The sequence below is a fragment of the Stenotrophomonas sp. C9D9 genome, from assembly GCF_056491205.1.
The window spans coordinates 281,747-334,165 of the sequence record NZ_JBSZIF010000002.1 but is presented as its reverse complement, the minus strand read 5'-3'; the positions used below and the strand labels follow the sequence as shown (position 1 = coordinate 334,165).

Below are 52,419 nucleotides of genomic sequence, written 5' to 3'. Positions count from 1 at the left end.
CTGTACTTGCCCACCAACCACGGCCAGTACGGAGACTTCTCGCCCTTGCGGGCCATCTCCACGGCCACCGGCTTGTCCTCGGCCAGGACGAACGCCTGCGAGGTCTCCGGGTTGATCAGTAGGAAGCTGGCTACCGTGCATCCGCGCTGGTTCTCTGCGATTCGTGGAAGGATGGCGTTGAGGGCATCTGCCGGGTTGGTCGGGTCGACCACGCAGACCACGCGCGGCTTCCAGACCTGCCGGAACGGAACACCCTCAGTTGTACCGGTGCGGCGCGGAGCTTCAACGGATGCGGCCATGTTTCGACCTCCGGTGCGGGGTTGGGATACCTGGCTCATGGGCGTGCGTTCCTGCGGTTGATCTCGCGGCGCATCAACTGCGCTTCGGTCTTGAACGCGCGGGCCTCGTGCAGCACCTCGCGCACGTCGTAGCCCTGCCGGTGGAGGCTGAAGATTTCGTCGGCCAGGGCATGGTCCAGCCGGGCGACGATCTCCAGTTCCGGCGTCGTGTATTGGCTGAAGGTGGGGATGCTCAAAACTCCTCCCTGAGCCAGCCACCGCCGCGGTTCTTCGCTACGGCCTTGAATGCGATGAATCGGAACGGGTACTGGCCTGCGGCCACCTTGATCTTCACGCGAGCGTCGTCGGTCCAGAACCCTTTGACCTCGTGCATCTCCATGACACCGTCACCGCTCATGACGGCGAAGTCCGGGGTGTAGAACGTGTTGTCGGCCAGGCGCAGCTTCACGCCCTCAAACCGGTACCACTCCACGTCGCCGGTTGTCCGCAGGCGCTCCAGGTGCTGGGCGTAGGCCTGCTCGGTCTTGTTCATCTGGCCGGCCGGCATGCGACCACGGGCGAAGCGGGTCATGCGCGCACCCGCAGGTAGCCCTGCTGCCACAACTGCAACATGGTCAGGTCGTGGGCCCGCTGCCAGATCTCGGCCTTCTCCTCGCGGGTGAAGCGCTTGCCCTGGTCGAGCTCGCGGTGGCAGCTCCGGCAGCCGCTGGCAAAGAAGCAGTCGTGCGCCTTGATGCTCCCGCCCTTCCCGTGGCGGGACTGGTTGCTGTGGCATGGCTCGCCCGGGCCGCCCTCGCACACCCCGTCGATCTGCAGGGTGCAGTTGAGCTGGTAGGCGAGGTCCAGGAGGGCGCGATCGCGGTAGTTACCGTGCATCAGGCCAGCCCTCCGCATACAATCTCGCGACAATTCACAGGGGATGTGACGTGGCCGATCCGATTAACTACTGCAGCTGGTTTGCGCGTTCCTTCTGCATCACGCAGAGCGAATGGGCAACCTGGACTCAGGCGTGGCTGACAGTGGCAACTTTTGCGTTCGCCATGTGGCGCCAAAAGGTCACAAGCAGACGAGCCGAGAAGAAGGTTGCGCAGGCTGAGCAGCTGCTGCAAGCAGAACGCCTTCAGAACTCCAAAACTAGGGCGTTGGCGACCGCCATTGCTATCCGTGTGGAAGTCACTAGCTTCAACTCGCTCCTGATCGCGTTTCCTGAACACGGCTTCGACATGAGCCCAGCTGCGGCGTTTGCCGAAGCCGAGCCGAGCCTTGATCTCAGACTTCGCGCAAGGGACGCGCTGGATCTCTTGGATGCCACGCAAAAGGTCCTCGCCGCCATCGACGGTGCTCACTCGATTCACAACTACCTTCACGCTTGCCGCAATGACGAGAATTTTGGGGAGCGAGAGCGCGCGTACTTGACAGACGCCTGCGCTAAATATCTCGTTATCGGAGAAGCCGCCTATCAGGCGATCGTTAAAGTCGTAGCGGACGGTCTGAGGCAACCCGAAGTTCATTGATCTCATGCAACGCTCCTCTCGTAGGCATCCCACCGCACGCCGTGCTCGGAGCCCCAGGCATAGATGAATTCGATGAGGTCAGCGCAGGCGCGCTTTCCCAGCTTGCTGGTGCGGACCGGGATCAGCTCCACGCCGTTGCCGTCGAGTGCAGGTAGGATCTCCACCGGCTTGCCCTCGGCGCGCATCCATGCAGCGACCAGCAGACGCTTCCAGGTCTCCACGTCGCGTTTCTTTCCGGCCCATTCCAGCTTTCCGGCCAGCTCGCTGATCAGCACGTGCAACAGCGCGTTCTCGGCCAGCGTCCGCTTCGGCTCATCCAGGGTGATCTGCACCGGGCCGCCCTTGATCCAGTCGTTGATGCCGCCCACAACGTTGGACAGCACTTGCGGCCAGTTCCGGTTGCCCTGCGGGTCGATGAGGAAGGTGCGCTTCATGCCGCCACCTCAGGTCCAGCGGGAAGCGGCTGCCAGTGCGTGATCGTCTCGTGGTCATCGGCGCTGCCGGCCACCCACGCGCCGGTCACGGCATACCCACCTGCTCGCGAGTCCCACAGCATCAACCTCGTTCCGTCCTTAGGCGCTGACTCAATCGGCTGCCATTGCGGGGCGCGGGTGTTCCAGGCGGTCCGCAGCCGGCGCTTCGCTGCGGCGACTGTCTCGGTCGGCAAGCCGCCGCTATTCTTCGTTTCAGTGTCGATGGATACGCCGCACCTGCACTCAACCGTGAGGCTGGTGTTGTACCCATTCCGCTCATCACCGCTGCGCTCGCGCATCACCGGCTTTGCGCCACAGAACGGGCACGCCTTCAATTCGATCTCGCTCATCCCCGCTTCCTCCTGATCTGCTCGTCTCGGTCGTCGTAGCCGGCCAGCCAAGCCCGACGCAGCGCCAGCCCGTCCTCGCCCATGGCGTAGAGCGGGACCGAATTCCGGTCCTTGTGTGCGTCGCGCATCCACCGGCCGGTCTGGCGGGCGCGTTCAAGTTCGTATGCCGGGACCATCAGAACTCCCTCCCTAGGTCGGCGAAGCGCATGGTTTCGCTAAGGAAGGCGACCTTCTTGAAGCCGGTCGGCCCGTGGCGGTTCTTCTCGATCAGGATCTCGGCGATGCCCCGGTCCTGCGTTTCGCGGTTGTAGACCTCGTCCCGGTACAGCATCAGGATCTGGTCGGCCTCGCGGGTCAGTTCGTCGCTGTTGGCCAGGTCGCCGGCCGTGGGCCGCTTGTCGCCCACCCGCTGGTCGACGCCCTTCACCACCTGGGCCAGTGAGATGACCGGGATCTGCAGATCTCGGGCGAGGTTCTTCATTCCGCGCGCCACCTGCGACACTTCGGTGATGCGGTCGGCACGCGGCACAGTGATGCGCTGCGCATAGTCGATGAACAGGCAGCCGATGCCGTGGGTGTGCTTCCACTTCCGGGCGATGCCTACGAGCTCGTCCAGCGTGACGGCCGAGCGGTCGTAGATCCACATGTCGCGTGCGATGGCCCGTCCCATGCTCGACTGCAGCCGGCCCCAATCCTCGTCCTCCAGCTGCCCACTGCGCAGGCGAGAGGCAGCAACGGACGACACCAGCGACAGGCGGCGCAGGGCCAGCTGCACGGCCGGCTGCTCGGCGCTGATGACGCCAGGGCGCTTGCCGGCATCCGCCGCAGCCTCGATCAGGCCGCCCAGGAACGCCGTCTTGCCCATGGCCGGCCTGCCGCCGATGATCGTCAGGTCGCTGTCGTGCCAGCCGCCAAGAATGTCATCCAGCGCGCTCAGACCAGTGGGGATGCCCGGCAGCGCACCACCCGATGCATGGTTGCGCTCGACCTCGCGCCACGCCTGCTGCAGCGCCTGCTTGCCGGTGTACTCGCAGGCGGTCACAACCGCGTTTAGCGCCAGCAGCCGGCCAGCGGCCACGTCGACCGCGTCCTCCTCGCCGGCACGCGCCGCCGATACGAGCTGCAGGCCAACAGCCACGGCCTCACGGCGCCGCCAGTTCTCGCGCACCAGGTCGGCGTAGGCGACCACCGCAGACGAGCCAGGAACGTTCGCGGCCAGTTGGACCACGTAGTCGAAATCGTCCGGCGATGCCTCGCCGACGGTAACGGCATCGGCGGGTTCGCCGGCCAGCACGCGGTCGCGGATCAGGCCGAACACCCGAGCGCGCTGCGGGCTGGTGAAGTGGTCCGCGCCGATCAGCGGTGCCACGTCGTGGAAGCGCTGGTTGTCCTGCAGCAGGCCGCCGATCACGGCCTCCTCGGCGAAGGATGGGGTCACGTTGCTCACAGCGGCGTCCTCCCGCCGCCAGCAGCGACCTGCAGCGGGATCTGCACGACCTGCGCCGGCGCTCGCTCAGTAGCGCGGCCCAGCCAGCCGTTGATGAACTTCGGGGTCCCCCGTCGCGTCTTGCGGTTCTGCGGGTTGGCCATCGCCCACGCCCTGGCCTTGCGGATCTCGCCCACCACGTCGATCCGGGGATAGGCGGCGCGGAACTCGGCCAGCTCGGCATCGGTCACGGCGTACTCGGAACCGTCGGCCAGCGGGATCGCCAGAACCTCCCCTTGCATCCCCTCCGGAGTAGAAACAGGAACAGGAGCAGGAACAGGAGAGTTTCCTAACGGTTTGGAAACCGTTTCGGAAACTCCGATCGATGCGAGGATTTCATCCTTGAAAGCGAGCGAGTCAGGCAGCGCCTGGGCAAGCTTGGCGATCGACTTCTGCTGGTTCGGGTTGTCCGGGCGGTTCCACTTCACGAACTTGACGATCCAGACGACCTTGGTCGCGCGGTCGTACTTCACAAACCCAGCGTCAGAAAGGGTTTCCAAACCGTTCTGGAACCGTTCCGAATCCCAGCCGAGATCCTCACAGGCGTAGGCATCGGGCAGCCGGAATGCACCCAGCATTGTCGTGTGCTGGCTCGTCATCAGGTAGATCGCCAGTAGGCGAGCATCGGACTCCAGCCCCAGCATCGTCTCGCTGGCCCAGAACCCGGTGTGGATCTTTCCGTAGTCGCGCATTACGCCGCTCCCAACAAGTCAGGCTGCGGCGTAGCCGTGCGCCGGGCTTCCGCCCTGGCCTGCTCGGCCGCGCATCGGGACAGGTGCGCGACGATCTCCTCGCGCGTCATAGGCGGGCTGGACTCGATGACCCGGATGCACTCGTCCAGATGCTGCAGCAGCTCGCGGTTCTTCATTGGCGGACCTCATCAGGTCGGCCAGGCGCTCGACCTCGCAGACGCCGTCCAGAGCGGCCTGCAGGTTGAGGAACTGGCGAAGGAGATCGGAGCCGGTTGCGGCGCACAGCGGGCCGACCAGCTTCTCGGGGATCGGGCGGACGCCGTTCTGCATCCGCGACACGTAGGATTTCGACTTGCCGATGCAGGCCGCCACGTATTCGAGCTTGTGGTGGCCAGCGCGGATCATCACGGCCAGCGCGTGCGCCGCCGATTCGATCTGCCGGACGATCTGGGAGGGCGCATCCTTCGGGGCGTGGTGTACGCCGAATGCGAGGGGTAGAGCCTTTTGGTTGCCAGGGGTTGCCATGCGTTGCCTATCGTTGCCAAGCCCTCTCGGCGGAATAAAGGCCCAACCCACAACGGATTGAGCCAAGTGAATTCAGAGGTGACGCGGTCGAGCGGTGTCGTTGAACTGGTGCCGGTTGCCGGCCGGCTGTTCGTGCTGAGGCGCTACGGGGATTGGGTGCGAATCACCCAGGTGGAGCGGGAGAACCCGCCCGCTCCCGGCAGCGGCACCGTGGTGCCCTTCCCTGCCCGGGGTCGGTGAGGTGGTCATGTCAGGCGGCTGCGCGCCGGCGGCGCCCAACCTTCGGAGCGGTTTCCCCGAAGACGTCAGGACGAAGCTCGTGGCGGGTTACCCCGGTGTCGGCCTCAATCACGAGAGCCAAGCGAGGGGGAACTGGGCGAACGCCCTTAACCCACTGGTGGACTGCCTGAGGGGTAACCTGCAGGTGGCGCGCTACGGCGGCCTGAGGCATCGCGTATCGGTCGATGGCTGTCTGGATTGCGCTCATGCGTAAACTAAAGCACCGCTTTAGTACTAAGTCAAGCGCTGCCTTATTACGGCCGCCCGTAGCCCGCCGCTACCATCAACCCATGCTTGATAACGATGAAATGGCGCGGCGCGTGCGCTACGCGTTCGACAACGCCGGCCGAGGCACACAGGCCGCCGTTGCGCGCGAACTTGGAATTAGCGCGCAGGCGGTTACTGGCTGGGTCAAGACGGGGAAGATCGAGAAGTCGAACCTACCGGCCCTGGCCCGTCTCACCGGCCGCCGCGTGGACTACTTCCTGGACTCGTCTGTGACAGATGAAGAATCGGGGGCCGACGTCGCACAGGCTGCGAATGACGACGACACGGTAGACATCCTCGGCTACAGCCAGGCTGCCGGCCTTGGCGATGGCATGGAGGCGATCGAGTACGCCGAGACCCATCGCCTGAAGTTTCGCGCGTCGTCCTTGGCTCGCAAGCGCCTAATCCCCACGCGGCTTGCCGTCTTCTACGGCAAGGGCGACTCAATGCTCCCCCGCATCCAGTCAGGGGACGCGATCCTTTTCGATACCAGCGACACGCGCCCAGCCGACGACAAGCTGTTCGTCATCATGGCTGCGGGTATCGCAGGCAGCGAGTACAGCGTGAAGCGCTGCCGGACATTTGGCGATGACATCTATTTCGATGCCCTGAACGAAAAGGGCGATCACAACTGGCGCAAGCCGCGGAAGATGGAAGACCCGCGCCACCCCATAACCATCATAGGAAGAGTGCGATGGATCGGAAGCTGGGAGGACTGATCCTGCTGGCGTTGGCTGCGCCGTCAGTAGCCTGGGCGCAGGATGGGTATAGACGGGCTGGCGCCGCTATTGGGCAGGCAATCTTCGGGAGCAGCCAAGAGGCCTACGACCGCAAATACGAGCGACGCATCCTCCTGGAGGGTGCGCGCCAGGACGCAATACGCGCTCGGCAACAGGCCGATGCTGCAGAGCTGCAGGTCGAAGGCAGTCCAGCGACTGCAATCAATCTGGATGCAGTTGGGGCTGCCCGATGAAGAGGCCCGCTCTGTCGCCTCCGCCTTCACCTGGGATGCCCAGATGGAGGCGATTCGCCAGCGCGCAGGCCGCGACGGGTACAAGGCGACGATGGACGCTGGATCTAAGGCCTACAGGGACTATCAGTACCCGCTGGCCAACCAGCTTGTCCTCGCCGCCTATCTCCTACCAGTCGAACCCACGCCCCTAGGGCCTCCGCCGCACCGACAAGAGCCCGCCCTGAGCGGGCTTTTTTTGCGCCCGGCCAAAGGCGGCAAAAAAAACTCAACTTTTTCTAAAGCGACGCTTGACTTTGAACTAAAGCGACGCTTTACTTACTCCAACGCCGCGACACACCCACTCCCGGGAGCGGCTTGGAGACGAAAGATGGCCGCCATCGCATTTGGACTGCCCCGCTCGACCACCCGGACCGGCTATGCGTCGGTGCGCGACCACAAGCGTTCCAGCGAGCTGACCCGGGAAGAGCGCGGCCTGCCGCTGCACCCGGCCAATGGCTTCATCGCCTGCCCGGCCTGCGATGGAACTGGCGAGCTCTACCGCAACGACAGCGCCATCGGCGATCCGCAGTGCGAGTACGGCTTGGCCTGCGGCCGCTGCGGCGGCGAAGGCGAAATCGCCGATGGCCTGATCGACCCGCTGCTGCTGGTGGCGAAGTACCGCAAGGGCCGCTTCAGCTGGGCCATGAGCGAGCGCCGGGCGGCTGACCGCCTCCACGCATACCGCCTGTACCGCATGCGCGCCATGCGCCCCTGCAGCGGTCTGGCTGCGGTCGACATGCTGGCCCGGGCGCAGATGTGCGCCAACGACACGGCCCGCGCACTGCAGCAGGTGGCCGCATGACCGCCGCCGACCGAGCCCTGCACTTCCAGGCGCTGAAGCTGGCTGCGGGCTACCTGCTGGCCTTCTGCATGGGCGTCGCGTTCGCCGTCATGGTGCAGGCGGTGCTGTCGTGAGCCGGGCCGTCGATGTTCTGGCGGTTCTGGCCGAGCAGATCGCCAGCAGCCGAAACGCGCTCCCGATCCTTCCTGAGCACCTGCGATCCAAGGCGGAGGAAGCGATCAAAGAGGTGGAGCAGGTGCACGTTCGCGTTTCGGCCGTCTTCGCCGCCGCCCACGCCTCCCTGACTGCCCGCGACCTTTCCGACCAGCTGGCCGCCGACGACCGCCTGCGCGCCGCTCTGGCCGCCTGCGAACCCACCGACACCAACCAGCCGGAAGCAACCGGCAGCCACCGAGGAAATGCCGTGGGCAAGTTCCGCAAGAAGCCTGTAGTGATCGATGCAACACAGTTCACGAAAGCGATGGCTGAGGGCCACTCGCCGCTTCCCGAAGGCGTGCACATGGCACGCCGAAGCTTGGCAGCTGGCGGGCACTTCCCCGAGTACGCGAACGAGTTTCCGCTTTCCAACTATTCAAGCTGCCATTGCCACTTCATCCAGACGTTGGAAGGCCGGATGGATGTGCAGATCGGAGATTGGGTCATCACTGGCGTGAAGGGTGAGCACTACCCCTGCAAGCCGGACATTTTCGCCGCGACCTACGAGGCGGCCGACACCGATCACAACCGCGAGGCCGTGGACGGCCTGTGCGTGGAGGAAAACGACGATGAGTAACCGCTACCGCATCGCCTGGACCGCCGTCGCGCTGTTCGCCGCCGTCGTCGTGCCGCTGCGCATCGCCGAGATCCACCAGGCCCACACCGACCGTGACGCTGCGAAAGCCCGCTGGGCTGCAACCAGCAGCGTGCGCGGCTGAATTCCCCCGCCCTCACGGGCCCCGCGCCGGCCGGGATTCCACGACGCCGGCATCCATTCCTGAGGAGATGACATGTTCTTCCGCAACCTGACGTTCTTCCGCTTCCCGACCACCACCGACTTTTCCGAAGTCGACACCTTGCTGCCGCACGCACTGCTGAAGCCGGTCGGCGCACTGGAAATGAACTCGCGCGGCTTCATCTCGCCATTCGGCCGCGAGGAGAAGGAACTGCTCTCCCACCGTTGCGGCGACTTCCTGTGGCTGACCGTGGGCGGCGAGGACAAGATCCTGCCGGCGGCGGTGGTGAACGGTGAACTCGAAAAGAAGCTGGCGCACATCGAGGAAACCGAGGGCCGCAGGCCAGGCGGCCGCGAGCGCAAGCGCATGAAGGACGACCTGCTGCATGAGCTGCTGCCGCGCGCCTTCGTGAAGTCCTCGCGCAACGATGCCTTCATCGATTTGCAGCACGGCTACGTCGCGGTCGATACCTCCAGCCGCAAGACCGGAGAGTACTTCATGTCCGACATCCGCGGGCTGCTCGGTAGCTTCCCGGCGATACCGCTGAACGCCGAAGTCGCTCCGCGCTCAGTCCTGACCGGCTGGATCGCTGGAGAGCCAATGCCAGTCGGCCTGTCGCTGGGCGAGGAAGCGGAATTGCGCGACCCGGTGCAGGGCGGAGCTGTCGTGAAGTGCAGCTATCAGGAGCTGAAAAGCGATGAGATCGACAAGCACCTGGACGCGGGCAAGCAGGTGACCAAGCTGGCGCTGGTGTTCGAGGACAGCCTGTCCTTCGTACTTGGCGAAGACCTGATCGTCCGAAAGCTCCGCTTCCTCGACGGCGCACTGGACAAGCTGGAACACGCTGACGAGGACGGCCGCCGCGCCGAGTTCGATGCCCGCTTCGCGCTGCAGAGCGCCGAGACCCGTCGCCTGTTCCTGGTGCTGGAAGAAGCCTTCCGCATCTCCAGCGCCAACTGACCCCGCAAGGACGCACCCGCCCGCCCGGCGGCGGCTCCGAGAGCCGGGCACCTATTCCACCTACCAGCAGAGCAGCCATGAACCAGATCGTCACCATCGAGGATTCGGTCTACGGCACCAAGGATTCCTTTGCCTCGGTGCTGTCTGATCGGTCCATCAATTTCGACCGCGAGGCCGAGTTCGCCCTGCAGACGCTGTACGGCAACGACTACGCGATGAAGATCGCGATGCAGAACCGATCGTCGGTCATCGCTGCCGTGGTCAACATCGCGGCCATCGGCATCAGCCTAAACCCGGCGAAGAAGCAGGCATACCTGGTCCCGCGCGACGGAAAAATCTGTCTCGACATCAGCTACATGGGCCTGATGGATCTGGCGATCGACTCCGGGTCGATCCGCTGGGGCCAGGCCGAACTGGTCTACGAGAAAGACACCTTCGGCCTCAACGGCATTGATCAGCAGCCGACCCACATCCGCAACCCGTTTGCGAAGGACCGTGGCGAGGTCGTTGGCGTCTACGTGGTGGTGAAGACCGCCGACGGCGACTACCTGACCGACGCAATGTCGGTGGAGGAGATCAACGCCATACGTGACCGCTCGTCGGCATGGAAGGCGTGGATTTCGAAGCAGAAGTCCTGCCCGTGGCTGACCGATTGGGGCGAGATGGCGAAAAAGACGGTCGTGAAGCGCGCCTACAAGTACTGGCCGAAGACCGAGCGCCTGGACACCGCGATCCACCATCTGAATACCGATGGCGGCGAAGGGCTTGCGGCAATCGAGCAGCAGGCGCAGAGCCGCGGCGCTATGCCGCCCCCGGAGGACACCGAGGAACGCATCGAGCTGTACGCCAGCCTGCAGGACATTGCGACTGCCGGCGTTGATGCTCTCGGCGAGGCGTGGCGCAAGCTGACCAAGGAGCAGCGCACCATGATTGGCCAGACCGGGCTGGCTGCATTGAAAGCAGAGGCCGAGAAGGCCGACGCGGAGCTAGTGGAGCCTGAAGGCGCCCCCAGCATCATCGACCGTATCGACAGCGATATCGAACGCAGGGAGGCTGCAGGATGCGCCTGATTCACTGCGACCAGGGAAGCGACGCCTGGCACAACGCCAGGGCCGGGGTCATCACCGCCAGCATGTTCGCCACTGCACGCTCGCGCGTGGGCGAGCTGACCGACCAGCAGCAGCTGTATGTGGACTCGGTGCTGGCGGGTGTGGCGTCGAAGGCAGCAGCGGAGCATGCCGGATACAAGGCCGTGCCGCGCTCGGCCATCATCGAGAAGGCTATCGCCGGCGAGCCCATCGGCGACTTCAGCGAGGCGTCGAAGAACTACGCCTTCCGGCTGGCGATCGAGCGCATCAGTGGCGAGCCGCTGGACGAAGGCTTCGAGACCTACGCCATGCGCCGTGGCCACGAAATGGAGCCGTTCGCGCGCGCCGAGCATGAGGTGCTGTCCGGCCTGCTGGTGCGCCGGGCCGGGTTCGTGCTGAGCGATTGCGGGAACTATGGCTGCTCGGCGGATGGCTTCATTGGCGATGCCGGCGGCAGTGAGTACAAGTGCTTCCTCGACCCGCAGAAGCTGCGTGCCTTCCACATCGACGACGACGCCAGCGAGGTGTTCGAGCAGGCCCAGGGCTGCATGTGGCTCACCGGCCGGCAGTGGTGGCACATCGGCCTGTACTGCCCGGCGCTGGCCGCCGTGGGCAAGCAGCTGTGGTGGCGCCGCTTCGACCGCGACGAGGCGTTCATCGACAAGCTGCGGGCCGACCTGGAACCGTTCCGGCAGATGGTGGTCGGGTTTGAGCAGAGCCTGCGCGCGGGCGATCAACACCAGGAGGCCGCCTGATGGACGTGACGATCTACCCCAGCCACGCCAAATGCCTGCGCCGTGCCGGCCTCGCCCGCGCCCAGCTGTTCGCGCAGGTGATCGAGGGTAAGCGCTACACCACCAGGCAGGTGGCCGAGATTCTGGACGTTTCGCGCAGCACGGCCTACGACCGGATCAAGCGCGGTCCCTATCCGCTCACCTGGGCCAATCTGATGAAGGCTCGCCTGCCATGAAGACCTGCACGAAGTGCGCGGCCCGGCTGCCGCTGCGGTTCTACCCCCTGATCAACGGCAAGGCCACCGCCGCGTGCGCGCCCTGCCGGAACACCGAGCGCCGGCTGCACGACCCGCTGCGCCCCCTGCGCCGCGACCCGCTGCAGGTGCGCCTGAACAACCTCACCAACCTGTGGCACGGGCCAGTGCGCCGCGTGCCGCTTCGGAGCCACGCATGACGAGTCGAAACAAGCCGGCCTATCCGTCCGAAGGTCGGATGAATGCACCGAGTGGACTGACCAAGCGCGAGCTGTTCGCCGCGATGGCGATGCAGGGGCTTCTCGCAAGCGGCAAGGCATGGAATGGACCGATGGGTTGGATCGGTGAGGAGTCTGTCCGCGTCGCGGACTCGCTACTAGAAACCTTGGAGAAGACCGCATGACCAGCATCCACGTACAGCCGACCTTCGACCTGGCCACACAGGCCGAGAAGGACCGCCAGCGGGCCGAGATCGCCGACGACGTGGCGCAGTTCCTGCGCTCTGGCGGCAAGGTCCAGATCCTCGGCAACAGCCCCATCGACCGATCCACCATCAGCCGCCGCCAGGTGGTCGAGGGTGGCCACGCAGGACGCACGAAGCAGAAGGAGAAGCGGGTATGAGCGTGATCAAGCGTTGGGATTACGACTATCTGGCGGGTGGCCCCACCGAGGATGCAGAAGGCAGCTACGTCCTCCACTCCGACCACGAGGCAGAGGTAGTCCGCCTGCGTGCTGAGGTGGAGGAGTATCGGAAGGATGCCGAGCGTTATCGGTGGCTAACCGATCCAAATTTCGGCCAACTGTCTATTTCTGATCTATTCAATGCGTGGTGGCGATCCGAAAACGGCCATCCCGAAACGATCAACGACGCCATTGACCTTGCTATGAAACAAGATGACGCCGCAATGGGAGCATCCGCATGACCACCGACAACAAGACCCTGGCGGACGTGCAGCCCGGTGGGAGGGTGAGGCTGGGGGATGGGCTGCGGCCGTGCCCCTTCTGCGGGCATTCCGACTTGGACCAGTGGCCGTGCGAGTACATCGATGCAAGCTGGGCCAATGTGGTGCGATGCGCGCATTGCCATGCCGCAGCACCGATGAAGGTGTGGCACGCCCTCTCCGCCCAGCCCTCCCCGGGTGGTCAGGGGGAAGCCGTTCACTGCGGCAAATGCAAGGGCCGAGGCTATGTCGACGTTGACGTGGATATTGACGAAAGCGGCAGCAGTATCGGGAACATCGAAGCCTGCCCGCAATGCGCACTCGCCGCCCGCCAGCCGGTGGCAGATCAGCATCCCGACGACCTGGCCGTAGATGCCTTCGCCACCGCCATGAAGGCCAAGATGGCCGACGCGCGCGCCAAGGGCCGTGGCGGCTGGGAAGACCCCGCGCAGTGCACCGCCGATGACCTGAGCCGCATGCTCCGCGACCACGTGGACAAGGGCGACCCGCGCGACGTGGCCAACTTCTGCATGATGCTGCACCAGCGCGGTGAGGCTATCGCCGCCCGCCAGCCGGTGGGGGAGCCGGTGGGGGAGCCGGTAGCAGCTATTGGCACGATTGAGGAAGACGAGGGCGGATTCGTTGTTCATCTGTATCCCAGCGAATCGTTGCCAGTCGGGGCAAAGGTCTACGCCGCACCGCCAGGAGGTACGGAATGAACAAGGTTCCGATGGCGCGACTGCGGGAGCTCCTGAGGCTGGATGCAGATACTGGACTGCTGCACTGGTTGGTTGGAAGGCCAAATGGAGCTAAGGCTGGCGATGTGGCTGGAGGACAGGACCGCAACCGGTACGTACGCCTGGAGGTAGACCAAGTGAAGCTGGCCGCCCATCGGGTGGCGTGGGCACTGCACACAGGCTACTGGCCGCCAGATGGAATGCAGATCGACCACATCAACGGGATCAAGACTGACAACCGGCCGGTGAACCTAAGACTGGCGAACAACAGCGAGAACCAGTGCAGTGCCAAGTCTCGCCCGGGCCGCTCCGGTCTGCGAGGTGTTGATTGGTCGATCCAGATGGGCCGTTGGAGGGCAAAGATCATGAAGGGCAAACGCACCATCCACCTAGGCTACTTCCACGACAAGAACGAAGCCCACGCTGCGTACTGCCAAGCAGCAACAGAGATCCATGGTCCGTTCCATAACACCGAGTCACGGAAGGCAGATAGCCAGGCGGTGGGCAAATGAGCGCCGACAGCGAGCAGGATCCACCCCGATACGTGGTGCTGAAGGCATCCGGCAGTCGGTACGCCTACGTCAACGACACCCACGAACGCCGCACGGTGACCCGCTGGGACATTCTGAAGGCGAACGGCTGGGACAAGGCTGAGCTGCAGTGCAAGCGGCTCAACGAAGAGTATGAGCGAGGGCAGACCAATGGCTGATCCAATGATCCTTGTAGCCCACTGCGCAAAGGCCAAGCAGAACTTCGACGCCGAGCCTCCGCGCTGCATGACCTGTGTCTACTTCCGCCGCGAGCCGCACACCCTCCACGAACTTCGGCAGGTCAAGACTCATCGAGGGAAGATCAGGACGATCAGGGTTCCCAAGCGGAAGGACGCCATCCTCAACCCGATCGTAGACCGCTGCAGCTTCGGAAATTTCCTGGTTAAGCCTCACGCGATATGCGACGAGTGGCGGAGCCGCGCTGGCGAGGTAATTGACCATGGCTGACCAGCTGCTCACCGCTGCAATGGAGGACTACGTATGAGAGTTCTGATCGCCTGTGAGTACAGCGGCGCAGTCCGGGATCAGTTCCTTGGGGGAGGGCATGAAGCGATGAGCTGCGACCTCCTCCCAACCGATGTTCCTGGACCGCACTACCAAGGCGATGTGCGCGACGTGCTGGACTATCCGTGGGATCTGATGATCGCCCATCCGCCATGCACCCACCTATCGGTCAGCGGCGCGCGGCACTTCGAGGCCAAGCGCATGGACGGCAGGCAGCAGTCGGCGGTTTCATTCTTCATGATGCTGGCGAAAGCAGATATCCCGATGATTGCCATCGAGAACCCGGTTTGCATCATGTCCTCGATGTGGCGCCAGCCTGACCAGGTTATCCAGCCTTGGCAGTTTGGCCACGGGGAGACCAAGGCGACCGCGCTGTGGCTGAAAGGCCTTCCCCGCCTAACGCCTACCAACATCGTGGAAGGCCGTGAGGATCGAATTCACCGTATGGCACCCGGCCCCGATCGCTGGAAGGAACGCAGCAAGACCTATCCGGGGATTGCCGCAGCGATGGCCGACCAGTGGGGATCAATTCTGCACCTGCGGAGGATGTCCGCATGAACACCGCCACCGAGCAGCTGCGCGCTGCGCTGGCCACGAACTGAAGGAGGACACCATGGCTACCGAGCCGCTCGTTTTCATCAAAATGCCCGAGGTCAAGCGCCGCACGGGCCTGGGCAAGACCACGATCTATGACCGGATCAGCGCCGGCACCTTCCCGGCGCCTGTGCCGCTGGGCGGCAACGCGGTAGGCTGGATCGAGGCTGAGGTGGACGCCTGGCAGGCCGCCCGGGTTGCCGAGCGGGATGGAATTGAACCCGCCAAGGCTGCATAGAGTGGGGGTATTGCTGGGGGTATCGGATTCGAACGCCAGAAGAAACTACCTGCACCATCAACAAGTTACGTTCACATTGCGGTAGGGCCCACCTCCACCAATACCGGGTCCGCAAGGGTCCACGAAAAGCCGGAATCCCTCGTCAAATAAGGGGTTCCGGCTTTTTCGTTTTCCACCCTTGTCCACCGGTACCGACTAGGCCCCGTATCCGTCGCTTAGTCTCACTGACGAGGCAATCGTTGACGGCGGGGGCCATTTGATTCAGCGCCTGGAACGCGTCGCCTGGAAGCACTTCAAACCTTGGATGAGCGGCAACCTACTGCCGCTCCATCGTTGGCCGTCCACCGGCAGGCCATGAGATGCGATAGGCCAGGACATCGCTAGCAGCGACCGTCACATTCTGGAATGTTGAGACGTTCTGGCAAAGACCGCCACCGGCCTCAAGCTTCAGGAAGTAGGTTCCAGGCACCACGTGCATGCTGACCGATTCGCCTGGCTTCAACGCAACGACCTTCTGGTTGTCTATCAGGATGTCGAACGAGCAGCCACCGCCCGCAAACCCTTTATCGCGAGTCACGTTGATGGTGGCCGAGCGATCGGGACTGCTTTCAAGGTAACTGGCGTCGTACATTCGACCGGCTGACACAGCCTTCGCTGTCCCCGGGTTGACTGCCGTTGAGGAGCATCCGGCGGCAAGCAGGACCAAGAACCCCAGAGCCGAAATCTTCTTCATACGTCCTCCCTGTAGGCAGGCGAGTCTACCCGGCCGACAAGTTCAAGGAAAACCTGCCCGTCCGGGGCAAGAAGCCGGATCCCGTTACGACCGGGGTTCCGGCTACGTTTATGCCTGCACGTCTGGAAGGCTGTAACTCCAGGCCCTTTTCATTGCATCATTCCGTCCATCGAGACCCCGATCTCCGCCAAGGAAGAACTGTGATGAAGAAGCTGCTCGTCCCTGCTCTGCTGATTACCGCACTGTCCGGCTGCATGCCTACCAAGCAGGCATCCCCCGAGCAGATCAAGGACGCTCCGGCCGCACGCATTTTCCCGATCGACGCCCAGGGAGAACCCACGGGCACCATCACGGTCACCCGCGACGTTGGATTCGTGGGCAGCGGCTGCTACATGGGCGTCATGGTCGACGGGAAGATGGCCGCACATCTCGACCCCGCCGAGCGCCTGTCCCTTGTCCTGGCCGAGGGGCGCCACGTACTGACCGCCACGCCTGTCCAGGGGCGGGGCCTGTGCGGCGTGCTGCAATCGGAGAAGACCAACAATTCCCGCCGGCGCTCGACCGAAATCAACGTCCGCGCTGGCGCCACACAGGCCTATCGCCTCTACTCCTCCGCTGAAGAGTTCCCGGTGATCGAGCCAGCGTTCTGATTCCTGCTACCGCCAGAAGGATCTGCAATGAAAACCGCCACAACCACGCTCGCCCTGTTCCTCGCTGTTTTCACCGCAGCCCCAATCGCACACGCTGCCACACCCGCCATCGCCCCACCCGGCACCGCCACGCTGGAAGCGCTGCTGGCCTGCAAGGCCGGCTCGAACTTCAGTGCCGCCGAGGCCATCGATGCACTTCAGGCCGCCGGCCTGGCCAAGAAACCGGGCGGCACCTTCGAGCCGGAGGACAAGCCGGTCGCGCTGTTTGGCGGCACGGTCACCAGTGCCGATGTAAACGTGGCCGAGGGCGAGAAGAGCCTCTTCGTGTACTTGAACGGCGTCGATTCCAAGCGCCTGGCCAAGGCCTGGTCGGTGACCGAGGTCAACGAGCATGCCAATACCGAAGAGCCGTCGTACGTGAAGCGCATCGACAAGCGCCACACCCTGCACGTGATCGCGGGCGACGACTACGAGGGCTATTCGGCAGCGGTGAAGTGCCAGATCAGCCGCTGATGGCGTAGCCGACGCTACAGCCAGCGTGGCACGCGATGACGGTACTGCGCGTACGCCTCGGGAAAGCGGGCCATCAGTGCCCGCTCCTCCGGCAGGATCTGCAGCCAGGTGATGTACACCAGGAACAGCGGCACCACCAGCAGCGCGATCAGGTTCTGCAGGTACACCATGGCCCCAAACAGGACCAGCGCCTGGCCGAGATACATCGGATTTCGCGTGCGGCGGTAGATTCCGCTGGTAACCAGTGCGCTCGACGCCGAAGGTCGCAGAGGATTGACGGTGGTACCGGCGCGCTGGAACGACAGCTTGGGCAGCAGATTGAGCACGATACCCAGCGTCAACATCACGCCTGCCAGCAGGATCGGCACCGGCACCCGAAGGTGCAAACCCGGCAGCAGCCAGCGCGCTGCAAAGCCTGCAGCAGCGCATAGGAGCATTACCACGGGCGGGGGAATGCGGGTTTCCAGCCAGGCCATCGCCATCACCGTGCCACTTCCATTCACCGCAGTGTCACACGGGAATGGCTGAATCGCCCACGGCGGCCAGGCCCAAACCGACCGCCCGGTCTATTCCGCTTTGACAGGCCGGCCGCTAGAGTGGCGCCACCGCGCAGGAGGATCGTATGGCTACCACGGGCTTGGGCTTCATCGGCCGCACGACCCTCATCATCACCGTGCTGCTCACCCTGGGCGGCTGCGCGACGCTGCGCCAGTTCGGGCCGTCGGTGCAGGTCGCCTCGGTCACGCCCGGCCAGTACATCGCGCTCAAGCGCGGTGACATCCTCACCTCCGGCAAGCTCAGCGCGGCGACCACGGAGACCCTGCGGGTGGCCGGCCTCGACGAAGGCGTCTGTGCCAAGCCCGGCCTGCCCTGCATCGAGGCGATGGAAGGCAGCATCGTGGTGCGCGAGGAAGACAAGCGCTCCAGCCTGGCCGAGCTGTGGCTGCAGTATGCGATGACCCTGCCGGCGCCGAAGCGCGAGTACTCGGCATCCGGCCGCGCCAAGACCGCGATCACCGAACTGGATGCCGACTTCCAGCCGCGCCTCGATGCCTGGATGCAGGTCGCGCGCCAGGCCTACGCCTACCTGTTCTTCACCGAGCGCACCGCCAACCAGCGTGGCTTCGAAGACCGCCAGACCCAGGTGCGCGACTACTACAACCTGGCTGTGCAGGAAGCCTCGGTGCAGCTGTACAACGCGTATGCCACCGGCCGCGTGCACAGCCAGGCCAGCCATTTCCAGCTGGGCCGCTGGACCTTCGTGCTGGCCCCTTCAGGCGAAGCATCACCGCTGGATACGCGTACCCCTACCGAGCTGGTACCGGCGGCCTCGCTGTCCTTCACCGGCACGCTGCGCAGCGTGCATCGCCGCGATGGCTTCGGTGCCGAGCTGGTGGCGGTGATGGACGACCCGGCCGGCAGCACGGCCATCCCGCCTGCGGCAACGACGCCCGCCACGCAGGCAGGCACCCCGGCCCCACAGAGCTGGAGCGAGATGCCCTCGCCTTCGATGACGGTGCTGCTGCGCTTCTCGGGCAAGAACCTGTGGGAAGTGCTGCATGACGACGAGCCGGAACTGGAGATCCACGATCCCTACCAGGTCTCGGAAGTGACCCTGCACGGCCAGCAGGTGCCACTGGCGGCCAACTTCACTGCCGGCTATGCGCTGTGGCTGGCACGCTCCAACTTCAGCCACCAGTCGCTGCGCTCGTTGTTTGGTGGCAAGGGCGGCATCGACACGCCGCATCTTTACATGATGCAGCCCTACGACCCGAACCGCCGCGTGCTGTTGATGATCCATGGCCTGGCCAGCAGTCCGGAGGCCTGGGTCAACGTAGCCAACGAACTGATGCGCGACGACGAGATCCGCCAGGACTTCCAGGTCTGGCAGTTCTATTACCCGACCAACATGCCCATCGCGATGAGCCACGATGCAATGCGCCACACGCTGGCCGAAGTGTTCAAGCACTTCGACCCCAGCGGCAAGGCGCAGGCCTCGCATGACATGGTGCTGGTCGGGCACAGCATGGGCGGGGTGATCGCGCGCTTGATGGTGTCCTCTTCCGGCGACCACCTGGTCGACACCCTGCTGGCCACCGCGCAGATGACGCCCGCCCAGCGCGAGCTGCTGCGCACCAAGGGCGCGCCGGTGCTGACCTTCCTGCCGGAACCGGAAGTATCGCGGGTGGTGTTCATCGCCACGCCGCATCGCGGCACCGACGTGGCCGGCACCCGCCTCGGCCGTTGGATCGGCCGCCTGGTAAGGCTGCCGTTGACCGTGCTGGAAGACGTGACGACGCTGGCCAACGACGGCCAGATCGATCGCAACGATGGCAAGCACGGCTACCAGATGAACAGCATCCAGAACCTGGACAAGGACGATCCGTTCGTCCGCGCCGTCGCCGACCTGCCGATGTCACCGAAGGTGCACTACCACTCGATCATCGCCCGCGCCAAGGCCGATGGCCCGCTGGAAAAGACCGACGACGGGCTGGTGCCCTACTGGAGCTCGCACCTGCCGCACGCGGATTCGGAGAAAGTGATCGTGTCCGGGCACAGCGTGCAGGAAGCCACGCCGGCCATCATCGAGCTGCGGCGGATCCTGCATGAGGACATGCAGGAACACGGGCGAACCGGAAATTAAGCCGCCGTCCCCGACAGATCAGGCACCTGCCGTGCGCCGCGAGAACGTGCCGTGCAGCGCCGCCGGGATCGCGAAGCCTTCCATGCGCACCTCGGGCCGGTAGCCGGCGCTGGGGGTGAAACGGAATTCACGTGCGAGCAGCGCACACAGCAGTACCAGCTGTGCGTTGCCCACCGCTGACCCGACGCACGAGCGCGTTGGGAAGCCATAAGGCACATAGATGCCGGCGGTGCGCTTGCGCCGCTCGGGCAGCCAGCGATCGGGATCGAACTGCAGCGGGTCATCCCAGTACTTCGCCGAGCGATGCTGGATGAACGAGCTCAGCTCGAACACCGTGCCCTCGGCGATGGCCTGCCCTTCCACCTGCAGATCGCAGGCGGCCACCCGACGATTGTTGAAGGGCGTGGAGTACAGCCGCATCACTTCCTTCAGGAAGCGCATGGTGCAGGGAATCCTGGCCATCGGCAGCGCATGGATCTCCGCATCCGAGAGCGGTGCGAATTCCTCCTCGATGCGCTGGCGCCAGTGCGGATGCATCTGCATCGCCAGCAGCAGGCAGGCGGCCATCATGCCGGGCACGCCGGAAATGGCGATCAGCTGCACGGTGACCAGGTAGGTAACCTTGTCCAGGCCGATGCGCTCGCGCAGGCTCAGCAATGACTGCGCGTAGTCCAGCGGCACGCGCCCGTCGCGTACGCGTCGCTTCAGTTCGGCGGCGATCGCCCGCGATTCGCCGCGACCGATGAGGAAGTTGCGCAGCAGATGACGCCGATGGATGACCTGCTCGACCTGGGTGGTGTAGCGCAGATGCAGGGCACGTTCGATGGCCGCGGTGCCGCGTGCGTCGAGCCCGTCGATCACCAGTGGCACCAGCGGATGCGCCATCACCTTCCACACGGCTGGCGTGGCATCCAGCTCGCGCCCGCACAGTGCGTCCAACGCCTGCCGCATGCGCGACTGCAGCGCCTCCAGGGTCTGCGCTCTGGTAAGCTCAGCACTGCAGGTGGCGATCAGACTGCGCACTTCGGTCCAGCGCACGCGTTCGTGCCGGCGGAACAGGTCGGCCAGCGATTCGACCACGAACAGGTGCTCGGAATTTTCCTTGTCGACCTTGCCGGCCAGTTCCGGGCAGAACACCCCGATGCCGCCGGTTTCCAGTTTCAGCACCGGCCCTTCGCGCTCCACGCGCGCAGCCAAGCGCTCGGCAGCAATGGCGCTGCCTTCATTCGACATCCCTTGCATGCAGTGCGTCTCCGGCAGGAAGGGACTCGAAAGACGAGTCCCTTCGTCTTGCTACCGCTCAATCGCGGGGTTGCCCCGCAGGATCAGAACTCGACCCAGAGCGGCCAGGTATTCCACACACTGCTCTTCTCGTTCGGATGGATATTCAGAGTGACGCGCAATGCTCGGGCGAATCTTTTCATTTTCATTCCTTTGCTTGCTGTGTGGTTATGCCGGGATTATCCCGGCACCGGCTAGATAACACGACATAATCCTGCTGTCCAACCGGGCCGGTGGCGCGATGCAACATCCGGGTGGTCGTCCATTGAGGGGAATCCCTCATCGCGCCTGCGCACGCGGCCTCCTATGCTGGGCTCACTTTCCCCCAACGGAGGTCCGCATGAACACGCAAGAGCCCAGCCGCCAGCCCAGCCCCGATCCGGCCGAGCGCGATGCCTTCTTCCCGTCGCCGTATTCGCTGTCGCAGTTCACCTCGCCCAAGAGCGACCTGTCCGGCGCCGAGTATCCGGATGCACGCCGCGATGGTCGTTGGAAGGTGCTGATGATCGCCGCCGACGAACGTTATCTGCCGACCGCCAATGGCCACCTGTTCTCCACCGGCAACCACCCGGTGGAAACCCTGCTGCCGATGTACCACCTGGACAAGGCTGGCTTCGATATCGACGTCGCGACGCTGTCCGGCAACGCCGTCAAGTTCGAATGGTGGGCCTTCCCGCGCGAGGACCGCGAGATCGGCGCCCTGTACGAACGCTACGAGGCGCGCTTCCGCCAGCCGTTGCAGCTGGACGAGGTGGTGGCTGGCCTGGGCGCCGATTCAAACTATGCCGCCATCTTCATTCCGGGTGGCCACGGCGCATTGATCGGCCTGCCTGAAAGCACGGCAGTGAAATCCGCGCTGCAATGGGCCATGGCCGGCCAGCGCCACATCATCACGCTCTGCCATGGCCCGGCAGCGCTGCTGGCGGCAGGTATCGACGAAGCCGGGGGTGGCTCGCTGTTCCGTGGTTACCGCATCTGTGCCTTCCCCGACGCGATGGACCGGCAGACACCGGAGATCGGCTACATGCCGGGGCAGTTGCGTTGGTTCTTCGGTGAACGCCTGGCCCAGCAGGGCGTGCAGATCGTCAACGAGGGCATTGATGGCAGCGTGCTGCAGGATCGCCTGCTGCTGACCGGCGACAGTCCGCTGGCCGGCAATGCGCTGGGCAAGCTGGCCGCGCGCACGCTGCTCGACGCGCTGGCCGGGCGCTGAGCCAATGCCTGCGCTGGTGCCCGCGCTGCTGGAACTGGAACAGGCGCGGTCGCTGGCCGCGGTGGGCGGCGTGCTGCGCGCCGCCGCCTCGCCACTGGGCTACGACCGGCTGCTGGTGTTCGCCACCGGAACCGGGCTGGAGCGCGACGCGCAGCGCGTGTACTGGATCGAGGGTGACTGGTTCGGCGACGGCAGCGATACCGATCTCACCCGCTACCTGCACGCCTGCCCGGTCAACCGCCATGTGCTGGACAGCAATGCGCCGTTCTTCTGGAGCAAGCGCCAGGGCGTGCGCGGCGAACGCTACCAGGTGGTGAAGCAGCCGCGCGGCGATGGCCTGCATGGGTTGCAGGTACCGGTGTTCGGCCCGACCGGCCTGGAAGGTGCGGTCAGCTTCGCCGGCACCTCGATTGATGCGTCCGCCAGCGCGCGCCTGCAGCTGGAAATGGTCGGTGCGTCAGCCTTCCGTGCGGCGCGGCGGCTTGCCGAAGCGCCGGCGGATGTTCCCGTAGGCGCTTTGAGCGCACGCGAACGCGAAGTGCTGCGCTGGGTTGCCACTGGCCGGCGCCAGGCCGAAATCGCGGCCACGCTGGGGCTGTCTGCACGCACGGTGGAGAACCATCTGCGGCGAGCGCGGCAACGGCTCGGCGTGGCTACCACCGCGCAGGCGGTGCGCGCGGCAGCCCGCCGTGGCGAGATTGAAGACTGATCCAGGCACTGCCGTTGCCGTCACGCGCAGCGCGGCGTCAGCGTACCGATGAAGTCGACCGGAATGGCAAAGCCTTCCAGCTGCATCCACGGTGTTGGCTCATCCTGTACCGTCAACTCGAAATCGCGGGTCACCAGCGCGCAGAACAGCAGCAGCTGCGCGTGGCCGACCGCACTGCCGATGCAGGCCCGCGAGGAAAAACCGAAAGGTACGTAGGCGCCCTTGTTGGCCTGGCGTCGCTCCGGCAACCAGCGATCAGGATCGAAGCTGTCCGGGTTCTGCCAATACTCCGGGGAGTGATGCTGGAAGTAGGACGACAGCTCGTACGCCCCGCCCTTGCGGATGCACACGCCCTCGATATCGATATCGTGCGAGGCCGGACGGTGCAGGGCGAACAGCCCCGGCCACAGCCGCAGGGTTTCCTTGACGAAACGCGACGTGCACGGCAGCGACTTGATCGGCAGTGCGTACAGCTGCTCCAGGCTCAGCGCCGAGGTTTCCTCGCGGATGCGCGCCTGCCAGTGCGGAAAACGGTGCATTGCGTACAGCAGGCTGGCCGCAGTGATGCCCGGCAGGCCCGACATGCCGGCCAGCACCATCGATACCAGATAGGCCACGCGATCCACCCCCACCCGCTGCACCAGCGGCAGCAGGGATTGCAGGAAGTCCTCGCGCGGCACGGTCCCGCGTGCACGACGCCGGATGTGCCGCGACACCGTGCGGGCCGCGCGGCGGGAAAGATGGAAGTCGATGATCCGTCGCCAGAACGAGAAGTTCTGCAGCACGATGGCGTTGTATCGGGTCTTCTGCTCACCGATGAGCGCATCGACATCGGAACGACTGAGGCCATCGATCAGCAGCGGCAACAGCGACTGCGAAATCGTCCACCAGCTCAGTTCGCTGAGGTCGTGCGGCCTGTCCGCGCGCTGGGCAAGGAAGCCGTGCATGCGCGTGTAGAGGTCGCGCATGTGGCCGGGACTGGCCAGCCGCCCGGCCTGCTCGCTCAGCAGTGCCCGCACCTCGCGCCACGCAACCGGATCCCTGCCTCTGCGCAGCCCGAGAAAATCAATCAGTGAATCCGGTACGGTGTGCTGGTCGGTGTTGGCCTTGTCGATCCTGACCGCCAGGGCCGGATCAAAGATGCCGACAACATCATTGTTGAAGCGCAGTACCGGCCCTTCGCGACGCACGCGTTCGAGCAGATCGTCGATGGAAACCACTTCCGCATCCGCTGCACGCTCATCCATGCCCTGCCTCCAATGCCAGGGAAGATCATCGACCTTCCCTGGCGATGTCATCGAATACGTGGAGTCCTTCCGGTCAGAAGATATTCCAGTAGCGATACTTGGAACGGATGCACTGCGTGGAATTGTCCGAACGCAGGTTCAGCGACACCTGCAGGGCGCGAATCAATCGTGACATGGCACAGCTCCTTGTGGTTCCGTTGATGGTTGCTGCGGCGCCGGGTTCAGTGGCCGGCAGCGCCGTTCTAGCACGCAGGCCCGCGCGGGCGGGTCAATGCGCCGTCAAGGCCCTGCTGAATACGCCGCGGCGACCGGCGGATACCGCCAGCGCACGCACAGCCATGAACAGGCAATCCGTGCGATGCTCCGTGAAACCGTTTTCATGGAATGGAGGGATTCCACGATGTTGTCGCGTTTCCGTCGCCCCGTACTGTGTGCCCTGCTGGCGCTTGCCCTGCCTGCGACCAGCGCCTGGGCCGCAGCGCCCGCGCCGTTGAAGGTGATGTCGTTCAATGTGCGCACCCCGGCCGATACCGAGCCCGGCAAGCGCTGGCCCGATCGTCGCGATGCGATGGTGAAGGTCATCCTCGATGCGCACCCGGCGGTGATCGGCACCCAGGAGCTGGTGCAGGAGCAGGCTGAGTACCTGGCCGGACACCTCCCCGGCTACCGCTGGTTCGGCGAGGGCCGCCGCGGCGGCAGCGGCGACGAGCACATGGGTGTGTTCTACGACAGCACGGTGCTGGCGATCGAGGAATCAGGCAACTTCTGGCTGTCCGACACGCCTGATGTGCCCGGCAGCATCACCTGGGGCAACCTGTACCCGCGCATGGTCACCTGGGCGCTGTTCCGCCGCATCGACGACGGCCGCCGCTTCTATTTCATGGATACCCACCTGCCCTACCGTGACGAGGACGAACCACGCCGGGTGAAGGGTGCCGAGCTGATCGGCAAGCGCCTGGCCAGCCTGCCGGCCGACCTGCCGGTGGTGCTGACCGGTGACTTCAACAGCGAGCCCGGCGGTGACACCTACAAGGCATTCACCCGTGTGCTGCAGGACACCCGTGCCCAGGTGAAGGCACCGCAGGGCCCGCGACTGACCTTCCACGATTTCACCGGCAAGGCCACCGTGCAGCTGGACTGGGTGCTGGTGCGCGGCTTCCGTGCGCGCAGCTTCCTGACCGATGACCGCCGCATCGACGGCGTGCTGCCATCGGACCACTTCCCGCTGGTCGTCGAACTGGACTGGCCGAAGCACTGAACCCCCACGGCAGCCACCGCTATAGCGGCGGCTGCCGCGACAGCAGGCGATGCAGCGCCTGGTGCTGATCGCGCGCCTGGCAGATGCGGGCGCCGATTGCCAGGAACACGGCGACCCCGATCAGGCCCAGCCCCAGCATCGAATCCTGCAGGCGCAGGAAACCGACCGCGGCGGCCATCGTCGCCAGCACCAGCAGCACCACGACCGCCACCGACAGCCCCGCACCCGGTGGACCCGGATCGCCGAACAACATCCGTTGGGTATCCCGCCTTCCGTCCGCCATCGCCTGTCCTCCCGTGTGTCTGACCCACTAGTTACACGGCGGGCCGGCATTCCGGCAGAGTCAGAAACGTCACGACGATGGCAATGTGCACGGCATGCACCGCCCTTCCTGCGCCTGCCGCCCACGCAGGGAGCAGGACACACCGCTGCCGCGGGGCGTGAAAGCAGAAGGGGACGGAAGCCACTGCCTCCGTCCCCTGCGGTTACTGCACCTGCGCCACGCTCGGTTGCTGCGGTGATTGCCCCCAGCCGCCCAGCGCCTTGTACACGCCGACCACGCTGACATTGACTTCGGACTCGGCCGCCGCCAACGCGTCATCAGCCGCCAACTGCGTGCGCTGCGCATCCAGCAGGGTCAGGAAGTCTTCCGAACCCTCGCGATAGCGGATCTGTGCCAGCGATTCGGCACGCCGTGCCGCCTGCGCCTGCTCGACCACGATCGCCAGCCGCGCCTGCTGCTTGGAGTAGCGGGTCAGCGCGTTCTCGGTGTCTTCCAGGGCCAGCAGTACCGCCTGCTCGTACTGCGCGGCCACGCCTTCGGCTTCAGCCTTGCTGGCACGCAGGCGCGCACGCACGGTGCCGAAGTCGAATGCGGCCCAGCTCAGCGACGGGGTCAGCGACCAGGCCTTGTTGTTGCCATTGACCAGGCCGCTGGCATCGCCCCCCAGGAAACCGACGAAGCCGGACAGCGACAGCCGCGGGAACAGGTCCGCGGTGGCCACGCCCACGCGTGCGGTCGCGGCCGCCAGGCGACGCTCGGCCACGCGCACGTCGGCGCGCTGACGCAGCAGTTCGCGGGTATCGCCCAGCGGCAATGCCTTGGCGAAGGCCGGCACGTCATGCGGCGCGAGCATGTCGGTCAGCACTTCCGGGCGCTGGCCGAGCAGCACCGCCAGTCGGTTGCGCGACTGCGCCTCGGCCACTTCCAGCAGCGGGATGTCGGCCTCGATCGCCTTCAGGCGGGCGCGGCTGCTCTGCACATCCAGCTCGCTGCCGGCGCCCAGTTCCCAGCGCGCCTCGGTCAGCTTCTGCGTATCGCGCAGGTTTTCCAGGGTGTGCTGGGCTACGGCAATACGCTTCTGCGTGCCGCGCAGCTCGAAGTAGTTGCGTGCCACTTCGGCGGCGACCAGTACCTGTGCGTCGGCCAGGTTGGCCTGCTCGGCACCGAGGTCGGCACGCGCGGCTTCGGCAGCACGGCGCTTGCGGCCGAACAGATCCAGCTCCCAGCCGGCGTCGAAGCCGAGCTGGTAGCTTTCACTGAACACCCGCTGCCCACCCAGCTGCGGATCGGGTTGCTTGCGGCGGTCGTAGCTGCCGCCTGCGGTGATGTGCGGGGCCTGGTCGAAGCGGCTTTCGACGAACACCGCGCGGGCCTGGCTGACGCGGGCCACGGCCACGCGCAGGTCCAGGTTGTCCGACAGTGCGCCATGCACCAGCTGTTCCAGCACCGGATCATCGAACTGCGCCCACCAGCTGGCCACCGGCGAGACGGTGCTGAAGACCGGCTGCTGTGCGCTCTGCAGGACCACCGGTTCCTGCACCGGGGCCTTGTAGTTCGGGCCGACGCTGACACAGCCTGCCAGCACCAGGCTGGAGACGGCCATCGCCAACGTGCGGATCACCATGGCAGCACCTCGCCCAGGTAGGTGAAGCTGCCGTTCGGGCCTTCATGGCCGATCAGTGCCATCTGCACGCTGGAACGCGCGCCCTCGGCGATTTCGATTTCGCCCTGGCCACCGTTCATGTCGGTCTTCACGTAGCCCGGATGCACGGTGTTGACCTTGATCTGCGAACTGCGCAGTTCGTGTGCCAGGGCCAGCGTCCAACTGTTCACCGCTGCCTTGGAGGCGTTGTAGGCCGGGATCTTGAAATCGTAGATGCCCGATGCCGGATCGGCGTGCAGGGTCTGCGAACCGAGGATGCTGGAGACGTTGACGATGCGTCCGGCCTTGGCCTGCTGCAGCAGCGGCAGGAACGCCTGGGTCACCGCGACCAGTGCATAGACGTTGGTGTCGAAGGTGCGGCGCCAGGTATCCAGCGACTGCTCCGACGGCAGCTGCGCCGGGTTTTCCAGCAGCACGCCGGCATTGTTGACCAGGATGTCGAGACGGCCGTGGCGTTCGCGCACCTGCTGCACGGCGTCGGCGATGCTGGCGCCGTCGGTGACGTCCAGCTGCAGCGCTTCCACCGGCAGGCCCTCGGCCTGCAGCTTCAGCGCCTGCTCCACGGCGGTCTCGCGCTTGCGGCCGGCCAGCAGCGTGTGCACGCCGGCCTGGGCCAGCTGGCGCACGGTCTCCGCGCCGATGCCACGGGTGGCGCCGGTGACCAGCGCGATCTTGTTCTGATGGGTATTCATGGATGCATGCCTTGTGAGGGGAAAGCCGCCGCCGGCCAGTGACCGGCGGCGACGGGGTTCCATGTCAGTGGTGGATGGTCGGCTCGCCGTGCTGCACCAGCTGGCCACCACCGTTGCGGGTGACGAACTTGCGCAGGGCCACGTAGAACACCGGGGTGAGGAACAGGCCGAACAGGGTCACGCCCAGCATGCCGGCGAACACGGTGATACCGGTCACCGAGCGCACCTCGGCGCCTGCACCGTGCGACAGCACCAGCGGCACGGTGCCGGCGATGAACGCGATGGAGGTCATCACGATCGGACGCAGACGCAGGCGGCAGGCTTCCAGCGCGGCTTCAACGATGCCCTTGCCGCCCATCTCCAGCTCTCTGGCGAATTCGACGATCAGGATCGCGTTCTTGCACGCCAGGCCCATCAGCACCACCAGGCCGACCTGCACGAACACGTTGTTGTCGCCACCGGTCAGCCACACGCCGAACAGTGCGGACAGCAGGGTCATCGGCACGATCAGGATCACCGCCAGCGGCAGCGACCAGCTCTCGTACAGCGCAGCCAGCACCAGGAAGGCCAGCATGATCGCCACCGGGAACACGATGAAGGCCGCCTTGCCCTGGGTCGCCTGCTGGTAGCTCAGGTCGGTCCATTCGGTGGTCATGCCCACCGGCAGCACCTTGCCGGCGATCTCGGTCAGCTTGTTCATCGCCTCGGCCGACGACAGCACGCGCGGGTCGGCTTCACCGGCCAGGTCCGCTGCCGGATAGCCATTGAAGCGCAGCACCGGGTCCGGGCCAAGGTCTGCTTGATGGTGACCATCGAACCAATCGGCACCATCTCGCCGCGGTCGTTGCGGGTACGCAGCTTGCCGATGTCCTCGACCGTCTCGCGGAACGGACCATCGGCCTGGGCGATCACCTGCCAGGTACGGCCGAACTGGTTGAAGTCGTTGACGTAGGCCGAACCGAGGTAGGTCTGCAGGGTGTCGAACAGTTCGGTGAGCTGCACGCCCTGTGCCTTGGCCTTGACGCGGTCGACCTCGGCATCCAGCTGCGGCACGTTGGCCTGGTAGCTGGAAATCGGGAAGGCCATGCCCGGCGTCTGCGCAACGGTGCCCTGCATTGCCTGCACGGCATTCTGCAGCGCGCCGTAGCCCAGGTTGCCGCGGTCCTCGATGAACATCTGGTAGCCGTTGCCGTTGCCCAGGCCGAGGATCGGCGGCGGCATCATCGCGAACGCGAAGCCCTCCTGCAGACCGGCGATCTTCTGGTTGATCTCGGCATTGATCTGCGCGGCGGTGCGGCCATGGCGCTCGGCGAACGGCTTGAGCGGAATGAACGCCACACCGGTGTTCGGCGTATTGGTGAACTGCAGCGCGTTCAAACCCGGGAACGAGATGGTGTGGGCCACGCCATCGGTTTCCTGGGCGATCTTGGCGACCTTGCGCAGCATTTCATCGGTACGCGCGATCGACGAACCTTCCGGCAGCTTCACACCGGCGATCAGGTACAGCTTGTCCTGGGTCGGGATGAAGCCCGGCGGCACCAGCTTGAAGATCACGCCGGTACCGACCAGCAGGATCGCGTAGACCACGAACACCGCACCGCGACGGCCAAGGATGCGGGCCACGCCACGCTCGTACTTCTCCGAGCTGGACTTGAAGAAGCGGTTGAACGGACGGAACACCCAGCCGAACAGGCGGTCGATCAGACGGCTCGGGCCATCCTTCGGCGCACCGTGGGCCTTCAGCAGGCGCGCGGCCAGGGCCGGCGACAGGGTCAGCGAGTTGATCGCCGAGATCACCGTGGAGATGGCGATGGTGACCGCGAACTGCTTGTAGAACTGGCCGGTGACACCGGACAGGAAGGCCATGGGCACGAACACGGCACACAGCACCAGCGCGATCGCCACGATCGGGCCGGACACCTCACGCATGGCCTGGTGTGCCGCCGCGGTGGGCGACAGGCCTTCCTCGATGTTGCGCTCGACGTTCTCCACCACCACGATCGCGTCGTCGACCACGATGCCGATCGCCAGCACCAGGCCGAACAGGCTCAGCGTGTTGATCGAGAAGCCCAGCAGGTACAGCGCGGCGAAGGTACCCACCACCGACACCGGCACCGCGATCAACGGAATGATCGAGGCACGCCAGGTCTGCAGGAACAGGATCACCACCAGCACCACCAGGGCGATGGCTTCCAGCAGCGTGGAGACCACGGCCTTGATCGAGTCGCGCACGAAGATGGTGGTGTCATACACCGCTTCGTACTTCACGTCGGCCGGCATGGTCTTCTGCATCTCGTCCATAGTCGAGATGACCTGGTCACGGATCTCCAGTGCATTGGCACCCGGCGACTGGAAGATACCGATACCGACCGCATTCTTGCCGTCCAGCTGCGAGCGCAGGGTGTAGTCGCCGGCACCCAGTTCCAGGCGGGCCACGTCGGCCAGGCGCACGATCTCGCCATCGGTGCCGCTCTTGAGCACGATGTCGCCGAATTCCTTTTCGGTCTTCAGACGGCCCTGGGCATTGATCAGGGTCAGGAACTGGCTGTTCGGCAACGGTTCGGCGCCGAGCTGGCCGGCCGAAACCTGCACGTTCTGCTCACGCATCGCGCGCACCACGTCGCTGGCGGTCAGGCCGCGCGAAGCCACCTTGTCCGGGTCCAGCCAGGCACGCATGGCGTAGTCGCCGCCACCGAAGATCTGCGCGTCACCCACGCCCGGAATACGCGCCAGCGCATCCTTGACGTGCAGGCGGGCGTAGTTGCGCAGGTACAGCGTGTCGTACTTGCCTTGCGGCGAGGTCAGGTGCACCACCATCAGGAAGGTCGGTGACTGCTTCTGCGTGGTCACGCCCTGCCGGCGCACGTCCTCGGGCAGGCGCGCCTGCGCCTGCGCCACGCGGTTCTGCACCTTCACCGCCGCCGCGTCCGGGTCGGTGCCCGGGCGGAAGGTGACGGTCATCTGCAGCACGCCGTCCGAGCCGGCCACCGACTTCAGGTACATCATGCCTTCGACGCCGTTGATGGCCTCTTCAAGCGGGGTGGCGACGGTCTCGGCGATGACCTTGGGGTTGGCGCCCGGATACACCGTGCGCACGACCACCGACGGCGGCACCACTTCGGGGTACTCGCTGATCGGCAGGATCGGAATCGTGATCAGGCCTGCGGCGAAGATCACGATCGACAGCACCGCCGCGAAGATCGGCCTGTCGATGAAGAAACGGGAAAAGTCCATGGAGGAATTCCTGGGAAAGGCATTCGGCGGGCAACAGCCACCCTGCCCCTCGTCGGGACGACGAAGGCAGGGAAGGCTGCCGCTGGCGCCGGCAGCTAAGCGGGGACGCGGATCAGTGGTTCAGTGCGGCGGTGGCATCGCGGCCCGGTGCCGGCGCAGCCTGCGGCTGCATCGCCACGGCCTTGGCCTGCACCGGCATGCCCGGCATGAAGACCTTCTGCACGCCGTCGATGATCACCTTGTCACCGGCGGCCAGGCCGTGCTCGACGATGCGCAGGCCTTCAGCGGTGCGGCCAAGCTGGATGTCGCGGCGCTGCGCCTTGCCATCCTTGTCGACCACGTACACGTACTTGCGGTCCTGGTCGGTCAGCACGGCCTTGTCGTCGATCAGCAGGGCCTGGAACTGGCCGCTGCCGAGCAGCTGCACGCGGGCGAACAGGCCCGGGGTGAACTGGCGGTCGGCGTTGTCCAGCAGCGCGCGGACGCGGATGGTGCCGGTGCTGCGCGCCACCTGGTTGTCGAGGAAGTCGACCTTGCCCGCATGCGGGTAGCCCTCTTCGCCCGACAGGCCGACCTTCACCGGCAGTTCGCTGTCACGCTCGCTCGGGCGCTCGCCCTTGCGTGCCATCTGTGCGTAGCGCAGGAAGGTGCTTTCGTCGGCATCGAAGTAGACGAACACGGTATCCAGCGAGACCAGCGTGGTCAGTACGCTGGCACTGTCGCCGGCCGTGACCAGGTTGCCGGCGGTGACCATCGCGCGGCCGGCGCGGCCGTCGATCGGTGCGCGCACCTTGGTGAACTCCAGGTTGAGGCGGGCCGCATCCAGCGCAGCCTGCGCCGCCTGCACGGCGGCACCGGACTGGTCGGCGGCAGCGCGACGCTGCTCGGCGGTCTCGGTGGAGATCGCCTGCTGCTCGGACAGCCGCTTGGCACGCTCGGACTCGCTGCGGGCCAGCGTGGCCTGGGTGCGGGCGCGGGCCAACTCGGCGGCGGCACGATCGTATTCGGCCTGGTAGCTGCGCGCGTCGATGGTGAAGAGCACTTCGCCCTTCTTCACTTCCTGGCCTTCGACGTAGTTGACCTTGTCGATGTAGCCGGACACGCGCGGGCGCAGTTCAACGCTCTGTACCGCTTCGACGCGGCCGCTGAACTCGTCCCACTGGCTGACCTGCTTGACCAGCACCGGCGCGGCGCTGACCTGCGGCGGCGGCGGTGCACCGGCTTCTTCGGCATGGCCGCCGCTGCAGGCTGCAAGCACGGCCGCGGCGAGGATCGACACGCCGACCATCGCGATGCGATGGCCGAAACGATGTGGGGTGGTGTTGGGGGAAGTCATGGCATGCATCCGTACGGAGGGGTGGTACAGCTATATGAGAAGGTGTTGCGAAAATCGGCGGCGCATACTGCGACCTCAACCATGGTCGAGGTCAAGCAACGCCTGCGGTGTCGCGCCAAAGCGGAGGAACTTCCAGGTGCAGCAGGCCGCGCGGCAGTTCGGCATCGCTGCTGTCACAGCGGACGATGGCGCGGTTGTCGCGACACCCATCGAGCAGCGAGACCACGCGGCGACCGACCAGCAGCGAGCTGGGCCACTCGATGCAGGCGTTGGCCGCGTTGGCCGGGGTACACACCGGGCTGCAGACTTCCAGCATCTGCGCGCGCACGCCGATCGCCTGCGCTTCCTGGTGCACCACCTGCGCGTACATGCGCATCGCCGCGGCGGTGATCGAGCTTTCGCCGTAACCGGCCCACGGCTTGACTGCGGCCGGGCTGCCGATCATCACGTAGCGGCGCGCGTGCATGTTGTCCTGCAGCAGCGGCAGCAGATGGCGCACGGCGTGCACGTGCGGCATCAGGTCGGCGTGCAGCGCGCCGAGCAGTTCGTCGCCGTTGCGGTCAACCACGCGGCCGCGACGGTAGGGGCCGCCCATCGCGGCGATCACTGCAGCCAACGGACGCGGCCGCTGCGCGATGCGTTCGGCCAACGCCCGTGCCGAGCCGTCATCGCTGAGCGAACCCAGCACGGTTTCCAGGCCCGGCTCATCGGCGAACTGCTCATGCAGCGCCGCCAGCCGGCCCGGATCGCGACCGACCACCAGTACCGGGCTGCCGGCCTCCAGCAGGGCGCCGACCACGCCCTGGCCCACGGCACCGGTGCCGCCGAGGACCAGAACTTCGGGCGTCAGTATCCCATTCACGGGACATTTCCTCCCAAATCCGGGATAGTCCCAATTCGACGCAGTCGGTCGCCCTTGTGTGGGACCAGGCGGATGACGCCGCCACGCTGCTGACGCATGGGCGCGGTAAACTCACGAAAATCCTTGTGTACCAAGGAACTCGGACGAGCTTCGACGGTCATCGCCAGGTCCAGGGCGTTCTGGCCGGCATGCCGGAAGCGGGCAAGAATGTTGCGCAGGCTCATGGCGAGGGGGCTCCATTTCACGAATGGCGCCACGATAGACCTCAAACCTTTACTTGATTAGTCCTGATTAAGGGGAATAATCATCCCGCTCCCGGTCCAATCGTTCTGTCACGATTGTCCCATCCCCGACGTCCAGGATCCCCGACCATGTCCCACGATCTCAACGAGACGCTGATCTTCGTCAAAGTGGTCGAGCAAGGCAGTTTCATTGCCGCTGCCAAATCGCTCGGCCTGCCCAAGACCACGGTCAGCCGCAAAGTGCAGGAGCTGGAAACGCGCCTGGGCGCGCGACTGCTGCACCGGACCACCCGCCGCCTCGGCCTGACCGAAGCCGGCTCGATCTACCACGAACATTGCCAGCGCATCGCGCGCGAGCTGGAAGAAGCCGAGAGCGCGGTGAGCCAGTTGCAGTCCGGCCCGCGCGGCTGGCTGCGCTTCACCGTGCCCTACTCGATCGGCATCACCTGGATCGCCCCGCTGCTGGGCCAGTTCCATGCGCAGTATCCAGAGATCCGCCTGGACATGCACATGGGCAACGAGAAGCTGGACCTGATCGCCGGTGAGGCGGATCTGGCGCTGCGTGTCGGTGCCCTGCCCGATTCCAACCTGGTCGCGCGCAAGCTCGGCAGCCTGCGCACGCAAGTGTTCGCCAGCCCGGCCTACATCGAGCGCTATGGCGAGCCGCTGCATCCGGAAGAGCTGCAGTTCCATCGCATCCTGGCGATGCGCAAGCCGTACCACACCGGTAATTCACCACGCTTCACCTGGCAGCTGGGCGAGAACGGCGGCGAGCTGCGCGACTTCCCGGTCACCCCGCTGATGACGGCCAACGACATGTCCGCGTTGAATGGTGCACTGGTATGTGGCGAAGGCCTGCTGCTGACCGGTGATGTGATGGCCAAGCCGTTCGTCGAGTCGGGCATGGTACGGCGCGTGCTGGCCGGCTGGACCGGCCCGGAAGTGGACTTCAACGCCGTGTTCGCCGGTGGCCGCCTGGTCTCGCCGAAGGTGCGTGCGTTCGTCGATTTCCTGGTGGAAAAGCTCAACTTCGACGCCAACTACATGCTGGCGCAGTGCCCGGGCGCGAAGCTGGCGCAGCAGCAGAAGGAAAAGGAAGACGCCGCGCTGGAGAGCAGCGGCAAGCGCATCCTGGAGAAGGTCGCTGCTTCGGCGGCGTAACCGGGTTTTGTAGAGTCGAGCTTGCTCGACTTTGGTTTTTTGAACGGTGCCGACCTTGGTCGGCGCCATTCGGAAAAGCCGCCACCGGGAGCGCTGTCGGCGTGCCGAGCAACGCTCGGCACCCACAACAATGCCGCCTGCAGGAGCGGCATTTTCGTTCCGGCTGCCTGGCTTCCGGTAGATGCCGACCTTGGTCGGCGCCATTCGGAAAAGCCGCCACCGGGAGCGCTGTCGGCGTGCCGAGCAAGCTCGGCACCTACAGAAAATGCCGCCTGCAAGGGCGGCATTTTCGTTCCGGCTACGCCGGAACAGCAGTAACGCTATGCGTTACTGCTTGAGCGGAATCACGCGGATCTCGACGCGGCGGTTCTTGGCACGGCCGGCATCGGTGCTGTTGTCGGCAATCGGATACGACTTGCCGGCGCCCAGCGTTTCGATACGCACGCTCTGCACGCCCTGGCCGATCAGGTACTGCGCCACCGAGTCGGCGCGTTCCTTCGACAGGCGGTTGTTGACCGCGTCGCTGCCGATGCTGTCGGTGTGGCCGACCACTTCGATCATGGTCTGGTTGTAGTCACGCAGGGTGCCTGCCACGCCGTTGAGCGAGCCGTAGAACTGCGGCTTCAGGGTCGACTTGCCGAAATCGAAGGTGATGCCATCCGGCAGGTTCAGCATGATGTTGTCGCCCTGGCGCTGCACATCGATGCCGGTGTTGGCGGTGCGCTCGCGCAGTGCGCGTTCCTGGCGATCCTGGTACTGGCCGACGGCAGCGCCGCTGAGCGCGCCGATACCGGCACCGATCAGCGCGTGCTGACGACGCTCGGTAGCGCTGTCGCCGGTCAGCAGGCCGGCGGCCACACCAATCGCGGTGCCGATCAGCGCATTGCGGCCGGTGCGGTTCTGCTGCTCGGTCGGGTTGCCGTACTGGTCACTCTGCACGTAGGAGCCGCCGGTGGCGCAGGCCGACAGGACGGCCGCACTCATCAGGGCCAGTGCGACGTTGCGGGTGGTGTTGCGGATCATGTGGTTCTCCTTGGTTTCCGGTCGGGCCGGCGGCTTGCGGGCGCAGAGAGAATAAACAGCCCAATGCGATGTCGGGATGATGATGCGGCGCGGCGACAGGGCCGCGTTCAGCTAACTGACTGGATCGCTCATCCCGCGCTTTACCCTGCCCCCGTCTCCCGGTAGGCGGCCAGCGCGGCATCCCGACCGGCGGCCAGGTCCACCAACGGGGTGCGCGGATAGCCGGGGGCATGCGCGGCCAGCAGCAGTGGATGCTGCCACGGCGCGAAGCGCGCCTTCACCGGCAGCGCGGCCAGTTCGGGCACCCAACGACTGATGTAACGGGCCTGCGGATCGAACTTTTCGGCCTGGGTCACCGGGTTGAACACGCGGAAATACGGCGCGGCATCGGCGCCGGTCCCGGCCACCCATTGCCAGCCCATCGTGTTGTTGGCCAGGTCGGCATCGACCAGGGTGTCCCAGAACCAGCGCGCGCCATGCAGCCAGTGCGCGCGCAGGTGCTTGCACAGGTAGCTGGCCACGATCATCCGCACCCGGTTGTGCATGTAGCCGGTGTGCCACAGCTCGCGCAGGCCGGCATCGACGATCGGCACGCCGGTGTTGCCGCGTTGCCAGTCGTGCAGCTGAGCGTCACTGGGCGTTGCCCATGGGAAGCGATCGAAGCGCGGGTTGAGGTTGTCGGTCGGCGTCTTCGGGAAGTGATGCAGCAGGTGATAGGCGAAGTCGCGCCAGCCCAGTTGCCGCAGGTAACCGTCGATGTCGGCGTCAGTGCCTGCACTGCGCAGCCCCTCCAGCGCATGGGCGATGCGCCACGGCGCGATCTCGCCGAAATGCAGGTGCGGCGACAGCCGCGAGGTCCCCACGCGATCCGGCAGGTCGCGCTGTTCACGGTAGCCGCGCAATGCACCGTCCTCGAACACGGACAGTGCCTCCAGCGCACCGGCCTCGCCCGGCTGCCAGTGCTCCCAGAAGCCGGTATCCCAGTCCAGCGTCGGTGCCAGCTGGAGATCATCCAGTGCGAGGCTGTCGACCGTGTGTGGCGTCAGTGCCTGCGGCGCGGCCTGCAGCGCCGGCAGGCGCCAATGACTGAGTACGTTGCGCCAGTACGGCGTGAACACCTTGTACGGCTGGCCCTGCTGGGTCGCGATGTCCCAGGGCTCGAACAGCAGGCTGCCATTGCAGCTCTGCGCGTCGATGCCCTGCTCGCGCAGCGTACGCTTGATGGTCGCGTCGCGTGGCTGGGTGGCCGGTTCGTACTTGCGGTTCCAGTACACCGCCTCGGCGCCGGTCTGCTCGATCAGCAACTGCAGGATCGGCAGGCTGTCACCGCTGCGCAGCACCAACGACGAACCACGCGCGCGCAGGTCCGCATCCAATCCGCCCAGTGAACGGTGGCGCCACGCATCGGAGGCCGCACCGGGCACCCACTCGCCTTCCTCGTGCGGCGCATGGATGTAGACCGGCACCACGTCGTGGCCCGCATCCAGCGCGGCCTGCAGGGCCGGATTGTCCTGCAGCCGCAGATCACGGCGGAACCATACCAACGCTACCGACACGTGCACCGCCTTCGTTGTGGAAGGCGCACATCATAGCCAGCGGCGGTGAAGGAGATGCGCGCAGACGCCGTCTGCTAGACTGCACGGCCGCTACCCGTTGGGCTCTGACATGGATGATCTGCACGCCTCATTCGCCCGCTTCGGGCTGCTGCATGCCCAGCACGAGCGTGACTGGCAGGGCCCGTTCCCGCTGCCCCCGGCACTGGCGTGCTTCTACGCGCAGGTCGGGCCGCTGGGCGAAGAGATCAATGCCAGAGTTGGCCGCGCCGGCATCACCGTTCCCGGCCTTGATGTCTGGATACCGCCACTGCAACGCCTGTGGAGCCAGCAGGCCGGCTATCGATGGCACGGCATCAGCGGCGAACGGATCAACGACTGGCCATCGAACTGGCTGGTGATTGCCGATCGCGGCGCTGATCCGTTCATCCTCGACCTGGACGACGGCCGTGTGCTGTTCAGCCACCACGGTGCCGGCCTGCTGGATGCCGGCGAGATCACTACCGATGTGCCGACCTTGATGGCGGCTCTGGCTGCTGCAGGCACGGTGTACCTCGATGCCGGCGATGACCTCTACAACGACGATGACGATGGCGGCATCCGTCCTGAATACCAGGAGGCAGCCGTACAGGCGGTGGCCCGGGTACTGGGCGACCGCATGCAGGCCGAGTCGTTCATCGAGACGTTGCTGGACTGAATCCACGCATGCCGTGGATCTACTTTTCGAAGCGCTTCATCGCTTCGATGATCAGCGTGCGCGCCTCGGCAGCATTGCCCCAGCCGTTGAGCTGCACCGGGTTGCGACCGGGCGGCAGGTCCTTGTAGACCCGGAAGAACGCCTCGATGCGCTGGCGCTCGACCTCCGGCAGATCCGCCAGGTCGCGGATGCTGGCGTAAGTCGGGTCGACCTTGTCGGTCGGCACACCGATGATCTTCTCGTCGTGCTCGCCGCCATCGATCATCTTCAGGTAACCGATCGGCCGGAAGCGCACGATCACGCCTGGGTGCAGGGGTTCGCGGGTCAGCACCAGCGCATCCAGCGGATCGTTGTCACCGGCCAGGGTGCGCGGCATCGAGCCGTAGTTGGCCGGATAGGCCACCGGCATCGACTGGAAGCGATCCACGTGTACCAGGCCGTCTTCCTTGATCTCGTACTTGGTGAAGCTGCCGGCCGGAATCTCCACCGCCAGATTCACCTCCTGCGGGGCCTGCTTCGGCTGGGCGACCAGGAACGGATGCAGCACGGTATCGGCGGCCGTCACCGCACTGGCCAGTAACAGCAGCGCGGCGCCGATGGCAGCGACAGGAAGGATTCGTCGGAGCGTGGTCATTGGCATCTCGTCATTCCCAGCAGCGGTCGGCGCGACCCGTGGCGGTCTGCGCACGCGGGCAGTCGCGCGGTGCGATGCGGCCTTCGGTCAGCTCCGTGCGCTGCTTTCCACCCTTGGCATCACGACGCAGTTCGAAGGCATCGTAAAGACGGCCGGTCACGGTGCGTGCTTCATAGCGCAGGTGCTGCGGGTCGATGTTCAGCACCTGGAACAGCTGGGTGTCCTCGGCCACCGGGTCCATCGTCCTGCGCGCTTCGTCGGAAAGGCGGTACTGCTTCGGTCCGGCCACGGTCACCACATACTGCGGCGTCGCGGCCTGCCCTTCGCCACGGCGGCCATAGGTGTGATCGTGGCCCTGCAGCACCAGATCGACGTTGTGGCGGCGTACCACCGGCAGCAGCACGTCACGCAACGCGGCGTTCTCGCGCCCTTCGCGCGGCGAGTAGAACGGCTGGTGCAGCAGCACGATGGTCCATGGCTGCGGGTTGCCGGTCAGGACCTTATCCAGCCACTGTGCCTGCGCCTTGGCCGTGCCGAGGTCGAGTGCCGAGGTACCATCGACCACGGCCACGCGCACGCCCTGTGCATCGAACCAGTAGCTGGTCTGCTGCGCGGCGGTGGCGCCATTGCCCGGCAGCGCGAAGGTCACCGGCCAGTGCCGGCCCAGCACGCGACGCTCCTGCGGGGTGTCCTCGAATTCCTCGAAGTACTCATGGTTGCCGATCGCGGGGGCCACCAGCGTTTCCTGCGCCAGCCAGCCGGTGGCGGCAAACCACTCGCCCCATTCGCTGTCGTCCATGTTGTCGCCGCCACTGACCAGGTCACCGGCGAACAGGCTCATGCGCGCCTGCGGCGCAGCCTTCTGCGCGGCACGCACCACGCGGCTGACATGGCTGACGTTCTTGTTCTGGGTATCGCCGAAGTACAGCAGGGTCAGCGGCTGGTCGGCGCCGGCCAGCGTGCGCAGCTGGTTCCAGGCGCTCCAGCTGCCATTGCCCTGCACGCGATAGACGTACTGGGTGTCCGGCTGCAGGCCATCGATGTCGGCACGGTGATGGTGCGACAGCCCGTTCTCGGTCTGCAGCGCACGCGTCGTCGCACGCACCTGGCGGATGCCCTCGATGGCCGGCGAATCTGCGGCCAGCGCGATCTCCAGCAGTGGCGCCTGCACGCTGCCATCGGTACGCCAGGCCACGGCGAAACCGTGGCTGGGATCAGCCGAGGGCGAGGCGACGATGCGGTCCGGCACCGACGTCGCTGCGTAGTGGCGGCTACCCGCCGGCACCTGGGTATTCGGTTCGGCCGCCGCGAACGACAGCGACGGCAGCGCCAGCAGCAGGCCCAGCGCCAGCGCGCGCATCACGCACTGCCGGCTCATGCGCCACACTCCAGCGGCAGCGCGAGCTGCTTGGCGATGCTCTCCCAGTCGAACGCCACCACGCCCTGGTCGTCATGCACCGCATACAGCGCACCGTGCGGGAAGCGCGCGCTGGGCTGCTGCATCATCCAGATGCCATCGGTGTTGGCCACGGTGTTGCCCTGGAACGCGCCGACCGGCTTCAGCGTGTGCCGGTCGAACAGGTGGAACACGCTGCGTTGCTTGCCCTGCTCGGTGGTGATCCACCAGCCGTCCTCGCCACAGGTGCGCAGGGTCACGCCTTCGGCCTGCGCCTTGAACACGTCGCGGCCGAAGGTGGTACCGGTGAAGCGTCCGGCCAGCGTGTAGACCTTGAACTCGCTGGCGTAGCTCTCGTCCTCTTCGGCAATCAGCAGCCGGTCGTTCTCGGGGTCGCCCCAGATCGACTCGACCACGCGCAGCGCACCGGCTTCGGTGGTATCGCCGATGCTGGCCACCAGCTTCGCCTCGACCTTGGCGCCATCGCGGGTCACGTGGTACTGGCGCACGCGCTTGTCCAGCTCGGCCAGCGGCGGCAGGATGTCACGCCCCTGCGCATCCTCGCCGTTGTCCCAGGAGTCGGTGACGTAGACGCTGTAGCCATCGGCACGGCGGTCGACCCACAGCCCGTACGGCTTGCGCAGGTCGTCCGCAGCGAACGTCGCCAGCGGCGTGAAGTCCGGCAGGCTCAGCACCTGCACGCGGTGATTGTCGCGCTCCACGATCCACAGCAGGTCGTCGGTCACCGCGATGCCGTTTGGGCGGTCGAACTGCCCCGGTGCGGTGCCGCTGCTGCCGACGTCACGCAGGTGCTGGCCGGTGCTGCCGTCGTAGACCACCAGCTTGTCGGTGGCCTTGGCGGTGGCGATCAGCCACAGCGTGCCGTCCGGCGCGCGCCAGGCCGCCGGCGAGTCGATGTTGTCGGCCGGGGTCATCGGGGAAAGGAAGGCCTCGGCGATGGTGGTCACCACGCGCCCGCCGCTGGCGGCCGGCGCGACCGCTCCCGCAACCGGATCGGTGCCGGTGGCCGGCGTGCAGCCGGCGACCAGCGTGGCCGCCAGCGCGGCGGCCAGGACAGTGACGCCACGCCCCATCACAGCGCCACCTTCAGGCCCAGCGCATAGGTGCGGCCGTACTCTTCCATCTGCAGGGTGCGCGAACGCGTGCCCTGGTACAGCTCAAGCGGCTTGTCCAGCAGGTTCTGCGCTTCGAAGTACACGCTCACGCGCGGGGTGAACTTGTAATCCAGCGAGAAATCGAGCTGGGTGTTGGGTGCCACATAGATGTCGAATGCGCGCCCCTTGCCGATGCTGTCCAGGTACTCGCTGCGGTACACCGCCGCCAGGCGCGTGCTTACACCATATTTTTCATAGCCGATGTGCGCGCTGTAGACATGCTTGGAGGCACGCGGCAGGGTGAAGTCCTCGCCCTCCCGATCCTTGATGCCGGCATCGAATTTGGTATCCAGCCAGGTGCCACTGGCACCGACCAGCAGGCCATCCAGGCCGTCCGGCAGGAAGGCCAGCTGCTGCTGCCAGTTGAATTCCGCACCACGCACGGTGGCCTTGCGGCCATTGATCGGCTGGGTCACGTCGAAACCACCGTAGGCCGGATCATTGGTACGCACGGTTTCCACGATGTAGCCATCGATCGACTTGTGGAACAGGCCCAGCGAAACGATGCCGCTGCTGCCGATGTACTTCTCCACCGACAGGTCGATGTTCTTCGACTCGTACGGATCGAGTTCCGGATTGCCCAGGCGCACTTCCTCGTCACCCCGGCTGTAACCCACGCGCGGCGAGACGTCGCCGAAGGACGGGCGCGATACGGTCTTGTTGGCCGAGGCGCGCAGCACCCAGTCATCGGCCGCGTCATAGCGCAGGTGCAGGCCCGGCAGCACGTTGGTGTAGCTGCTGTTGGCCACGCGCGGGGTGACGGTGAAGCTGCGGCCGTTGGCGGCCACGTCCACCTGGTTGCCGACCGCCTTGAAGCGGGTGTTCTCCACGCGCACGCCGCCGATGATGCGCAGCGCGCCTACGTCCCAGGTACCCATGGCATAGCTGGCGAAGATGTCCTCGCTGGCCACGTAATCCTCTTCCAGCGACGTCATTGCATTGCCGCCGACGTCCTGCGGGCGGGAACTGTATTGGCTGCCGCTGGCCGCCCAGAACGCGCGCATCGCGGCCGAGTCCATGCCATCGCCCATGTTGCCGTGGCGATGCTCCGGCGAGGAAGTGGTCCAGCTCGACAGCGCCACCTTCGGGCCGACACGCAGTTCGCGCTCATCCACATTCACGTCGCGGTCGCGCCAGCGGCCAAGCAGGCCGAACTTGATGCTGCTGCTGTCGCCGTCGAAGCGCACGTTGACCTGTGCGCTGTGTTCCTTGTCGTTCACCTGCTTGGGCGAGAGCACGAAGCGGTCGAACGCGTAGTTGCTGTTGTCCAGCCACTGCGGGTTGTCGAAGCTGTAGCTCGGCAGGCGGCTGCTCTGGTCCAGGGTGCCGTTGAAGACCTTGCCGTTGAGCTTGAAGCGCGCCTCCATCTCGTCGTTCACGCGCTCTTCGGTACGGGTGTAGCCGATCCGGTAATCGACCACGGCGTTGGTCAGCTTGTTCTCGCCACCGAGGCTGGCCGCAAACGTGTTTTCCTTCTTGGTGCGGTAGCGCATGCGCTTGTCGATAGAATCCTTCGGCATGCCGTCCAGGCGGTACTGGTCGGTGCCGGTCTTGACCATCTTCGCGTCGTCGAAGTTGAAAATCACGCGCTGGCGGGTCTCCGCATCATCGAACTGGCTGTACAGCGTGCGCAGGTAGTACTTGCTGTCTTCGTTGGGACGCCAGTCGAGGTTGAGGTTGGCACCGATGCGCTTGCGCTCGATCTCGTACTTGCGGTGCTGCAGGTTGATCGCAGTCACGTCACCGGGGGCGGCATCGTCCTCGCCGTCGTACTCCACTTCGGTGTTGTCCGACTCGAACTTCCGCTTCTGGTAGTTCACGCCCAGCGCCACGCCGAAGGTATCGTTGAACACCTCGCTGTAGTTGAAGGCGGCCTTGGGGCTGGTCTCGCCGGACAGCTGCTGGTGGCTGCCCTCGATCTTGCCGCGCAGGCTGCGACCGTCGCGGTCGAAGGCCGACGCCGATTCCACCAGCACGGCGCCACCGATGGCATCACCCGGCATGTCCGGGGTCGGCGACTTGACCACGCGCAGGCGCTCGGTGGAATCGGAGGGGATCACGTCCAGCGGCGCGGCACGGCTGGAATCTTCCGGCGTGCCGATGGCGATGCCGTCCACGCTGACGCTGTTGAGATTGGCATCCAGGCCACGAATGACCACGAAGCGGCCTTCGCCCTGGTCGCGGGTCACACTGACGCCCGGCAGGCGCTGCAGTGATTCGGCCACGTTCTTGTCCGGGTACTGGCCCAGGGCATCGGAGGACACCGCATCCTCGATGGCATCGCTGCTGCGCTTGAGGTCGACTGCACGGATCTGCGATTCGAGCTGGGCGCGCACTTCAATGCGATCCAGGTCGACCGCGTCGGCCGCCACGGCGCCGGTGGCGGCTACCGCCTGCTGCCCGGCGGCCTGCAGCGGGGCTGCGGCCCCCATCGCCAGGGTCAGGGTGATGGCAACGGCCAACGGAGTCTTGATATGCACTGGGAATCCCCATTCCTGTTAAGAATGGGTCTGCACGGTATGTCCGCAAGGTTGCATGACCGTGACATGCATCTGCACATTTCATGTACGGCGGCTCGGGGCCCGGTTTGGGGTTCGACACGCCAATCCGGCAAAATGGCGTCCTCTCTCCTTTTCCCCCTTCCCGACCATGAAGATCGTCGAAGTGCGCCACCCGCTGGTGCAGCACAAGATCGGCCTGATGCGCAATGCCGCGCTCAGCACCAAGGATTTCCGCGAACTGGCCAACGAGCTGGGTACGCTGCTGGCCTACGAGGCCACCGCCGACCTGGACACCGAGCCGCACACCCTGCCCGGCTGGGCCGGCCCGGTCACGGTGCAGCGCATTGCCGGCGCCAAGATCACCGTGGTGCCGATCCTGCGTGCCGGCCTGGGCATGCTCAGCGGCGTGCTGTCACTGATCCCCGCCGCCCGCGTCAGCGTGGTCGGCCTGCAGCGCGATGAGGAAACCCTGCAGCCGGTGCCCTACTTCGAGCGCCTGACCGGCCGCCTGGAAGAGCGCGACGCGCTGATCCTGGACCCGATGCTGGCCACCGGCGGCACCCTGATCGCCACCATCGACATGCTCAAGCGTGCCGGCGCACGCCGCATCAAGGGCATCTTCCTGGTGGCCGCGCCGGAAGGCATCGAAGCGGTCAAGGCCGTGCACCCGGACGTGGAAATCTACACCGCGGCCATCGATGCCCAGCTCAACGACAAGGGTTACATCCTGCCGGGCCTGGGCGACGCCGGTGACCGCATCTTCGGTACCCGCGTCGGTTGAGCCGGCGAGCCGGGGTCAGAGCCCTTTCTGCGAAAGGGATCTGACCCCATCCCGCATTCCGGCCTACAGCCCGGCTGCGAAGGTTTCCAGCTGGCCGATGACGGTGTTCCAGCCGTCGAAGAAGCCCAGCTGCTCATGCTGGTCACGCAGGGCCTTGTCCGGGTGCATCACCCGCGCCGTGTAGCGGCAGCCCTGCCCCTCGTCCTCCATGGTGATGATGGCGGTGAAGCCCAGCCAGGGTGACTGCGGCCGCCAGCCTGCGCCCAGCATCGAGGTGAACACCAGGCGCTGCTGCGGCACGATCTCCAGGAAGCTGCCCGGATTGTCACTGCTGCCGCCATCCGGGCCCTGCATGAAGGTGTGGAAGGCCCCGCCGGGGCGCAGGTCGAATGCGCGCACCTCGGTGGTCCACGGCTCCGGGCACCACCACTGGCGCAGCAGTTCCGGGTCGGTCCACGCCCGCCACAAGGCCGCGCGCGGTGCGTTCAACACACGGCTGATGACCAGATCGGTATCGGGGTTGTTACCTGCGTCTACGGCCACGGGCCTGCTCCTGTCGGTGAAGGGTTTCGACGAAATCGACCATGCGGTCGGCGCGCGCCTCCCACACGGCACGCTGTTCGGCCAGCCACTGCTCGGCCTGGCCCAGCCGCGCCGGCACCAGTTCGCAGGTGCGTATGCGCCCCTGCTTGTGGCTGCGCACCACGCCGCTGCGTTCCAGCACGGCCAGATGTTTCATCAGCGAGGGCAAGGCCATCTGGAAAGGCTCGGCCAGCACCGACACCGTGCGTGGCCCCTGCCCCAGCGCGGCCACGATCGCGCAACGGGTCGGGTCGGCCAGTGCGTGGAAGACTTCCTGGATGGCGGGATCATACTTACCCATATGGCTAAGTAATACGCCGATCTGAATGCCGATGCAAGCGGACGCAGCCGAGGCGCGATTCTTCACGTGGCCTTGCGGGCCGGAAGCGAATGCTCCGCGCACCCGCCACCGCTTGGAGCACCCTGATGAAAGCCTCTTTCCTGCTGGCCGCCGCCCTGCTGGTCGGCCTGCCCCTGGCTGCCAACGCCACCACCCCGCAGCAGCAGCGCATGGCCGAATGCTCGGCCAAGAACAAGGGCTTGAAGGGTGATGCCTACAAGACCGCGCAGAGTTCCTGCCTCAGCGGCCACGCTGCCGACTCCAAGCCGGCCAATGCGCAGCAGGAACGCATGCGCAAGTGCAACGCCGACGCGGGCGCCAAGAAGCTGGCCGGTGATGCGCGCAAGACCTTCATGAGCAGCTGCCTGAAGGCGTCTTGACGCCTGTCTCTTGCAGGGCGCCATCCACGCATGGCGTGGATCTGCCGCGTCAGTGGAAGGCCGGGCATTGCCCGGCCTTTTCATTACCCCAGGGCGCGCGCCTTCAGCTCGCCCTGCTCGTGCAGGGTCACGAAACGCCCCTTGTCATCGCGCCCGAGCTGCGCCAGCGCGACCTGCGGGTCATGGGTGAAGAACAGCCGTACGTTGCGCGCCAGCTTGTCTTCAAGGAACTGCCGCTTCTCGTCGATCAGCAGTTCGGCGTTGCGGTCGTAACCCATGGTGATCGGCACGTGCACCCATGAACGCCCTGGAATCAGGTCGGCACAGAACACCACGCCACCGTGCGCACCCTCGCCTGCATGCGCGTGACCGACGATCTCGGCCAGCATCAGTCCCGGCGTATGCCCGTCGCTGTAGCTGAAGCGCACGCTGCGGCCGAGGATCTTCGAGTACTCCCCGTCCACCACTTCCAGCCGGCCACTGGCCTGCAGCAGGCCGGGCAGCTCCGGAATGAAGCTGGCCCGGTCACGCGGGTGCGGTTGCACGGCGCGCTGCCAATGCTGCGCGCCGACCACGTAGGTCGCGTTGGGGAACAGCAATTCGGGCTCGCGACCTTCGCTCCATGCCGCCAGCAGGCCGCCGGCATGATCGAAATGCAGGTGGCTGAGCACGACGACATCGATGTCCTCATGCTCGAAACCCGCTTCGCGCAACGAATCGATCAGCACGTGCTGGCTTTCCTGCACGCCATAGCGCTCACGCATGCGCGGGTCGAAGAATGCACCGATGCCGGTTTCAAACAGCACCGTCTTGCCTTCCAGCGGGCTGGCAAGCAGCGCACGGCAGGCCAGCTCGATGCGATTGAGCTCGTCCGGTGCCGCCCATTTTTCCCACAACGCACGCGGTGCGTTGCCGAACATCGCACCGCCATCAAGGCGCTGCGAGTTTCCACGAATAGACCAGAGTTTCATGCGCCGATTATCGGCGCCGGCTCGTTAAATAATCGCTAGAAAGGAAACAGAAAACCCCGCCGACAAAGGCGGGGTTTCGATGATCTGCCAGATTGCCGGCCAGCGGCCGGCGCGACCGGATCAGCGCGCCGGTACGACCTGGGCGCTGCCCACCGGGTTGCGCGGGTCGCTGCCACCGAACAGTCTGTTCGCCTTGCGGTCCCATTCCACGGTCTGCAGGTTGCCCCACACGTGGCTGGAACCGCGGCCGCCTGCGGCGACGTCACCCGGCAGATCGATCTTGTGGCCCATTGCCTGCAGCTGCTTCACCGTCGCCGCGTCGAATGCATCGTCCTCGGCCTCGATCAGGTCCGGCAGCCACTGATGGTGGTAGCGCGGCAGCGCGGCCACCTGCTGTGCGTCCAGGCCGGCGTCGTAGCCGAGGATGCCCAGCAGCACCATGGTGATGATGCGGCTGCCGCCTGGGGTGCCCAGCACCACCACCTTGTCGGCGTTCTCCATGAAGGTCGGCGTCATCGAGCTGAGCATGCGCTTGCCAGCCTTCGGCGCATTGGCCTCGTAGCCCATCACGCCAAACGCGTTGGGCGTGCCCGGCTTCAGCGCGAAGTCGTCCATCTCGTTGTTCAGCAGTACGCCGGTGCCCTTGGGAATCAGCCCCGAGCCATACAGCAGGTTGACGGTCTGGGTGGCGCCAACGCGGTTGCCGTCGCGGTCGATGATCGAGAAGTGCGTGGTCTCGTCGTCTTCCAACGGCGTCGGGTTGCCCGACAGCAGGTCGCTGGGCGTGGCCTTCTCCGGATGGATGGTCGCCCGCAGGCCCTGCGCGTAGTCCTTGCTGGTCAGCACTTTCTGCGGGATCTGCACGAAGTCCGGATCACCGAGGAAGAAGGTGCGGTCGCGGTAGGCGCGGCGCATCGACTCCACCACCAGGTGGGTGCGGTGCGCCGGGTCCATCTTCCTGATATCCCAGCCTTCCAGGATCTGCAGCATGCTGGCCAGCGCGATGCCACCGGACGACGGCGGCGGCGCGGTGGTGATCTTCCAGCCGTTGTAATTGAACACGATCGGCTCGCGCTGCTTCACGCGATAGCCGGCCAGCTCTTCGGCGGTCCACTTGCCACCAGCCTGCTTCACGCCGGCCAGCAGCAGCGAACCGGTCTGGCCCTTGTAGAAGCCATCGAAGCCACCGGCGGCCAGCCGCTCCAGCGTCTGCGCCAGCTCCGGCTGCTTGAACAGGTCACCGGTGGCGATCGGCTTGCCATTGCGCAGGTAGACCTCGCGCGTGCCGGGGTAACGCTCCATCACTTCACGGCGCGAGGCATAGCCCTTGGCCATGCGGTCGTACACCGGGAAGCCTTCGCGCGCGATGCGGATCGCCGGCTGCAGCGACGCCGACAGGGGCAGCTTGCCGTACTTGGCCGACAGTTCGACCAGCGCTGCGGGCAGGCCGGGAATACCCGCCGACCAGGCACCGTTGACCGAACGATCACGGTCCAGGTTGCCCTGCTTGTCCAGGAAAGCCTGCGGGGTCGCAGCGGCCGGTGCGGTCTCGCGTGCATCCAGCATCACGTCCTTGCCGGTGGCCGCGTCGTGCAGCAGGAAGAAGCCGCCGCCGCCCAGCCCGGAACTGATCGGCTCGACCACCGCCAGCGTGGACGACACCGCCACCGCGGCGTCGAAGGCGTTGCCGCCCTGCACCAGGATGTCGATGCCGGCCTGGGTGGCCAGCGCGTGGCCGCTGGCAATGGCCGCGCCGTCGGGGCGCTCGGCACGGGCCGGGCTGTCGGCCCAGGCAATCGGGCTCAGCATCAGGCCGAGCAGCAACAGGGGGCGGACGATCAGCGTCTTCATTCGGATGGGGGCTCCGCGTAGAGTTCGGGGTGATCGTGCTGCAGCTGGCGCAGCTTGGCCAGCAGCTGGTCTTCCGTTTCCACGATCTCCGGGTCCGGGTCGATGCACTCGACCGGGCAGACGACCACGCACTGTGGCTCGTCGAAATGACCCACGCATTCGGTGCAGCGCGCAGGGTCGATCACGTAGATGGTTTCACCCATCGCAATGGCCTGGTTCGGGCAGGCCGGCTCGCATACGTCGCAGTTGACGCAGAGCTCGTTGATTTTCAGTGACACGGCGATACTCCTCGCCCGCGCCCTGGGACAAAGGACCGGCCAGCGCGGGCGCGCGGGCCGGTCAGGTCATCAGCGGCGCCCCTGCAGGACGCCGCCCGGGCCATGCCGGAGCATGGCCGCCATGGCTCGGTATTACTTGGCTTCGACGAAAATGTACTCGGCACCGGTCGGCTGGATCGCAGCCTGCACGCGGGCATTGTCGGCCGACTGGCCGATGAAGACGACGCGCACGCCCTTCATCGAATCCGGCGACACGTCCTTGAACACGGCCTGGATCATGTCAGCCATCTTGCCCGAGGCCGACGAACCGAAGGCCAGCATGTTGCCCGGCTGCACGCCACGGGCCACGGCCTGGGTCGCGCTCTCGGTCTGGCGCTCGTACTTGGCCTGGAAGTCCGGGTCCGATTCCGGCGAGAGGTAGTACAGGAACGGGCTGTTGGTAATGTTGCCCATGTTCTGGATCGCCACTTCCTGCAGGTACTTCTTCCAGCCTGCATCGTCGTCCTTGGACGGAGCGACCAGGGCCTGCTTGGCCTCGTCGACCGGAGCGGCCTCTTCCTTCTTGCAGGCGGTGAAGGCCAGGGCCAACGAAGCGATCAGCATCGCGCGCATGGTGGTGTTCATGGGTTTCCTCCCGGAATGGTGCGTGGTGTTGTACGTAATGGGGTGCGGGTACAGCGGGGCTTACGACTGTGCCGACTTCGCTTCGCGGACCTTGCGCAGGGCTTCGAGCACCGCGGCCGGCACGAAACCGGACACGTCGCCGCCCAGGCGCGCGATCTCGCGGACCAGCGAGGACGAAATGAAGCTGTGCTGCTCGGCCGGGGTCAGGAACAGGGTCTCGACCTCGGGGATCAGGTGACGGTTCATGCTGGCCATCTGGAACTCGTACTCGAAATCGGACACCGCGCGCAGGCCGCGCAGCAGCACCCCGCCCTGGACCGAGCGTACGAAATGGGCCAGCAGGGTATCGAAGCCGATGACCTCGACGTTGCCGTGGTGGGCCAGCGCGCCACGCGCCAGCTGCACGCGCTGCTCCAGCGGCAGCGCCGGGCCCTTGGACGGGCTCTGCGCCACGCCGACCACGACCTTTTCGAACAGCGGCGCGGCGCGGCTCACCAGGTCGATGTGACCGTTGGTGATCGGGTCGAACGTGCCGGGATAGACGGCGATGCGGCGGTTGGCCACGGTCATGGGCGGATGCAGATGTTCAGATGAGGTCAAAGTGTAGCAGTGGCGCGGCGGTACAGGGCAAAGCGCACCTCGCGGGTGCCACCCTCGCGGTGCAGCAGCCAGTCCGGCGGCAGCACCGGCACGTGGCCGGCCGGCGATTCCAGGTACAGCCAGGCATCGGCGGCCAGGTGCCGGGGCAGCTGGGCCAGCACGTCCTGCCACAGGCCATCGGCGAATGGCGGGTCGATGAAGACCAGGTCGGCCTGCTGCGCGGGTGCGCCCTGCAGCCAGCGCAGGGCATCGGCCTGCACGACGCTGATCTGGTCGCCGGCCTGCAGCTTGGCCACCGCAGCGGTCAGATTGCGCCCCAGCTGTGCATCGCGCTCGACCAGGGTGGCGTGGGCGGCACCGCGCGAGACCGCCTCCAGCCCCAGCGCACCGCTGCCGGCGAACAGGTCCAGCACGCGGGCCCCGCCGAGCCTGGGCATCAGCCAGTTGAACAGGGTTTCGCGCACGCGGTCGCTGCTGGGGCGAAGCCCCGGCAGGGTCGGCACCGGCAGGCGGGTATTGCGCCAGCGCCCGCCGATGATGCGGACCTGGCCGTCATTGCCCCCACGACCGCTCATCGGCGCCCCCGGCGGCGGGAGGTATTCGAGAAATTCAGCATGAGCGGGATTGTAGTTCGGCCGGGCGGCGCCCGGGGACGCGCCAACGCATGCGCGCTGTCGCTCCCACGCTTCGCTGCGCGAAACGCGGGCCCCACCTACCAACTTCCACACCCCCGCCGCTTCGCGGCCGCCCCCTGACTCAGGGGGCTCTACCCCAGACGCGATCCGATGCCCGACATACAGGTGGGGTCAGATCCGTTTTCCTGCGGAAAGCGGATCTGACCCTGGTTTGGATTTCGATATCTGAGAGATTCCATCCACGCATGGCGTGGATCTACTGGCCGCCGGCCAACTGTCGAAGGCGGGGCGGTGTCGGATTGCGGGGTGTCCGCGGCATGGATGCCGCGGCCAAGCCCCCAAGGACGGGTTCACGGCGTCCCCGCAATCCGACACTGCCCCGCCATCCCACGGATAGCCCGCTGTTGCTTCGGCTGTTGCTCTGGCCTCTGCGGGTGCAGGGCGCAGCCCTGCCCGACCAACCCCTTGATTTCGGGACAATCAGCCATACCCCTTGGCGAGGCCGCACGCGCTGGCGCGGCATTGCACACGGAGCCTTATCGATGACCGAGACCACCCAGACCGAAACCCTTGGCTTCCAGACCGAAGTCAAGCAGCTGCTGCAGCTGATGATCCACTCGCTGTACTCCAACAAGGAAATCTTCCTGCGCGAGCTGGTCTCCAACGCCGCCGACGCCGCCGACAAACTGCGCTTCGAGGCCCTGACCCAGCCGGCTCTGCTGGAAGGCGACAGCGAGCTGCGCGTGCGCGTCAGCTTCGACCCCGCCGCCCACACCATCACCATCGAAGACAACGGCATCGGCATGAGCCGCGCCGAAGCCATCGCCCACCTCGGCACGATTGCAAAGTCCGGCACCGGCGACTTCCTGCGCCAGCTGTCCGGCGACCAGAAGAAGGATTCGCAGCTGATCGGCCAGTTCGGCGTCGGCTTCTACAGCGCCTTCATCGTCGCCGACGAAGTGGAAGTGACCTCGCGCCGCGCCGGTCTGGCTGCAGGCGAAGGCGTGCGCTGGACCTCGCGCGGCGAAGGCGATTTCGACGTCGCCACCGTCGACAAGGCCGAGCGCGGCACCCGCATCGTCCTGCACCTGAAGGACGGCGAGCACGACTTCGCCGATGGCTGGCGCCTGCGCAGCATCCTCAAGAAGTACTCGGATCACATCGGCCTGCCGATCCAGATGCCCAAGGAGGGCGGTGAAGAAGGCGCCGCCGGTGAGTGGGAAACCGTCAACCGTGCCAGCGCACTGTGGACCCGTCCGCGCACCGAAATCAGTGATGCCGAGTACACCGAGTTCTACAAGCACGTCGCGCACGACCACAGCGACCCGCTGGCCTGGAGCCACAACAAGGTCGAGGGCAAGCTGGAGTACACCTCGCTGCTGTACGTGCCGGGCCGCGCGCCGTTCGACCTGTACCACCGCGATGCGCCCAAGGGCCTGAAGCTG

64 protein-coding genes and 1 pseudogene (2 of these 65 only partly in view) are annotated in these 52,419 nt (G+C 65.8%); 29 read left to right on the top strand and 36 right to left on the bottom strand.

Annotated features, from left to right (window positions below; translation table 11 throughout):
- The 4 genes in view from ACXI0D_RS01765 to ACXI0D_RS01750 are tightly spaced (at most 35 nt apart) and all read right to left on the bottom strand, a layout consistent with a single transcriptional unit that may run on beyond the window.
- Positions 1 to 299, bottom strand: partial view of a hypothetical protein gene (locus ACXI0D_RS01765; protein WP_479642184.1) — the 5' portion only. The gene continues 13 nt to the left of window position 1, outside the view; the window shows 299 of its 312 coding nt (coding positions 1-299); its start codon is at positions 297 to 299; its stop codon lies beyond the left edge, outside the window.
- Positions 300 to 334: 35 nt separating this feature from the next.
- Entirely contained in the window at positions 335 to 535 is a 201-nt protein-coding gene (locus ACXI0D_RS01760) for a hypothetical protein (protein WP_479642183.1), read from the bottom strand.
- Positions 532 to 870, bottom strand: coding sequence for a PDDEXK family nuclease (locus ACXI0D_RS01755; RefSeq protein WP_111203443.1), 339 nt, complete (start codon positions 868 to 870; stop codon positions 532 to 534). Before ACXI0D_RS01755 ends, ACXI0D_RS01760 begins: the two co-directional genes overlap by 4 nt.
- A complete protein-coding gene (locus ACXI0D_RS01750; RefSeq protein ID WP_479642182.1) occupies positions 867 to 1,175 on the bottom strand; it encodes a hypothetical protein in 309 nt (102 codons plus the stop codon). The genes ACXI0D_RS01755 and ACXI0D_RS01750 overlap by 4 nt, the downstream gene beginning before the upstream one ends.
- 50 nt (positions 1,176 to 1,225) lie before the next feature.
- On the opposite strand from ACXI0D_RS01750, the gene ACXI0D_RS01745 reads away from it, so the two are divergent.
- Positions 1,226 to 1,813 (top strand): hypothetical protein, encoded by a 588-nt coding sequence (locus ACXI0D_RS01745; protein ID WP_479642181.1) that lies wholly within the window; start codon positions 1,226 to 1,228, stop codon positions 1,811 to 1,813.
- A 2-nt stretch (positions 1,814 to 1,815) separates the two neighbouring features.
- On the opposite strand, the gene ACXI0D_RS01740 is transcribed toward ACXI0D_RS01745, so the two are convergent.
- From ACXI0D_RS01740 to ACXI0D_RS01710, 7 genes are all read right to left on the bottom strand, one after another.
- Positions 1,816 to 2,247: a recombination protein NinB gene (locus tag ACXI0D_RS01740; RefSeq protein ID WP_479642180.1), complete on the bottom strand. Its 432-nt coding sequence runs from the start codon at positions 2,245 to 2,247 to the stop codon at positions 1,816 to 1,818.
- Positions 2,244 to 2,636 carry a Lar family restriction alleviation protein gene (locus ACXI0D_RS01735; protein WP_479642179.1) on the bottom strand — a complete coding sequence of 131 codons (393 nt, stop codon included), beginning with the start codon at positions 2,634 to 2,636 and terminating at the stop codon, positions 2,244 to 2,246. Before ACXI0D_RS01735 ends, ACXI0D_RS01740 begins: the two co-directional genes overlap by 4 nt.
- A complete protein-coding gene (locus tag ACXI0D_RS01730; protein WP_479642178.1) occupies positions 2,633 to 2,812 on the bottom strand; it encodes a hypothetical protein in 180 nt (59 codons plus the stop codon). Before ACXI0D_RS01730 ends, ACXI0D_RS01735 begins: the two co-directional genes overlap by 4 nt.
- The gene (locus ACXI0D_RS01725) at positions 2,812 to 4,083 is read right to left on the bottom strand and encodes a replicative DNA helicase (protein WP_479642177.1); all 1,272 of its coding nucleotides are present in this window, start codon (positions 4,081 to 4,083) and stop codon (positions 2,812 to 2,814) included. The genes ACXI0D_RS01730 and ACXI0D_RS01725 overlap by 1 nt, the downstream gene beginning before the upstream one ends.
- Entirely contained in the window at positions 4,080 to 4,814 is a 735-nt protein-coding gene (locus ACXI0D_RS01720; protein ID WP_479642176.1) for a hypothetical protein, read from the bottom strand. The genes ACXI0D_RS01725 and ACXI0D_RS01720 overlap by 4 nt, the downstream gene beginning before the upstream one ends.
- Before the next feature lie 18 nt (positions 4,815 to 4,832).
- Complete coding sequence (locus ACXI0D_RS01715; RefSeq protein ID WP_479642175.1) at positions 4,833 to 5,339, bottom strand: hypothetical protein; 507 nt, start codon at positions 5,337 to 5,339, stop codon at positions 4,833 to 4,835.
- A gap of 250 nt (positions 5,340 to 5,589) precedes the next feature.
- Positions 5,590 to 5,790: a YdaS family helix-turn-helix protein gene (locus ACXI0D_RS01710; RefSeq protein ID WP_414608485.1), complete on the bottom strand. Its 201-nt coding sequence runs from the start codon at positions 5,788 to 5,790 to the stop codon at positions 5,590 to 5,592.
- A gap of 118 nt (positions 5,791 to 5,908) precedes the next feature.
- Here ACXI0D_RS01710 and ACXI0D_RS01705 point away from each other — a divergent pair, with 118 nt between their 5' ends.
- The 17 genes from ACXI0D_RS01705 (at position 5,909) to ACXI0D_RS01625 (ending at position 15,232) form a co-directional block, all read left to right on the top strand.
- Positions 5,909 to 6,604, top strand: coding sequence for a LexA family transcriptional regulator (locus tag ACXI0D_RS01705; protein ID WP_479642174.1), 696 nt, complete (start codon positions 5,909 to 5,911; stop codon positions 6,602 to 6,604).
- Positions 6,605 to 7,225: 621 nt separating this feature from the next.
- The gene (locus tag ACXI0D_RS01700) at positions 7,226 to 7,699 is read left to right on the top strand and encodes a hypothetical protein (RefSeq protein WP_479642173.1); all 474 of its coding nucleotides are present in this window, start codon (positions 7,226 to 7,228) and stop codon (positions 7,697 to 7,699) included.
- A 109-nt stretch (positions 7,700 to 7,808) separates the two neighbouring features.
- Complete coding sequence (locus tag ACXI0D_RS01695) at positions 7,809 to 8,471, top strand: hypothetical protein (protein ID WP_479642172.1); 663 nt, start codon at positions 7,809 to 7,811, stop codon at positions 8,469 to 8,471.
- The gene (locus ACXI0D_RS01690; RefSeq protein WP_479642171.1) at positions 8,464 to 8,613 is read left to right on the top strand and encodes a hypothetical protein; all 150 of its coding nucleotides are present in this window, start codon (positions 8,464 to 8,466) and stop codon (positions 8,611 to 8,613) included. The genes ACXI0D_RS01695 and ACXI0D_RS01690 overlap by 8 nt, the downstream gene beginning before the upstream one ends.
- Before the next feature lie 72 nt (positions 8,614 to 8,685).
- Complete coding sequence (locus tag ACXI0D_RS01685) at positions 8,686 to 9,591, top strand: recombination-associated protein RdgC (protein ID WP_479642170.1); 906 nt, start codon at positions 8,686 to 8,688, stop codon at positions 9,589 to 9,591.
- Between the two features lie 77 nt (positions 9,592 to 9,668).
- Positions 9,669 to 10,661 (top strand): recombinase RecT, encoded by a 993-nt coding sequence (locus ACXI0D_RS01680; protein WP_479642169.1) that lies wholly within the window; start codon positions 9,669 to 9,671, stop codon positions 10,659 to 10,661.
- Entirely contained in the window at positions 10,652 to 11,434 is a 783-nt protein-coding gene (locus ACXI0D_RS01675) for a lambda exonuclease family protein (protein ID WP_479642168.1), read from the top strand. The genes ACXI0D_RS01680 and ACXI0D_RS01675 overlap by 10 nt, the downstream gene beginning before the upstream one ends.
- The gene (locus tag ACXI0D_RS01670) at positions 11,434 to 11,649 is read left to right on the top strand and encodes a helix-turn-helix domain-containing protein (protein ID WP_087786640.1); all 216 of its coding nucleotides are present in this window, start codon (positions 11,434 to 11,436) and stop codon (positions 11,647 to 11,649) included. The genes ACXI0D_RS01675 and ACXI0D_RS01670 overlap by 1 nt, the downstream gene beginning before the upstream one ends.
- A complete protein-coding gene (locus ACXI0D_RS01665; RefSeq protein ID WP_479642167.1) occupies positions 11,646 to 11,867 on the top strand; it encodes a hypothetical protein in 222 nt (73 codons plus the stop codon). Before ACXI0D_RS01670 ends, ACXI0D_RS01665 begins: the two co-directional genes overlap by 4 nt.
- Positions 11,864 to 12,070, top strand: a complete 207-nt coding sequence (locus ACXI0D_RS01660; RefSeq protein ID WP_479642166.1) for a hypothetical protein — start codon at positions 11,864 to 11,866, stop codon at positions 12,068 to 12,070. The genes ACXI0D_RS01665 and ACXI0D_RS01660 overlap by 4 nt, the downstream gene beginning before the upstream one ends.
- The gene (locus ACXI0D_RS01655; RefSeq protein WP_479642165.1) at positions 12,067 to 12,288 is read left to right on the top strand and encodes a hypothetical protein; all 222 of its coding nucleotides are present in this window, start codon (positions 12,067 to 12,069) and stop codon (positions 12,286 to 12,288) included. The genes ACXI0D_RS01660 and ACXI0D_RS01655 overlap by 4 nt, the downstream gene beginning before the upstream one ends.
- The gene (locus ACXI0D_RS01650; protein WP_479642164.1) at positions 12,285 to 12,590 is read left to right on the top strand and encodes a hypothetical protein; all 306 of its coding nucleotides are present in this window, start codon (positions 12,285 to 12,287) and stop codon (positions 12,588 to 12,590) included. Before ACXI0D_RS01655 ends, ACXI0D_RS01650 begins: the two co-directional genes overlap by 4 nt.
- Positions 12,587 to 13,327 (top strand): hypothetical protein, encoded by a 741-nt coding sequence (locus ACXI0D_RS01645; RefSeq protein WP_479642163.1) that lies wholly within the window; start codon positions 12,587 to 12,589, stop codon positions 13,325 to 13,327. The genes ACXI0D_RS01650 and ACXI0D_RS01645 overlap by 4 nt, the downstream gene beginning before the upstream one ends.
- Complete coding sequence (locus tag ACXI0D_RS01640; RefSeq protein WP_119007691.1) at positions 13,324 to 13,857, top strand: HNH endonuclease; 534 nt, start codon at positions 13,324 to 13,326, stop codon at positions 13,855 to 13,857. The genes ACXI0D_RS01645 and ACXI0D_RS01640 overlap by 4 nt, the downstream gene beginning before the upstream one ends.
- Complete coding sequence (locus tag ACXI0D_RS01635; protein WP_119007690.1) at positions 13,854 to 14,054, top strand: hypothetical protein; 201 nt, start codon at positions 13,854 to 13,856, stop codon at positions 14,052 to 14,054. The genes ACXI0D_RS01640 and ACXI0D_RS01635 overlap by 4 nt, the downstream gene beginning before the upstream one ends.
- A gap of 322 nt (positions 14,055 to 14,376) precedes the next feature.
- Positions 14,377 to 14,958, top strand: a complete 582-nt coding sequence (locus tag ACXI0D_RS01630; RefSeq protein ID WP_479642162.1) for a hypothetical protein — start codon at positions 14,377 to 14,379, stop codon at positions 14,956 to 14,958.
- A 55-nt stretch (positions 14,959 to 15,013) separates the two neighbouring features.
- Positions 15,014 to 15,232 carry a helix-turn-helix transcriptional regulator gene (locus tag ACXI0D_RS01625; protein ID WP_065183319.1) on the top strand — a complete coding sequence of 73 codons (219 nt, stop codon included), beginning with the start codon at positions 15,014 to 15,016 and terminating at the stop codon, positions 15,230 to 15,232.
- A gap of 316 nt (positions 15,233 to 15,548) precedes the next feature.
- Here ACXI0D_RS01625 and ACXI0D_RS01620 read toward each other — a convergent pair whose 3' ends face one another.
- Complete coding sequence (locus ACXI0D_RS01620) at positions 15,549 to 15,965, bottom strand: hypothetical protein (protein WP_147416488.1); 417 nt, start codon at positions 15,963 to 15,965, stop codon at positions 15,549 to 15,551.
- Between the two features lie 203 nt (positions 15,966 to 16,168).
- On the opposite strand from ACXI0D_RS01620, the gene ACXI0D_RS01615 reads away from it, so the two are divergent.
- Both ACXI0D_RS01615 and ACXI0D_RS01610 read left to right on the top strand, forming a co-directional pair.
- Positions 16,169 to 16,615: a hypothetical protein gene (locus ACXI0D_RS01615; RefSeq protein ID WP_119007687.1), complete on the top strand. Its 447-nt coding sequence runs from the start codon at positions 16,169 to 16,171 to the stop codon at positions 16,613 to 16,615.
- Between the two features lie 27 nt (positions 16,616 to 16,642).
- Positions 16,643 to 17,128: a hypothetical protein gene (locus ACXI0D_RS01610; RefSeq protein WP_075674730.1), complete on the top strand. Its 486-nt coding sequence runs from the start codon at positions 16,643 to 16,645 to the stop codon at positions 17,126 to 17,128.
- Positions 17,129 to 17,142: 14 nt separating this feature from the next.
- On the opposite strand, the gene ACXI0D_RS01605 is transcribed toward ACXI0D_RS01610, so the two are convergent.
- Positions 17,143 to 17,604 (bottom strand): methyltransferase family protein, encoded by a 462-nt coding sequence (locus tag ACXI0D_RS01605; RefSeq protein WP_479642209.1) that lies wholly within the window; start codon positions 17,602 to 17,604, stop codon positions 17,143 to 17,145.
- Between the two features lie 146 nt (positions 17,605 to 17,750).
- On the opposite strand from ACXI0D_RS01605, the gene ACXI0D_RS01600 reads away from it, so the two are divergent.
- Positions 17,751 to 19,772 (top strand): esterase/lipase family protein, encoded by a 2,022-nt coding sequence (locus tag ACXI0D_RS01600; RefSeq protein ID WP_479642161.1) that lies wholly within the window; start codon positions 17,751 to 17,753, stop codon positions 19,770 to 19,772.
- An 18-nt stretch (positions 19,773 to 19,790) separates the two neighbouring features.
- Here ACXI0D_RS01600 and ACXI0D_RS01595 read toward each other — a convergent pair whose 3' ends face one another.
- A complete protein-coding gene (locus ACXI0D_RS01595) occupies positions 19,791 to 21,014 on the bottom strand; it encodes a cytochrome P450 (protein WP_479642160.1) in 1,224 nt (407 codons plus the stop codon).
- A gap of 379 nt (positions 21,015 to 21,393) precedes the next feature.
- On the opposite strand from ACXI0D_RS01595, the gene hchA reads away from it, so the two are divergent.
- Together hchA and ACXI0D_RS01585 are read left to right on the top strand one after the other, a co-directional pair.
- Positions 21,394 to 22,266, top strand: a complete 873-nt coding sequence (gene hchA, locus ACXI0D_RS01590; protein WP_049445438.1) for a glyoxalase III HchA — start codon at positions 21,394 to 21,396, stop codon at positions 22,264 to 22,266.
- A gap of 4 nt (positions 22,267 to 22,270) precedes the next feature.
- Positions 22,271 to 22,975, top strand: coding sequence for a PA1136 family autoinducer-binding transcriptional regulator (locus tag ACXI0D_RS01585; RefSeq protein ID WP_479642159.1), 705 nt, complete (start codon positions 22,271 to 22,273; stop codon positions 22,973 to 22,975).
- A gap of 20 nt (positions 22,976 to 22,995) precedes the next feature.
- Here ACXI0D_RS01585 and ACXI0D_RS01580 read toward each other — a convergent pair whose 3' ends face one another.
- Entirely contained in the window at positions 22,996 to 24,222 is a 1,227-nt protein-coding gene (locus ACXI0D_RS01580) for a cytochrome P450 (RefSeq protein WP_101765284.1), read from the bottom strand.
- A 400-nt stretch (positions 24,223 to 24,622) separates the two neighbouring features.
- On the opposite strand from ACXI0D_RS01580, the gene ACXI0D_RS01575 reads away from it, so the two are divergent.
- Complete coding sequence (locus ACXI0D_RS01575) at positions 24,623 to 25,480, top strand: endonuclease/exonuclease/phosphatase family protein (protein WP_049445442.1); 858 nt, start codon at positions 24,623 to 24,625, stop codon at positions 25,478 to 25,480.
- A 19-nt stretch (positions 25,481 to 25,499) separates the two neighbouring features.
- Here the strand turns inward: ACXI0D_RS01575 and ACXI0D_RS01570 are convergent, their stop codons facing one another.
- The 7 genes and pseudogenes from ACXI0D_RS01570 to ACXI0D_RS01540 all read right to left on the bottom strand — a co-directional run bounded on the left by ACXI0D_RS01570 (position 25,500) and on the right by ACXI0D_RS01540 (position 33,774).
- Entirely contained in the window at positions 25,500 to 25,763 is a 264-nt protein-coding gene (locus ACXI0D_RS01570; protein ID WP_479642158.1) for a hypothetical protein, read from the bottom strand.
- Positions 25,764 to 25,965: 202 nt separating this feature from the next.
- Positions 25,966 to 27,387, bottom strand: a complete 1,422-nt coding sequence (locus ACXI0D_RS01565) for an efflux transporter outer membrane subunit (RefSeq protein WP_014646790.1) — start codon at positions 27,385 to 27,387, stop codon at positions 25,966 to 25,968.
- On the bottom strand, positions 27,381 to 28,118 hold the full coding sequence (locus ACXI0D_RS01560) for an SDR family oxidoreductase (RefSeq protein ID WP_049445446.1): 738 nt from the start codon (positions 28,116 to 28,118) through the stop codon (positions 27,381 to 27,383). Before ACXI0D_RS01560 ends, ACXI0D_RS01565 begins: the two co-directional genes overlap by 7 nt.
- Before the next feature lie 64 nt (positions 28,119 to 28,182).
- Positions 28,183 to 31,352: pseudogene (locus tag ACXI0D_RS01555) on the bottom strand (efflux RND transporter permease subunit).
- 112 nt (positions 31,353 to 31,464) lie between these two features.
- A complete protein-coding gene (locus tag ACXI0D_RS01550) occupies positions 31,465 to 32,688 on the bottom strand; it encodes an efflux RND transporter periplasmic adaptor subunit (protein ID WP_014036827.1) in 1,224 nt (407 codons plus the stop codon).
- Positions 32,689 to 32,779: 91 nt separating this feature from the next.
- Positions 32,780 to 33,550, bottom strand: a complete 771-nt coding sequence (locus tag ACXI0D_RS01545; RefSeq protein ID WP_049445448.1) for an SDR family NAD(P)-dependent oxidoreductase — start codon at positions 33,548 to 33,550, stop codon at positions 32,780 to 32,782.
- The gene (locus ACXI0D_RS01540; protein ID WP_014036825.1) at positions 33,547 to 33,774 is read right to left on the bottom strand and encodes a hypothetical protein; all 228 of its coding nucleotides are present in this window, start codon (positions 33,772 to 33,774) and stop codon (positions 33,547 to 33,549) included. Before ACXI0D_RS01540 ends, ACXI0D_RS01545 begins: the two co-directional genes overlap by 4 nt.
- Positions 33,775 to 33,921: 147 nt before the next feature.
- Here ACXI0D_RS01540 and ACXI0D_RS01535 point away from each other — a divergent pair, with 147 nt between their 5' ends.
- Entirely contained in the window at positions 33,922 to 34,953 is a 1,032-nt protein-coding gene (locus ACXI0D_RS01535; RefSeq protein WP_005409107.1) for a LysR family transcriptional regulator, read from the top strand.
- 327 nt (positions 34,954 to 35,280) lie between these two features.
- Here the strand turns inward: ACXI0D_RS01535 and ACXI0D_RS01530 are convergent, their stop codons facing one another.
- Complete coding sequence (locus ACXI0D_RS01530; RefSeq protein WP_010484399.1) at positions 35,281 to 35,976, bottom strand: YiaD family glycine zipper/OmpA-like lipoprotein; 696 nt, start codon at positions 35,974 to 35,976, stop codon at positions 35,281 to 35,283.
- A gap of 140 nt (positions 35,977 to 36,116) precedes the next feature.
- Positions 36,117 to 37,532 (bottom strand): cryptochrome/photolyase family protein, encoded by a 1,416-nt coding sequence (locus ACXI0D_RS01525; protein ID WP_119007684.1) that lies wholly within the window; start codon positions 37,530 to 37,532, stop codon positions 36,117 to 36,119.
- 109 nt (positions 37,533 to 37,641) lie between these two features.
- Between ACXI0D_RS01525 and ACXI0D_RS01520 the strand changes: the two genes are divergently transcribed.
- A complete protein-coding gene (locus ACXI0D_RS01520) occupies positions 37,642 to 38,226 on the top strand; it encodes an SMI1/KNR4 family protein (RefSeq protein ID WP_101765282.1) in 585 nt (194 codons plus the stop codon).
- Positions 38,227 to 38,245: 19 nt separating this feature from the next.
- On the opposite strand, the gene ACXI0D_RS01515 is transcribed toward ACXI0D_RS01520, so the two are convergent.
- From ACXI0D_RS01515 to ACXI0D_RS01500, 4 genes are read right to left on the bottom strand one after another with little or no spacing between them, the layout of a single operon-like run.
- Positions 38,246 to 38,860, bottom strand: a complete 615-nt coding sequence (locus tag ACXI0D_RS01515; RefSeq protein WP_119007683.1) for an inorganic diphosphatase — start codon at positions 38,858 to 38,860, stop codon at positions 38,246 to 38,248.
- Positions 38,861 to 38,870: 10 nt separating this feature from the next.
- On the bottom strand, positions 38,871 to 40,238 hold the full coding sequence (locus ACXI0D_RS01510) for a purple acid phosphatase family protein (RefSeq protein WP_119007682.1): 1,368 nt from the start codon (positions 40,236 to 40,238) through the stop codon (positions 38,871 to 38,873).
- Entirely contained in the window at positions 40,235 to 41,350 is a 1,116-nt protein-coding gene (locus ACXI0D_RS01505) for an NHL repeat-containing protein (protein ID WP_049445457.1), read from the bottom strand. The genes ACXI0D_RS01510 and ACXI0D_RS01505 overlap by 4 nt, the downstream gene beginning before the upstream one ends.
- A complete protein-coding gene (locus tag ACXI0D_RS01500) occupies positions 41,350 to 43,863 on the bottom strand; it encodes a TonB-dependent receptor (RefSeq protein ID WP_479642208.1) in 2,514 nt (837 codons plus the stop codon). The genes ACXI0D_RS01505 and ACXI0D_RS01500 overlap by 1 nt, the downstream gene beginning before the upstream one ends.
- A gap of 217 nt (positions 43,864 to 44,080) precedes the next feature.
- On the opposite strand from ACXI0D_RS01500, the gene upp reads away from it, so the two are divergent.
- Positions 44,081 to 44,713, top strand: a complete 633-nt coding sequence (gene upp, locus ACXI0D_RS01495; protein ID WP_005409099.1) for a uracil phosphoribosyltransferase — start codon at positions 44,081 to 44,083, stop codon at positions 44,711 to 44,713.
- 63 nt (positions 44,714 to 44,776) lie between these two features.
- On the opposite strand, the gene ACXI0D_RS01490 is transcribed toward upp, so the two are convergent.
- Positions 44,777 to 45,256, bottom strand: coding sequence for an SRPBCC family protein (locus ACXI0D_RS01490; protein ID WP_049445461.1), 480 nt, complete (start codon positions 45,254 to 45,256; stop codon positions 44,777 to 44,779).
- The gene (locus ACXI0D_RS01485; RefSeq protein WP_259337449.1) at positions 45,237 to 45,662 is read right to left on the bottom strand and encodes an ArsR/SmtB family transcription factor; all 426 of its coding nucleotides are present in this window, start codon (positions 45,660 to 45,662) and stop codon (positions 45,237 to 45,239) included. Before ACXI0D_RS01485 ends, ACXI0D_RS01490 begins: the two co-directional genes overlap by 20 nt.
- A 59-nt stretch (positions 45,663 to 45,721) precedes the next feature.
- Here ACXI0D_RS01485 and ACXI0D_RS01480 point away from each other — a divergent pair, with 59 nt between their 5' ends.
- A complete protein-coding gene (locus ACXI0D_RS01480; protein WP_049445544.1) occupies positions 45,722 to 46,015 on the top strand; it encodes a PsiF family protein in 294 nt (97 codons plus the stop codon).
- Positions 46,016 to 46,098: 83 nt separating this feature from the next.
- Here ACXI0D_RS01480 and ACXI0D_RS01475 read toward each other — a convergent pair whose 3' ends face one another.
- From ACXI0D_RS01475 to rsmD, 6 genes are all read right to left on the bottom strand, one after another.
- Positions 46,099 to 46,986 (bottom strand): MBL fold metallo-hydrolase, encoded by an 888-nt coding sequence (locus ACXI0D_RS01475; RefSeq protein WP_049445465.1) that lies wholly within the window; start codon positions 46,984 to 46,986, stop codon positions 46,099 to 46,101.
- A gap of 120 nt (positions 46,987 to 47,106) precedes the next feature.
- Positions 47,107 to 48,837: a gamma-glutamyltransferase gene (ggt, locus tag ACXI0D_RS01470; protein ID WP_479642157.1), complete on the bottom strand. Its 1,731-nt coding sequence runs from the start codon at positions 48,835 to 48,837 to the stop codon at positions 47,107 to 47,109.
- On the bottom strand, positions 48,834 to 49,115 hold the full coding sequence (locus tag ACXI0D_RS01465) for a YfhL family 4Fe-4S dicluster ferredoxin (RefSeq protein WP_004153175.1): 282 nt from the start codon (positions 49,113 to 49,115) through the stop codon (positions 48,834 to 48,836). The genes ggt and ACXI0D_RS01465 overlap by 4 nt, the downstream gene beginning before the upstream one ends.
- Positions 49,116 to 49,247: 132 nt before the next feature.
- Positions 49,248 to 49,739, bottom strand: coding sequence for a hypothetical protein (locus tag ACXI0D_RS01460; protein WP_004153167.1), 492 nt, complete (start codon positions 49,737 to 49,739; stop codon positions 49,248 to 49,250).
- A gap of 60 nt (positions 49,740 to 49,799) precedes the next feature.
- On the bottom strand, positions 49,800 to 50,309 hold the full coding sequence (coaD, locus tag ACXI0D_RS01455; RefSeq protein ID WP_014036814.1) for a pantetheine-phosphate adenylyltransferase: 510 nt from the start codon (positions 50,307 to 50,309) through the stop codon (positions 49,800 to 49,802).
- A gap of 26 nt (positions 50,310 to 50,335) precedes the next feature.
- Positions 50,336 to 50,914: a 16S rRNA (guanine(966)-N(2))-methyltransferase RsmD gene (gene rsmD / locus ACXI0D_RS01450; RefSeq protein ID WP_101765275.1), complete on the bottom strand. Its 579-nt coding sequence runs from the start codon at positions 50,912 to 50,914 to the stop codon at positions 50,336 to 50,338.
- 602 nt (positions 50,915 to 51,516) lie between these two features.
- On the opposite strand from rsmD, the gene htpG reads away from it, so the two are divergent.
- Positions 51,517 to 52,419 carry the beginning of a molecular chaperone HtpG gene (gene htpG / locus ACXI0D_RS01445; protein ID WP_101765274.1) on the top strand. The gene runs 990 nt beyond the window's last position, so only the first 903 of its 1,893 coding nucleotides appear in the window; its start codon is at positions 51,517 to 51,519; its stop codon lies beyond the right edge, outside the window.

Coding starts and splice junctions, on each gene's coding strand:
- ACXI0D_RS01755 (WP_111203443.1), bottom strand. CDS start 870: ATGACCCGCTTCGCCCGTGGTCGCATGCCGGCCGGCCAGATGAACAAG.
- ACXI0D_RS01750 (WP_479642182.1), bottom strand. CDS start 1,175: ATGCACGGTAACTACCGCGATCGCGCCCTCCTGGACCTCGCCTACCAG.
- ACXI0D_RS01740 (WP_479642180.1), bottom strand. CDS start 2,247: ATGAAGCGCACCTTCCTCATCGACCCGCAGGGCAACCGGAACTGGCCG.
- ACXI0D_RS01735 (WP_479642179.1), bottom strand. CDS start 2,636: ATGAGCGAGATCGAATTGAAGGCGTGCCCGTTCTGTGGCGCAAAGCCG.
- ACXI0D_RS01730 (WP_479642178.1), bottom strand. CDS start 2,812: ATGGTCCCGGCATACGAACTTGAACGCGCCCGCCAGACCGGCCGGTGG.
- ACXI0D_RS01720 (WP_479642176.1), bottom strand. CDS start 4,814: ATGCGCGACTACGGAAAGATCCACACCGGGTTCTGGGCCAGCGAGACG.
- ACXI0D_RS01715 (WP_479642175.1), bottom strand. CDS start 5,339: ATGGCAACCCCTGGCAACCAAAAGGCTCTACCCCTCGCATTCGGCGTA.
- ACXI0D_RS01710 (WP_414608485.1), bottom strand. CDS start 5,790: ATGCCTCAGGCCGCCGTAGCGCGCCACCTGCAGGTTACCCCTCAGGCA.
- ACXI0D_RS01705 (WP_479642174.1), top strand. CDS start 5,909: ATGCTTGATAACGATGAAATGGCGCGGCGCGTGCGCTACGCGTTCGAC.
- ACXI0D_RS01700 (WP_479642173.1), top strand. CDS start 7,226: ATGGCCGCCATCGCATTTGGACTGCCCCGCTCGACCACCCGGACCGGC.
- ACXI0D_RS01690 (WP_479642171.1), top strand. CDS start 8,464: ATGAGTAACCGCTACCGCATCGCCTGGACCGCCGTCGCGCTGTTCGCC.
- ACXI0D_RS01685 (WP_479642170.1), top strand. CDS start 8,686: ATGTTCTTCCGCAACCTGACGTTCTTCCGCTTCCCGACCACCACCGAC.
- ACXI0D_RS01680 (WP_479642169.1), top strand. CDS start 9,669: ATGAACCAGATCGTCACCATCGAGGATTCGGTCTACGGCACCAAGGAT.
- ACXI0D_RS01675 (WP_479642168.1), top strand. CDS start 10,652: ATGCGCCTGATTCACTGCGACCAGGGAAGCGACGCCTGGCACAACGCC.
- ACXI0D_RS01670 (WP_087786640.1), top strand. CDS start 11,434: ATGGACGTGACGATCTACCCCAGCCACGCCAAATGCCTGCGCCGTGCC.
- ACXI0D_RS01665 (WP_479642167.1), top strand. CDS start 11,646: ATGAAGACCTGCACGAAGTGCGCGGCCCGGCTGCCGCTGCGGTTCTAC.
- ACXI0D_RS01660 (WP_479642166.1), top strand. CDS start 11,864: ATGACGAGTCGAAACAAGCCGGCCTATCCGTCCGAAGGTCGGATGAAT.
- ACXI0D_RS01655 (WP_479642165.1), top strand. CDS start 12,067: ATGACCAGCATCCACGTACAGCCGACCTTCGACCTGGCCACACAGGCC.
- ACXI0D_RS01650 (WP_479642164.1), top strand. CDS start 12,285: ATGAGCGTGATCAAGCGTTGGGATTACGACTATCTGGCGGGTGGCCCC.
- ACXI0D_RS01645 (WP_479642163.1), top strand. CDS start 12,587: ATGACCACCGACAACAAGACCCTGGCGGACGTGCAGCCCGGTGGGAGG.
- ACXI0D_RS01640 (WP_119007691.1), top strand. CDS start 13,324: ATGAACAAGGTTCCGATGGCGCGACTGCGGGAGCTCCTGAGGCTGGAT.
- ACXI0D_RS01635 (WP_119007690.1), top strand. CDS start 13,854: ATGAGCGCCGACAGCGAGCAGGATCCACCCCGATACGTGGTGCTGAAG.
- ACXI0D_RS01630 (WP_479642162.1), top strand. CDS start 14,377: ATGAGAGTTCTGATCGCCTGTGAGTACAGCGGCGCAGTCCGGGATCAG.
- ACXI0D_RS01625 (WP_065183319.1), top strand. CDS start 15,014: ATGGCTACCGAGCCGCTCGTTTTCATCAAAATGCCCGAGGTCAAGCGC.
- ACXI0D_RS01620 (WP_147416488.1), bottom strand. CDS start 15,965: ATGAAGAAGATTTCGGCTCTGGGGTTCTTGGTCCTGCTTGCCGCCGGA.
- ACXI0D_RS01615 (WP_119007687.1), top strand. CDS start 16,169: ATGAAGAAGCTGCTCGTCCCTGCTCTGCTGATTACCGCACTGTCCGGC.
- ACXI0D_RS01610 (WP_075674730.1), top strand. CDS start 16,643: ATGAAAACCGCCACAACCACGCTCGCCCTGTTCCTCGCTGTTTTCACC.
- ACXI0D_RS01605 (WP_479642209.1), bottom strand. CDS start 17,604: ATGGCCTGGCTGGAAACCCGCATTCCCCCGCCCGTGGTAATGCTCCTA.
- ACXI0D_RS01600 (WP_479642161.1), top strand. CDS start 17,751: ATGGCTACCACGGGCTTGGGCTTCATCGGCCGCACGACCCTCATCATC.
- ACXI0D_RS01595 (WP_479642160.1), bottom strand. CDS start 21,014: ATGCAAGGGATGTCGAATGAAGGCAGCGCCATTGCTGCCGAGCGCTTG.
- hchA (WP_049445438.1), top strand. CDS start 21,394: ATGAACACGCAAGAGCCCAGCCGCCAGCCCAGCCCCGATCCGGCCGAG.
- ACXI0D_RS01585 (WP_479642159.1), top strand. CDS start 22,271: ATGCCTGCGCTGGTGCCCGCGCTGCTGGAACTGGAACAGGCGCGGTCG.
- ACXI0D_RS01580 (WP_101765284.1), bottom strand. CDS start 24,222: ATGGATGAGCGTGCAGCGGATGCGGAAGTGGTTTCCATCGACGATCTG.
- ACXI0D_RS01575 (WP_049445442.1), top strand. CDS start 24,623: ATGTTGTCGCGTTTCCGTCGCCCCGTACTGTGTGCCCTGCTGGCGCTT.
- ACXI0D_RS01570 (WP_479642158.1), bottom strand. CDS start 25,763: ATGGCGGACGGAAGGCGGGATACCCAACGGATGTTGTTCGGCGATCCG.
- ACXI0D_RS01565 (WP_014646790.1), bottom strand. CDS start 27,387: ATGGTGATCCGCACGTTGGCGATGGCCGTCTCCAGCCTGGTGCTGGCA.
- ACXI0D_RS01560 (WP_049445446.1), bottom strand. CDS start 28,118: ATGAATACCCATCAGAACAAGATCGCGCTGGTCACCGGCGCCACCCGT.
- ACXI0D_RS01550 (WP_014036827.1), bottom strand. CDS start 32,688: ATGACTTCCCCCAACACCACCCCACATCGTTTCGGCCATCGCATCGCG.
- ACXI0D_RS01540 (WP_014036825.1), bottom strand. CDS start 33,774: ATGAGCCTGCGCAACATTCTTGCCCGCTTCCGGCATGCCGGCCAGAAC.
- ACXI0D_RS01535 (WP_005409107.1), top strand. CDS start 33,922: ATGTCCCACGATCTCAACGAGACGCTGATCTTCGTCAAAGTGGTCGAG.
- ACXI0D_RS01530 (WP_010484399.1), bottom strand. CDS start 35,976: ATGATCCGCAACACCACCCGCAACGTCGCACTGGCCCTGATGAGTGCG.
- ACXI0D_RS01520 (WP_101765282.1), top strand. CDS start 37,642: ATGGATGATCTGCACGCCTCATTCGCCCGCTTCGGGCTGCTGCATGCC.
- ACXI0D_RS01515 (WP_119007683.1), bottom strand. CDS start 38,860: ATGACCACGCTCCGACGAATCCTTCCTGTCGCTGCCATCGGCGCCGCG.
- ACXI0D_RS01510 (WP_119007682.1), bottom strand. CDS start 40,238: ATGAGCCGGCAGTGCGTGATGCGCGCGCTGGCGCTGGGCCTGCTGCTG.
- ACXI0D_RS01505 (WP_049445457.1), bottom strand. CDS start 41,350: ATGGGGCGTGGCGTCACTGTCCTGGCCGCCGCGCTGGCGGCCACGCTG.
- ACXI0D_RS01500 (WP_479642208.1), bottom strand. CDS start 43,863: ATGGGGGCCGCAGCCCCGCTGCAGGCCGCCGGGCAGCAGGCGGTAGCC.
- upp (WP_005409099.1), top strand. CDS start 44,081: ATGAAGATCGTCGAAGTGCGCCACCCGCTGGTGCAGCACAAGATCGGC.
- ACXI0D_RS01480 (WP_049445544.1), top strand. CDS start 45,722: ATGAAAGCCTCTTTCCTGCTGGCCGCCGCCCTGCTGGTCGGCCTGCCC.
- ACXI0D_RS01475 (WP_049445465.1), bottom strand. CDS start 46,986: ATGAAACTCTGGTCTATTCGTGGAAACTCGCAGCGCCTTGATGGCGGT.
- ggt (WP_479642157.1), bottom strand. CDS start 48,837: ATGAAGACGCTGATCGTCCGCCCCCTGTTGCTGCTCGGCCTGATGCTG.
- ACXI0D_RS01460 (WP_004153167.1), bottom strand. CDS start 49,739: ATGAACACCACCATGCGCGCGATGCTGATCGCTTCGTTGGCCCTGGCC.
- coaD (WP_014036814.1), bottom strand. CDS start 50,309: ATGACCGTGGCCAACCGCCGCATCGCCGTCTATCCCGGCACGTTCGAC.
- rsmD (WP_101765275.1), bottom strand. CDS start 50,914: ATGAGCGGTCGTGGGGGCAATGACGGCCAGGTCCGCATCATCGGCGGG.